This is a genomic window from Lactiplantibacillus sp. 7.2.4, from assembly GCF_018991185.1.
Taxonomy (GTDB): domain Bacteria; phylum Bacillota; class Bacilli; order Lactobacillales; family Lactobacillaceae; genus Lactiplantibacillus; species Lactiplantibacillus pentosus.
In genome coordinates this window covers 57672-115342 of the sequence record NZ_JAGYGS010000006.1, presented here as the reverse complement: position 1 = coordinate 115342, position 57671 = coordinate 57672, and the positions used below count along the sequence as shown (strand labels likewise).

Below are 57671 nucleotides of genomic sequence, written 5' to 3'. Positions count from 1 at the left end.
CATTGATGACCTTACCAAAGTATTCAGGGTAGCCATTCTTCCACCAGCCGACCCGGGTCTTATCTGGATACCAGACACCACCAAGATAGATACCTGGTAATGTGTCACCGGAATAGTCTTCTTCAAAGAAGCCCCGCATCCCCATGTAGCCGTTACCTAAACTAGTCATTGATTCTTGGAGCCGTTTGTCTTCCGGCTTGAAGTCTGTCGTCAGTACGTGCCATGGATTAACGTCAAAAATTCGTTTCATGATTGTTTGTCCCCCTAATTTTTGTAAGTTTCTTTAATCATGCCGACTGAAGCGGCACCGATTGCTAAAATAATTGCGGCAAAGATAAACATGTTAGCTTGCGAATTACCGAATAATGGGTAAAGTGCGAAGCTCAAGAGTGATGCCACGATTTGTGGTAAACAAATTGACCCATTGAATAGTCCCAAGTAGGTCCCCATGTGTTCACCAGATAAGGCGTTCGTCACCATCGTTAATGGATAGGTGTTCATCGAAGCCCAAGCCATCCCAACTAATACGAATGAAACAATCAAGGCGTATTGGCTGTGGATGAAGAAGATTGATAAGAATCCAACGGCCCCAAGCAATAAACTAATGGCGTAACCAGCCTTGTGATGCTTGTTTGGCACTTTAGCTAGCACGTATGACCATACAACGGCCGCAACGGATTGAACCGCGGATAAAATCCCGTACCAGTTACCTGCAGCTTGGTAGCCCGCCGAACTAGCATTAGTCGTGTTCCAAACGTTGGCTGCCATGGCACCCGTTGAGTAAGTCCAGAGATATTGGAACGCCATCCAGCAGAAGAATTGTACTAAGGCCACTAACCAGAAGACTTTTGGCGCCTTCTTTAATAAGGCAAACCAGTTACCACCGGATTTATTAGCGCTTTCATCAATGCCGTGATATTTGGCATAAGTGACTGGATCATATTCACGTACGCGGGCAATCGTGACAATCGTTGAAACAACTAAGATGGCCGCGCCAATGTAGAATGACCAGATGACGGAATTTGGAATAATCCCCTTAGCTGCCGTATTGGCAACCCCAAATAATGTCAGTAAGAATGGGAAGATGGCGGCAATCACTGCCCCGGTATTCAGTAAGAAACTCTGAATCCCATAGGCGTAACTCTTTTGGTCATCATTAACTATGTCACCAACCATCATTTTGAACGGTTGCATTGCCACGTTTGATGATAAATCCAGAAAAGCCACAGTGATTGCACCGAATAACAAGGCCGCCATGGAAGCGTAACCAAATCCAAACGAACCAGAGTTAGGCAATAGTAACATCACGATGGCTGCCACCACTGTCCCTAAAATCAAATACGGTAAGCGCCGTCCGCCTAACCGTGGTGCCCAAGTCCGATCAGATAAACTCCCAATAATCGGTTGAACGATCAATCCAGCTAATGGCGGTAAAATGAAGAACCACCCTAAGTTGTTTGGATCCGCACCCAACGTTTGAAAAATTCGGCTCATTTGTGAGCTTTGCAATGTAAATGCCATTTGAACGCCAAGGAACCCCAGACTCATCATCCAGATTTTACTCGATGAAAGTTTTGGAAGCCCGGCCGTTGTTTTAGCTGTCTCTTTCACAATAATGCCTCCCAAAAAATAATGTGATTGCTTAATACCATGTTTGTATTGTAAAACCGCTTTCAAAATAATGCAAGCGGTTGCGTAAAATTGCATGGTAGCGTTTTAGTTGTGCATATAACTGGATAACGCTACTGAAATCCAGTGATTGCGGGTGTTTATCTGAATTAACGTCTGGCTGATATTCATAAAAAGTTCACAAAAAAGTCATATAAAAGTCAATTATTTTGCACGTCATTGCGTAAAACGTTTGCACGTTAATAGTACCAAAGATCAATGACGCAAAATTACGGAGAATCGATAAGATAGTTATGGTGTCGTTATTATTCGGCACTAAGGATGATCAACTCGTGCTAGTCGGTTGGCGTACTGTTCGTCAGCTGAAGAACGTCCTACGCCGACCTCCGTGGCTGGCTGACAATTGCTGGAACGCAGCCGACATCGATTTGAACTCACGCAGAAACCCACTGCGCAATTTCAAATACGAGTCTTATTCTAAGCCGGAAGTAGCCCACTTCCGACTAAGAATAATTTGGCTACTGAGCATTGTCAGCCAGCCACTCCAGTCGGGAATCCGCTTGAATGGCGAGTGAACGATCACCTATCCTGGTACAATTGAGGATTGAATGCTAAGTGCTTGGGGCTTCAGATAAACTTGAATCGTACTACTAAAGACCTGTTGGATTTCAATATTGATAAAACTAGTTTGGAAATTGCGAACGGTTTCCAGGCTAACTAATTTTAAAGTAGACAGCAGAAGTACCTTCTTCAGCCATTTCAATTTTATTGACAATTGAAGGATTTGACATTTCAGTCGAATGAAAATATTTTGACAAATCCAATAGCCCTGACGATTCGTAAATCAAAACACGAGCATGACAGCTTGAGGCTGGGGTGCCAGTCTTACAGTTGAATTCAAAAAAACTACGTCCCCCGCCGCACGAAAGGTTGAATCCGTATGTACCCGTATTTCGAATACGAGCAATTGGCTGTTCTTTTCTTGATCACGCAAAAAATCCTGAACCACAAAACGTCATTCAGGATTCGGTATGAATAAGTCAGATGTAGAGAACAATTGTTGTCGAGCGACCAGCAACAAATGATTGTTTCAAAACACGCCATATTTATTGTTTACTAGTCGCCGTAACAACTTTCCCGCGTTGTGCGAGTTCGCCAACCACTTTGACTCTAACTTTGGTTGTTTGACCCGGGGCATAAGCGAGCGGTGTCTCATCGACTTCTACCAGGTTGAGAGATGCTGAGTCCGCACCAGCAGTAACTGCCCGAGTTGAGGCTTGAGCCTTGGCATCAGTTAAAGCTTGGGCTCGATCAACTTGTTCGTAACTGTAAATTTTTTCAAAATCACTGCCAATTTGTGCAATCGTTGCCCCAATTGCATTGGCTACAGGTCCTTGCTCATTTTTGATGATTTTGCGAACCCCTTTTAATGTTGACGGCGCAATAATTGCGCCACCGCCAACTAGGACCAGCTGAACATCATCACGACTGGTTTTCATCTGATCAATTGCTTCTGCGAGCATTTCGGCAATCTTCTCACCAGCTTGGCGAGCAAATGTTTCACTCAGATGTTGAACCAAGGTTACATCGCCAACTTCTGCGTATCCCAACCGAACCGCAATATCTGTAGCAGTAATTGTATCCCCACCGAACACAAGGGCCTTGTCTTCAATTTGATAACCAACACTATCAGGACCAACTGTAATTCGACCCGCTTTATCCTGACGAACAATGCTTCCGCCGCCAACGCCGATTGAGTTGATATCGGGCATTCTGAAATTAGTTCGAATGCCGCCCACTCGAACCGCAACTGCAGATTCTCTAGGAAAGCCTTTCGAAAGCACACCGACATCCGATGTCGTTCCACCAATATCTAGTACAATCGTATCTTGCACCTGTGCTAAATAGGCAGCGCCGCGGATGCTATTCGTGGGACCACTACCAATCGTTAAAATCGGATATTTTTTTGCATAATCCACGGACATGAGTGTTCCATCATTTTGACAAAAGTAGGCTTGTGCATTGACTAGGCCTTCATTCGCTAGTGCATTTTGAAATCCATTTGCAGTACGCTGCATGACTTTATTTAAGGCTGCATTTAAAATTGTCGCATTTTCTCGTTCGATTAGGCCGATTGAACCAATGGCAGCTGACATTGAGATTGGGAAATCTGTGCCATATTTTTGTCTGATGATTTCTGCAACTTTTTCCTCTTGTTCAGGTCGGATTGCAGAAAAGATACCAACGATTGCGATTGACTCAACTTGACCTTGCCAATCATCCAATACACCCGCTAACTCTTCCAAATCTAACGGTGTGATTGGCTCACCATTGTACTCGAAGCCACCATGAACGATTTTATATTTCCCAGACAAAACGCTGATCATATCTGCAGGCCAAGCGGTATATGGGACAATCGATAAGGATGCCGGATATCCGAGTCGAATGACCCCTACATTAGCAAGTTGTTTTCGTTCAACAATTGCATTCGTACACTGAGTTGTCCCTAGCATAGCTGCTGTCACTTCAGCTGGATCAATCTTAGTTTGATTTAAAACAGCCTTCATGGCGGTATAAATTCCAGTTTCAATATCAGTCGTCGTGTGGACTTTTGTACTGGTTACCACGTGTAATTGTTCATCCAAAATAACGGCATCCGTGTTGGTACCGCCAACATCTATTCCCAGTCGATAAGTCATATTTACACCTCCGCTAACGTATTTTCAAGTGGCACATAATCAAAATCATAACCAAAATACCGGGGTCCCACCGTTTCGAGGCCTTTTGTTGTACGCCACTTATCATCTGCAGGTAATCCAAGCACAGTGACACGTTTACCATACTTAATTCCTTCTGAAGTACTCGGCAATAAACTGTCCATATCTGCCAAACAAATCAAATCCGGGACACTTACGATGATTTTTCCATTTTTAGTTGCCACCAAATTTTCATTTTGAAAATCAATCGTCATTGACTGTTCTTCAAATTCACCCAATCCGTCAATAATCATTTTGCCAAAATTAAACCCATCCCGGGTGGTTCGTTCGATATCAGTGATTTTGCCATCAAAAAGATGATACGCACCAGTCAATTTTTTCAAGTTGTGCAACTGCCAGTCGCGGCCTTTTTGTGGTTGACTCAAGATTTCACCAATCTGCTCACACTTCGTTACAATGCCACTAATACCATTCGTCTTCATTTGCCGACCGGTTGCTGGATACAATGAAACTGAAGCACTCGCACCCATTTCAACGACTTGATCTCGAGCTAAGCGTTCAGCCCACTTAGCAGAAATCGTTTCAATAACGCTCAAATTACCTTTTTCATCCGTCACAACCATTGGTGTTGCTGCTACTCCGCCAAGGTGGAAGGTAGTCATCTGCAGTTCTGGAAAGGCACGCCCCATGCCATCACAGTCAACCAACGGCAAACCAGCCTGAGCAGCAACCACCATTGGTACCATAGAATTGACACCTCCAGCTTCCATCGGGAACGTGCCTGCAATTGTGGTTCCCATATATTGGCCTAACCGCTTGAAGGCACGCGTAAATTCATCACCTTTTGGAAACTTTTCAGTCATGACTAGTGGTGCCCCCATCGAAGCAGCTGGCATGTAGACAGCATCATCATCAATTTCATCAACGGCCAACAATTTGATTGGCCCATATTGTGAGACGGCCGATAACGCCATCATTTTCCCGACATAGGGATCACCACCACCGCCAGCACCTAGAAGAGAAGCACCAATTGCAATTTTTTCAATATTTTCAGCAGTTAAATATCGCATTCACCATTACCTCCACTTATCTTAAATTTCATCTTGTTTTTGTGCAGCATTGCTCGTCGTTGAAACTTCAAAACGCTGGAAAATCAAATAACCCAAAAATGAAAGTACAATTCCCGTTAACGGGTTGATTTGTGGGTGCGCAATTCCTGGAATCAAGCTCATAATCACTGGAACCGTCGCAACCGTTGCGCCTAATCCCCATGCTGCTAGTCCGGACCACCGAACACCTTTAAACGAACCCCACTCATTTTGATTGCCATGATGGGTTACCCAGTAGGCAGCTGACATCACACCTGCAATTGGTGGAATCATCGCACCAAGAATGTTCATCACTGGTGTAAAGTAGTTCATGATACCCAGTATTGCAAGTACTGTTCCGACTAGTCCGACCAGGAATGTTGTCAATCGATGATATTTTGCTGGAACATTAAATACGTTATTCAAGGCAATCCCTCCGGAAAAGGCATTAATAACATTCACCTTCCATGTACCAAGCACTAGTGCCAGTACACCGACAGCCGGTGACCCAATCTTTGAAAAGACACCACTAATATTGGCGTTGTGATAGACAATCGTTAATACCGCACCGACACCAATCATTAAAACACCGGCAGGAATAACACCAAAGATGGCGGCCTTAACGACATCTTGACGCCGGGGCGAATATTGCGAATAATCGCCTGCAATGACCGCCCCAATGGCAAATGAACCCAGCGTCACAGTCAGACCGGTTCCAAGCGATAGCGTGCTGCTTGGTTGATAAGCTACTAACTCAGAAACCGAAACCGTTGTAAGTGCTTGATAAAGTCCGTATAAACAAACAATGACTAAGTATGGTACAGCTATGTATGTCAAGTAACGAATAACCCTAATGCCGTAAATTGCAGTGGTCACCATGATCAGCCCCCATAATAGCGACGAAAGACTCGTTGGAATCGTCACACCAAAGACTTTCAGAAAACTTACGAAAGCTTCCCCACAAACATTGGCCTGAATGCCAAACCAACCAAGACAACCAATCATAATCAATCCTGAAATGACCGTCTGTGAGCCTTTAGTTCCAAAGACTTGTTCTGCCACTTTTACAGTTGGTTGACCTAAATCAGTGCTCTGCATTCCCTGAAAAATCATGATCACTACCACTAACGCGTAGCCAACAAGGGCCGTCAATAGAGTCATTCCCAGCGAAATTCCGGCAACCAACGTCCCACCCAAGAGTAAACTAGGAATAGAGACGAGCGCCCCAGCCCAAACAAATGCTAGGCTGATCCAATTTTGATTCTGTCTTGTTTTTTTCATTCAACCATTCCTTTCTACTCAAGTGTTTTACTTGGCGGTGTCATATACGTTTGACGACTTGGATAAACGCCTAACCGTGCATACAATTCAGTTAAAAGCATTGCACATTGCCCTGCTTCTAGTACGGGCACATCATAGCCATCCTGGTGTAAACGCGTCGTCATTTCCTCAACGATGCCGACGATACCAGTGCATCCCATGACAATGACGCTAGCACCATCCTCAACAACCGCCCTTTTGCATTCACGATATAGATTGGTCATTAATACAGACCGCTGCTCAAGCTGCAATACGGGGATATCCAGTGTTCTAATGGAAGTCACTCGATTCGCGATACCAGCCGTTTGAACCGCATTAGTCAGCATTGGCACCACATTCTTCAGCACCGTCACAATACTGATGGAATCACCTAGCCCAAGTGCCAAGTACATAGCAGGCTCAAAGCCACCAAATACAACAGTCTTCAACTTCTCACGAGTGGCACGAACACCTGGATCACCAAAGCAGTTCACGAAGATGCCGTCAAACGATTGGTTACGATTAGTATCTTCCGCAAGTTGGACAACAGACGGTGCTGCAAAGGCTTCGTCATACTCACTCTCAATTGTCACCGGTCCATCTTCAATCTGGACATGCTCAACTTGAGTGGTTTTCATCAAATACTTTGTCATGTCCTCAATCATAGTTTGACTTAAAATACCCGGTGCGGTTACTGGAACAATATCCAACAGCCGTAATTCTTTATTTTCCATAAAAATCACCTCGTGAATATTAAAATTAGATTTCTAAGCCAATCAATTTCTAATTAATTGATTGATGAAAATATTACCGTTATTTTCACTCGATGTCATTAGTCACCAAAACAAAAAAATCGTCTCATCATTGTCTAAATAGACAAAATGAGACGATTGGCTTAAGCATGACCACGCATGATACGCAAACAAGCCGCCAACTGATAGAGTTCCAAAGATTCTGGCATGCGTCCAACTTTAAAGCCAAAATATTGATCCAATTTTTTTAGCCGATACTTGACTGTATTGGGATGAACAAATAAGTCACCAGCCGTTAGTTCAATATTACGATTATCATCAAGCAAAAAAGTCAGCAGTGTCCGTTGTAAATCTGTATTCAACTTTTCCAATCGCTGAACACGTGTCGCCAGCCAACTAGTTTCTTGCGATACCATTGATTGACAATGGTGGCCGAACTCAATATCACCGCTATTAAATGATTGCCGACTTGGAAAAATTAGTTGTAGAGCCGTAAATGAATCAGCAGCCTGCTCATATGCAGCCGTTAGCTGTTTCAGACTGTCCAACTGATTGAAGCTCACACTGACAAGTTCATCTTTTGATGATGAACGGTAGCTTTCAAGATGTTGCTGTAAGGCCTCCCGTTCATCAGAAACGGCATTTTTAGTCGTTGTGATAACCACGATGTCATCATGGTAGTACTCGCAAAGACATGGCCCAATAAATGGTTCAATATCCGCTGCAAACTGTCGAATATCACGCTGAGACCACATCGACACCGCACGACCGTTTAAAATCAGCAAAGTCGTAAAATTATGAATATTTAGGTGACATTGCTTCGCCAATTGCATCGCCCGCTGATAACGCGCTTGCATAATTGCACTAATGAGCTGAGCGGTCGGACTGTCGCGACTAACATCTTCACCCCACAAGTTGAGTGCAATTCGAACCGTTTCAAGAATTCGTTGATGGATTAGCTGCGTCATTTGACCTTGTTCCTTTAAAATAGCCAACTGCCATTCCTCAGATGAACCCAGTTTATCCTGATAAAATGACACCTCCGATAAGTCAGGCTGATTATCACCCATCCAATCTAACCAGTTGATTTGATTCGTTCGCGGCCAATTTTCTACACAAACTAAGTTCTTTCGCGCATCCACCAAGGCCAACGAGACTTTAAGTTGATCACTTAACAGTCGCAGAACCGTATTGAGGTTACGCCGTGATTTCGGCATTTTAGAAACCTTTTCAACAATCTCACTGGAGAAATTTGGATTGGTTATCTGATCATTGTAAACTGAAAACAAGATTTCAGAAATGACACTACTGTAAGTCAATTCTGGCGCATTCTTGGGCATCATCACAATTAAAAAATTCAAACGATTTGCTAGATCAATGACGGCAGGGTCAACTTCCGGAATGATAATACCGACATAGAACAAAATAATGCCAATCTCACCAGCAGCAGCTAAAGTTTCAATATTTCGACACTGAGCAGCAACATCATCGCGTACATTTGCAAATGCGGTTAAGACAATTTCATCATTGCTAAATCTGATATGCTGATAGATCTCACTCTGGACTATGGTTGGTTTCGAATACTCGAGTACCGAAACGGAGGCAACCGTTTTTTGCAATGCCGATTGACCTGCAAGTATCTGACATCCCTTCAGCGCGGATAATTTTAATACATCTTGCATTGTAATACTCATCTTAATTACCTCACTACGTATCTAGTTGACACCAAAAAAACGTCCGCCCGAGCCGCAGCCCAAACGCACGTTTCAATCCATCGCTATATTCTAATCAGCATTTGCAATCTTCGCAAAGCCATTTTGTAAATCCGTATTCGCAGAACTCGTAAAGTTATACGTGGTGTTGGTATCTTGTGAAACCAGTACATCTGGCGACCCATCATGGAAGACGTACAAGTAAATGATCACCTGAGTACCATGCTGATAAGCTGCAGCGGCCACGACTTGATAGTTGGCATCCGTATTTGCTTTAGTCGTCCAGGTCAATTTCACGGCATTACCATTAACGGTGATTTTGTTTTGATAATTGTTGTCACGAATATCGGTTGGTAAGTCTAAACCATCGACCGACACGCTTTGACCGTCATAAGTGCCTGCATACGATTGATTCATCGTATCCTGCCACGTTGACATAAACGAGGACAATTCACTCATTTTGGCCGTCGACCATTTAGCCGCAGTTTTCGTGGTCGAACTCGATGATGACTGCGTGCTGGCAGCCGACGATGATGATGAGGACTTTGTCGCTGTTGACGAGCTCGACGTTGCCGTGGTAGTCGAATCCGTGTTGGCACTGTTGTGGCTGAACCAGTAGTAGCCACCACCCACCAGCACAATGACAATGAGGGCCAGTAAGAGCGCTGGCAGGCCACGATGCGGTGGTCGTGGACTTTGCTGGGCGTGTTGCGCTGAACGCGTGGTGGGCGCCACCGTGTCATCAGTATCATCTACCGTGTTTTCGACCCCGGCTGATGAGTCTGACTGAGCCGCTCTAGTCGTGTGATCATCAACATCAGCCGCCGAATGGGTGTCCGCACGGGATGCTGCGTTCTCACTGGTTGCGCGAGTTGTTGCCGAGCTGGCCGCTGAACGCGGCGCTGCACTCGACGAGGTTGGCAAAATCAGACGTGCCCCGCAGTTTTCGCAGAACAAGGCGTCCAAGTCATTCTTTTTCCCACAATTTGGGCAATACATAGCTTCTCCTCCAATATTACGGTTGTTCTCCATGGCGTAATCATTGCCACGATTGCGCATCTATCAGTTTACCATGAAACCTGATCCAGCTGGGGCTCGCCGCTCAAGCCACGTCAAGCACGGTCCGACCAGACTTGTCGCAACAACACGCCAGTACTCGACTTGCATGGCGACAATAGACGCTGCTGGTCAACTTATAACTCAGTATTCTCTGGCGTTGCCAAGAATCGTAAGCCTTTCGGGAAGAAGTTCTTGACTGTCTTGCCAACGATTTTGCCGTAACCAACTGGTAGGCCGTCACACACTAACACGTGAAAACCGGTCTCCGCGCTAGTGGCTAGATCAAACGTCTCACCGTGGACATATTGTTGCCACTGGTCCCTACTGATGGAGACGGTCGTCATCCCAAGCCCATCGCTAGCAAGCGCTAAGGCGTAGCTCGGTTCAAAGCGATTTTTCTTGAAGGTCCCAAGTAAAATTCCGGGACGGAAGACCTTAACTTTCCGCAGAACGGGCATTAATTCAGGCACACCGTAAAGTTGATCACCATGCGCTTGCAAAACTAAGCCTGACAAACTAGTCAAACCCTGTTGGCGTTCGAACGCTTGCCACAATTGACGTTGCGGCGCACTCAACTGTTCACGAACCACTTTTTTGGCTTTGACCGTGTCGGTGCCGCGATAATGCAACTTGGCGATAAAATGGCCTTCGCCACGCATCAAGTGTGGGAATAACCGGGCCGCCTTGGCTAACTCTGGATTGCCATCAGCCCACTCTGGTCGCGCATCCGCAATGCCCGCGGTCTTGGGCAGAGCTTCCAGTTCGAATTCTGGGTAGGTCGCCAACAGCCATGCCATCATCTGCTCGTCTTCTTCCGGCGCAAACGTACAGGTCGAATAAATCAAATGGCCACCGGGCTTCAGCATCTTGACCGCCTCAGTCAAGATCTCACGCTGCCGAGTGGCGCATTCGGCTGGATAGTCAGGTGTCCAATATTGGACGGCATCGTGATCCTTACGAAACATCCCTTCACCAGAGCACGGTGCGTCGACTAAAATGCGGTCAAAAAATCCAGGGAGCTCCTTTGCGAGTGCTGCAGGTGTTGCGTTGGTAATCACGGTATTACGGGCGCCATAACGTTCAACGTTATCACCCAGTGCCGTCACCCGTTTTGGATTGATCTCATTAGTGACTAATAAGCCAGTTTGTTGTAAATAGCTGAGTAAGTGGGTCGTTTTGCCGCCTGGCGCAGCACATAGATCGAGCACCCGTTCACCCAATTCCGGTTTGGCGAACTCACCGACTGTCATGGCACTCGGCTCTTGACTATAGACTGCCCCGGCTAAATGTTCCAACGCGTTGCCGTTGACCTTGCCGTAGTATCCAATCGGGCTGTAAGCAATCGGTGCGTCCATCTTGGCGTGCATGGCGGCAGTCGTCGCCTTATTGGGGTTGACTCGAAACCCCTTTTCCACGGGCCCATCGAAAGCCGCTAAAAAAGCGGGGGCTTCGTCACCCAATAAGTCTTGATATTTTTGAATAAACGCTGCTGGTAATTGCAACAGATTCTCCTCCTTACGCGATAAATCATCCTCAACTAGATTACCACATTTCACCAGTCCTGTAAGGTGGCAAAGATTCGCATTCGAGCGATATTTATGCTAAATTAAACTAATTAACCACCGGAAGATATGGGAGATGTTTGTCAAAATGGAAAGAAAACTAATTGCGTTAGACTTAGATGGCACCACACTCAATGCTGAATCCAAACTCAATTCAGCGACGATCCACACTATGCAGCGCTTGCAAGCAGCGGGCCACGTTGTCAGTATCATCACTGGTCGCTCATATCAAGGCTCTCAGTCGATTTACGATGAGCTCCATCTCACGAGCCCAATGATTAATTTCAATGGCTCCCTTGGCCACCTACCTCACCAAGAATGGCCGTTAGAATATCAGTTCACCATTAATAAAGCCATCGTGCTCGCATTGGTCAAATATCGTGAACACTTGGGCATCAATGAAATTATTGCTGAAAATAAAACCAGTACGATGACAGCCGGTCAAGACTTGATTGCCGGTCAATTCTTCCCAGAAATTGCGGATAGTCCCCGTTTGACACCCGCCACACTGACCCGCAATCCAAATTCATTGGTGCTATTGGTCCAACTCGACCGGCGTGATGCAATTATTGACTGGATCACTGACCGGTTTGGTGACCAAGTCGATGTCGGTGTTTGGGGTGGCCCGAATGCGATTTTAGAAATCACCTCCAAGGGTGTTCATAAAGCCAAGGGGGTCGCCTACTTAGCAGACCACTTACAAATCGTCCGGCGCAATATTATTGCCTTTGGTGATGAGCACAACGACTTAGAAATGCTCCAATACGCAGGTCTGGGGGTTGCGATGGCCAACGGGACGGACAAAATCAAGGCGACCGCGGATGATATCACACCGTATGACAACGACCAAAATGGCGTCGCCCGGTATTTGAACGACTACTTTGAACTAGCCGAATAAATCGCCCGTAGCTGAGCCATGCCGCACAGCTCGTGCCGATCAATGGATCACGACCGACGCCATAATATTGTTGGTGTTGCTGTCAGTCTTCTGAATGGGTTACCGTCCGGCCGGGCTTGGCAAATCCCACCACTACAAGTTGTAAACACGACTTGGTCACGAATGGTATCAATCATTAAATCACCCGCTTTGCAACTGCGATGCGAAGTAATCCAAAAAATCGGCGTTTCGAGCCTACACACTCGAAACGCCGATTTTATGTTTTCATTCAGTTATTGCTAATCACAAATACTAATCTTCTTGTTCCTCAACGACCGACTTATCCACTTGCGCACTGGAATTCGCAGTAGTCGTCGTTTGGCGTTGTTTGCCAGCGAGGTATGAATGGCGCATACCGTAACAGAAGTAGATCACCAGGCCCAGGATGAACCAGATACCCGCGTACAATTTAGCTTGAATATCGAGGCCCATAAACACGAACAGTGCACCCAAGAAGGCCACGGCTGGTAAGACTGGGTAGAATGGCATTTTGAAGGCTGGTTCAGGAATGTCGACTCCTTCACGTCGCCGGAGTGCATAAATGCCTAACGAAACGAACATGAAGGCAATCAGCGTCCCCGCGGAAATCAATTGGGCTAAGAACGCAAATGGACAAAAGGCCCCAATGATAATCGCGACGATCGTCAACACGAGTAGCGCGTTGTTCGGTTGGTTGTGCTTTAATTTACCCAACCACTTTGGCAACATGCCATCGCGACCGAAAGAATAAATCAACCGTGAACCGGCTAGCGTCATCCCAATCAAGGCAGTGAACATCCCTAAGACAGCAATCGCCTGAATGACACTTGCCACGATTGGATGTCCGGCGTGCCGCAATGCCCAGCCAACTGGTTCCGCATTATTGGCATAAGAAGAATACTTAAACATACCGACTAAGACCAACGCAACGGCCACAAACAGCACCACCGCAATGACTAGTGAGCCGAGAATCCCACGAGGCATTGTTTTGCCAGGATTCTTCGCTTCAGCTGAGTTGGCCGCAATCGAATCAAAACCAATGTAGGCTAAGAAAATCATCGAGACACCGGCGTAAATCCCTTGCCAGCCACCAAACGCACTACCATCCGCGTTTAAATGGTACTTCGGAATAAACGGGACGTAATTTTGCCAATGAATCGCCGTCGCACCAACCACGATGAAGGTCAACACGGCTAGGACTTTCAGGACAACGAGGACGTTTTCCACCCGGGACGCCTTGCTGACACCACGAGACAGTAACAGTGAAACCAATGCAATCACCAGCACGGCAATCAAATCGACCACCCCACCATTCGTGCCAAAGGTGTTCGATAAGGCATTCGGGAGCTTTAATCCTAGTGGGGTCAAGAGTCCCCGCAAGTTGGCAGAGAGCCCGGAACCAACGAAGGCCAGCGCAATGAAATATTCCGCTAACAACGCCCAACCGGCGATCCAACCGAAGAATTCACCGAACATGACGTTGATCCAGGAATAGGCTGAACCAGCAAACGGCATCGCTGCCGCCATTTCAGCGTAGGCAAAAGCAACTAGTCCGGCAACGATGGCCGCCACGATAAATGAAAAGACCACCGCGGGGCCCGCATGTTCCGCCGCCACGACGCCAGGTAAAGTGAAGATTGACGTTGAAACAATCGTCCCGACCCCGAGGGCTAAGAAATCCTTGACCGTTAATACCCGGGCCAAATGGGAATCCTTATCCTCATAAATACTGGGGTCTTCTTTTAGTGTTAACCGTTTGAATAAGCGTTGCATCTAATTCCTCCTAAAATTAACCGTTACCAGCCCATTTTCCCTTGTGGCCGGTGAACGCGTCCCTGTTCCGCCGCAGTCATCGCGTCATCGATGGCCGCTAACGCCGTATCGAGCTGGTCCTTCGTGATGACTAGCGGTGGTTGGAACCGTAAAATGTTACCTTTGAGCGTAATCATGACGACACCCCGCTCAAACGCGGCGTAAATGACATCACTTGCAAATTCTGGGTCTGGCTGTTGACTAGCTTGATCAGTGACTAACTCGATGCCACCATTCAACCCATACATCCGCACTTGACCGATTTTGGGGTGCCGCGTTTGTAAGTCCAAAAACTGGCTTTCCGCGTAACGACCCAAACGTGCGGACCGTTCAACCAATTCTTCATCAGCCAGCACATCGAGCGTCGCTAACGCAGCCGCACAACAGACCGGATTAGCCGCGGTGGTAAAGACGTGGGCCGGTGCACCGAGGCTTTCCATAACCTCACGCCGCCCAATCACAGCGCTCAGTGGCATGCCTGAAGCAATCGACTTACCGACAGACATCAGGTCCGGGCGAATACCAGGAAAGTTTTGAATACTCCACATTTTGCCCGTTCGTCCCATGCCCTGATTGACTTCATCAACGGCAAATAAAATGCCGTGTTGATGGCAAAAGTCATAAACAAGTTGAACGTATTCCTCAGGTGCTTGGCGAATCCCACCATCACCTTGAATCGGTTCGATCAAGACGCACGCCGTCTCATCAGCTGGTAAATACGATTCAAACGGCGCTTTGAACGCTTCAAAGTACCGCAGTGCTAACTGATGATCCGTCTCATGCGGCAGTCGCCGGTAAGTATCTGGATATGGGACGTGCACGACTCCAGGTAATAGTGGCCCCATGTGACGCGTCATGTTGAGGCTGACGCCCGACAAAGACATCGAGCCATAAGTTGAGCCATGGTAAGCATCCGTATAGGCCACTATGTATTGACGCTTGGTGTAGCCCCGGGCGAATTTGATGATGGCGTCATTGGCATCCGACCCGGAATTACCGAAAATCACTTCATTGTCAGTTCCCGGAGCCAACTTGGCTAACCGTTCCGCTAACTGTTGTTCCGGCTGGTGGTGAAAATACGCCGGCGTATAATGAATTAACTTAGCGGCCTGGTCCTGAATAGCTTTGACCACTCGCGGATGCGTGTGACCGACGTTAATGGCCGAGGCACTTGCCAATAAATCAATATATTGATTGCCGTCAACGTCGGTGAGCAGCGCACCGTGCGCGTGGTCGATCACTAAGTCATAATAATTGATGCGTGCGGCCGTCGCCATATAATGGTCTTCACGTTCAATCAGCTGTTGATCCAAACGGTGGTTATTACTAATCATCTGCAAGCCCCCATTTATTTAATAAGACCCATTTTAATCATACTTTAATATTTATGCAAGTGCAGATAGTCCCTTCACTCGCGGGATAAACTCGTCTTTTCCCGGTGTCATGCGCCTTTTAAGCGTCATTATTTTTTTGATTAATAAGAATAAAATTAACAAATTCTACACCATCTATTGCGATTCCAAGTGACGACATCAATCTGATGATGATGCGTGCCTTCAGACGCCGCCTCACGATGGACGCGCCTGCCCTCAGCTCATGATTCGCCCACAACGGACTTGCACCGCCTAGTTATCGCTCATGCCCAGACACTAAAAAAAGCACCGCTAAGTTTTGGATAGGAACCTATCCTAAGCTTAGCGGTGCAGCTCAAATCTGTGCGCGATTGCTGCGCCAACTAACGATCAATTACAATTTTAGCCGTGAGAGCTCATCCATCATTGCTGAGCGTCGCGGATATTGTTGCTGCCAATCATGGACGATCGTCTGCACGATTGATTTGCCATCCGGGTAATCGAGCATCCGTTTCAATATGCGAACTAATTGTTGATACTTCCGCCGAGTTCCAGTAGCCGTAGCCATCTTCCGCACTTCATGATCATATTTGGCTAATAGCTGATTTGAAAAATGTGGGTTCAATAAAGACTCATAGGTCTGTAAATCCCAGAGTCCGTCCGCAGCCACGACCGCTTTTAATAGCCGATCCAATAGCTTTTCTTGCACGTACAGTGGTTTCAAATCAACATTGGAATTCTTCGCTATCGCCGTCAACAGTTGCTCGCGAACCGCTGGCCAATCCTTAGTCGGGTAACTTTGCTTCAACTCTGAAAATAGCGCCTCATCCGCTGGCGCATATTCAGTCAATAATTGCCATAATTCCTGACGATACAATTGTTGTTCACCTAATTGCTGATAGGCATCCTTTAGTTGGCGACTAAGTTCCGCTAACATCCTTCGATTGTCCGTGACCAAGGTTTTGCCATCTTTTAGCAATTGGACCGCATGTGCTTCATCGTGATGTTGAAGACAAAACTGGCTATAAAACAGGCGGACTTGCGGTGTCGCCAAATTAGCCTCGCAAAATTCAATCACTTGCTTATCAGGCATATGCGCCGCAGTCATCATTTGTAAATAGTGCTTTAGCCATTTTTCAGTCTGCCAGTCATAGTTCCAGGAATCCGGGTGCTTTTGTACCGCACGGAACCGTTTAGCGGTATACGCCAACTTTGCGTCAATAAACGCCGGCGTCTTGAAATACGTGAATAATAAATCATCAAGCGTATCTTCAATGATATTCAACGGTTTCGCTAATTGTTTGCATAACCAATCAAACACCTGCTGCTGCACATCCGCGTCGGCTTTTGTCAAGACAGCTTCCCACAAGTCGACACTAGCATTCACGATCATCATTGTCTCACCATCGGAATCATCAATGTCGACGTGGTCGATTTTAAGCATCAGATGCGCCAAGATTTGAAATACCAAACCATACTCGCCCTGATCGACCAACGGCTGTACCTCTTCGTTTAGGAAAGTCAAGGCCTCATCACCGAAATTTGTCGCCGCACCATAATCGATAAAACCACCGGCATCCGCGTTACTATCAAATAAATCGTCAACACTCGCGAGATAGTTAGGTAAATCTGTCACGACATTAGTCTCACCTATGACCGTCCGGAACATCTGGAGCAGATGATTGTCATGGGCCAACACCACACTCAAAAAGTCCCGGACTTGCCGATCAGTCGCCCGCTCAACCAGCTTAGTGGCAGTCTGCTCATGATTGTCGTTATCAGTTGGTGCTTTAGAAACTTGATGTTGACTGGCAGGTTTGTCGGCCGCCGTCGCTCGGTACAAAACGGCCGCCATGTGCTTGCAGTACGGATGACTATTGGCATACGGACACTCACACGTGCCATCCTGAAAGTCACCATTAGCGAGATCAATCACCACGCAATAGTCCTGCGTGCCCGTAACCGTTGCCGTAATTTGGGTTTCGGTCTGCTTTAAATCAGTCACATACCCCTTTGAATAATAATCGTACCCACGTTCAGCGATTGCCGTTGGAAAGTAGTCTTCCCAGTCCATATTGTCACTCCCGTTAACTTGTTTATCCTTACCATACTATGGTATAGCGGATTGAACAAGACCCGCAAGCATTTCCTCACAAGATAATGCATTACCAACCCCAGCTAGCATGCGCCGTGCCACAACTTTATCCGTTGACGCTAATAAACTTTTGTTTACCATGGTTTAAGGCTCATTGGCAGTGCCAATCCAGTGAATTCGCACTGCTTAACTTTCCAATCGGTGCCAGCGCGACGCCGTTTCATCGAAATATGATCCTTAAATCCCGTTTTTTTACATGCGCTATAACTAAATAAATATATCAAAACCCGATTTATCTTATCCAAAAAGCAACTCAGAACTACCTAAATTGTTAACAAAAAGTCCTGAGGTTCCTATCGCCAAAACGATAAGAATCTCAGGACTTTGTTTTTATCTGCTTGATGAAAATACAACAACGAAATGCCACTTAGCTTTGTAGGCTATTGTAAAACAACGCATTCAAATCTCGTGTTTCGCTTGCAAAGCATGCATCAAATTCGATGAATAAACCGGAACTGTACTAAAAGGCTAATTGGCCCTCAAATCCGACTGATGACACTTCCGCGGTCCGCTAATCGATACCAATCAGACGAATGACTAACATCGCTGAACTACTTCAGTAATATAACTTGGTCATTGGCAAGTCACCCAACTGCTGACAAACAAGCACTGCCGCGTTCAAGGGCCGACAAGCCACCAGCATTACAACTCGCACGTTTCCGGAGATTCACGATCGACGTCACAGTTCACCTGCTACCAACACACCAATCATGACCGTCGACTCAACCACCAACACCCACTACCAATCAAGGCCATTGCTAACAATAACCATAGGCTTTCCCAGTTCACAGCGCTAGTTAATGTTGCTTGGCTCGTGGGCCCTGCCAGTGGACGAATCGCGGCGTACACCACGGTTGACGCTTGCAGCCAACTGAGGCCGCCACAGGTCACCCCGACTACGATGACACTGATTCGGTGACCAATGCTTCGCTCGCCACCGTTACTTATTTGTCTCATCCGCCTCACACCCTCACTTAGTTCATATTCATTTTGTGAGTCTGAGGATAGCATCTTGATCCTATTTGTGCGAGTTTAACGCTTACTTGGTCCTGACGCTAAACTTACCTACCGATTGAAACAAATCGTGGTGCCCCGTGTCATTACAGGATGCTGCGGGGCTGCTTGAATTGCGGCCTGCCCAGGACCGACCGCCTGAGCGGCAAGCGCAACAAACGCTGCCTGCTGCTCAGGGGCAAGTGCCGCCGAGTGAATGCCACTCCAGTGTTGCGCTTTAAACACATACCACTGTGCCGAACGTAATGGCAAGGGGTGCTGTTGCAAATCACCATAATGCGTTTTGAATGTGGCTTGACGAGTCAGGACTGGCGCCGGCAACCAGACCCACCGTGTCATCGCTTGTCCCATCTAACCACCGTCCTTTCAATCTTGTTAACGCTATTATAGCATAGGTCAATCTGTGACCACCGTCGAAATTTAACCCACTTGGACGGCTGCAGCCTTGCGACGACCTGCTTATCAGCACTTTCTTACCCCTGGTGTTTTGTGGTTTGGGCTTGATGCCATTTAGCCATAGCCAACCGCGCGATTGGTTGCGCTAACGCCACTTCAACAAAGAAATTGAAAAATTACGTGGCCACTTATAAAAGAATTGTTGCACTGGTAACCAGCTGATGGTGCGCGTCCCAATCCAGCTGGCGACGACCGTCAAGATGATCGACATCATAAAACATTGACCAAGCAATTAACAATCATATTGGCCCGAAAAGAATCATCCTGTGCTAATAATTTCCGGGTCACTTGGTCTGCCGGACGGTACGTTACTAGCACCAGCGCGGCCACCACGACCCAAATCATTGGGAGGACGGTCAGTGTCTGTTGCCAGATCCGCCAGCTAAATCCCACTTCAAAACACGTGATCAATGGCGCAATCACATTGACCGAAATCACCGAAATAATCAAAATAAACCAACTAGACTCGTACCGATTGCGTGGTAACTTCAAACTAAATGCCATTTTTAATCCCCTCATGCGTCCCCAAAATTAATGATTGACTTTGTCATAACGATTTTCGGCCGAAAAAAAGCGCAAAGCCACCGACAAGTGTGCTTTACGCTGAACCATTATACGCAGTAAATACCGTTAAAAATTATCGCATCTTTTCAAATTAAATGTCAGTCTTTTTTTACACCGCCGCATCACTTACGCCGGTCTACCTTCTCAATCCGCTTGACCTGTTTTTGCAAGTGATCGACTTTTTGCGTCAACGTATCGATTTTGACTAACAATTGGCGTAATTCGTCTTCGTTGGGATCCGCTTCAGGTTCAACATTTTGACTGGCTTGTTGGGTGAAGAAGTCCGTGATCGTACTGGTCAACAAACCAATAAACCCAATCCCACCAAACATCAGACCGACCGCAATCACCTTTCCGACGGCGGTATGCGGTGTGTCATCACCGTAGCCGACCGTCGTTGCCGTCGTAATCGCCCACCACAATGAATCCGACAAACTCTGGTGCTCAAAGACCGAGAATAGTAGCGCACTCAGAACAATAATGGCAATACTGATTGAAAACAAATAAATAAAGCCGGTACTATAAATAAAGCGATGAAAATCGTGGGTCCATTTACCGTCCCAGCCAAGCTTCCAAAACAAATGGTGATATTGGACCATTCGCGCCAGTCGTCCAAGCCGAAATAGCGCAAAGACGGGGTGCATCGGAATAATCCCCATCAAGTCAAAGGCCGAATGAATCAAAAAAGTCTTCCGATTAGGTGAGCGTGCAAGCCGCACGAAATAATCGACCGCAAAGACCACTAATAGGCCGTTACTGATGCGTGTTTCCAGGTGCCAATCACCGATATTGAACGCTAATAAAATCACGTTGACGACCGACCACAGCGTCAAAATCGTGACGAGCAAATGATAAAATATGATTCGACGCTGCTGGCGTTGTTCTGTTTCCATCATGCTTACCCCTATTTTATAAACTGGTAATAATATAGTCCACTTTAATCAAAATAACCATGATAAATGTTTGAAATTTTGACCCCAATTCATCCGTTCGCTACAGCCAAGTGCCCAAAACAAACAGAATTGGATAAAATACGAAGAATAACGACGCGCTTTTGACCGTCGTAATAAACGTCTTCTTTTTATCTTGGACCGCGAAAAACGGGCGCATGCCTTGCCACATAATCGGTAATAATAAGACGACCCAAATGGTGACTAACGGTGCTAACCCTAGCAACACGTTCACTAACGGCCACACGCCACCAATAATCAAAAAGGCTTGAATCAAGCGTACCGAACCTGGTTTACCCAAATAATAAGCCAAGGTATAGCGGTGATTCAAAATATCTTCATCCCGGTCCGCCGTGTTATTGGCGAGCTGGATCGTAAAGAAGATCAGGGTCAACGGCAAGCACAATAGAAAGGTCTTACCAACGATCGACCAGGTCAACGGATGCTGCCCATAGGTCGAAACGACCACACAAGTCAATTGAATCATGAACGCAATCGACAGCGCAACGACCGTCTCACATAATGGCGTCGCGTTGATTGGGTACGGCCCAGCGGTGTAAAAAATACCGACCAGATAACCTAAGATACCTAGGGCCAGCACTAACCAGCCGGTCCGCAAGACGAGCCAAATTCCAGGCACGAGTGAGATCAAATACAGACTCAGTGCAAGTCGTCCCACTCCAGCTACTGGTAAATTCAGCCGACCAATCGGATTGGTGTTTTGCGCGTAACCCTCACGATCGACCGCATGCCGGTAATCATAGTAATTATCGGAGACATTGACCGCCAAATCGAAAATAAAAACAGCCACTAAGCACAGGGCAACATTGAGCCAGTTCACCGTACCTAAGTGAAACTGGGCAATGGCAACCCCCAAGACAAACCACATGACATTGAGTGGCGCCGTATAAATCTCCGTCAACTCATAAAACACAGGCCAAGTTAGCCATTTCTTGTTCATTTCTAACAACTCCCCCACCGGTTATTTATCACTTCTGGTGTGCATCGACAAGTGTACCTGAACCTTATCGATTACATTAACTATCAAATTTTAACAAACTGACGGCTGAACGCAAGCAAAGTCACGGGATTTAAGCAAAAATTAGGCCATTGCCGCATAGTTCCGCATCCTAACCGCCGAATAACGCACTTGCCGCGGCGGCATGCGCGCACACGACCTCAACTGATCAGTCATGCTGATTGCACCGATCAAGCAGTCAGATTGCTGGCACCGCCATCGTGCGATTCGGCTACAGGACACCGCTTATTCGTGCTCAACATACCACTAGCAACGCTAAAAACAAGGTAAAACCAGCTGCTGGGTGGTCACGGCTGGCTCATCGGCCAGTTTCAAGCGTCTTGATCAAAAATCTGACCATCCACTGCAGGCAGCACTGAGACCGTTTGAATCTAGGCGCTTCGTGTGGATTTCATTGACGTCACTTGTCAAGGTCCCTGAATTTGAAGATACCCCCTAAACTCGACTGAATCGCTAAACAAAAGGCGTTCCAAGCTGCTGCCTAGAACGCCTGATTGTAAGACTCAATTCGACTTATTTGGTTTCTTCGGGCACTGATAACGGTAAGTCTAGACGGGTCAAGTCTGCATAACTTTCCCGTTGAACGACTAACTGACTGTGACCATTTTCGCAGAAGACGACTGCTGGCCGCGGATTGCGGTTGTAATTACTAGCCATCGCATAGCCGTATGCACCGGTGTCCAAGACCGCTAAAACATCCCCGGGCTTGGTCGCTGGCAATTGCTGGTTCCAGATCAGCATATCACCCGACTCGCAATACTTACCGGCAATCGAAGCAACTTGCTCCGCTGGTAAAGTGGGGTCTTTAGCAAGGACTGCTTCGTATTCCGCCTCATACAGTGCCGGCCGAATATTATCGCCCATCCCCCCGTCAACGGAGAGATACTTGCGAATACCCGGAATATCCTTGGAATCGCCGATCGTATAGAGCGTCATGCCAGCCTGTGCGACCAGTGAACGGCCGGGTTCGATCCAAATCTCAAGCATCGGGACATCGTGCTCCTGCGTTTGTGCCAACGTTTCCTTGACGATCGCATCCACGAAGTCCGTGGGTTGAAGCGGATGGTCGGCCGCCGTATACTTGACGCCAAAACCACCGCCGACATTCATGATGCGAGGATAAAACCCAAGGGTCGCCTGCCAACGTGCAAACACATCGACCAATTTGTCGACGATCATTTCAAACCCATTCAGTTCAAAGATTTGAGAGCCAATATGACAGTGAATCCCGACTAAGTTCAAATATGGTGCTGCTTGGGCCTGTTGCACTGCGGTATCTGCCTGGCCACTATTTAAGTCAAAGCCAAACTTCGAGTCTTCCTGTCCGGTCGAGATGTAGTCATGGGTGTGCGCTGAAATGCCAGGGGCAATCCGTAACATGATCGTCGTCAGCTGTTGACGCTGGTTCGTCAGCGTCGTCAATTGTTGCAATTCATCAAAATTGTCGACAACGATGGTCCCAACACCACAGTCCAACGCCTGCGTCAATTCAGCGAGTGATTTATTATTACCGTGGAACGTAATGTTGGCCATCGGAAACTTCGCTTGTTGCGCCGTGTACAACTCGCCGCCAGAGACGACGTCACAATGAATCTGCTCCTGAGCAATCAATTGATACATCGCCACCGTCGCGAACGCTTTGCTAGCATAGCTGATTTGATAATCCACCTGGTTGGTTTCAAAGACCTGCTTAAAGGCCGCGATTTTGGCTCGAATCGCGCCCGTATCATAAACGTAGAGCGGTGTCTGGTATTGCGCCGCTAAATCCAAGGTATCGACGCCGCCGACCATTAAATGGTGCGCCGCGTTTAAATCATCCGTCTTAATTTGTTCGTTCACTGTTTAACCTACCTTCCCCAAATGCCATCATTCAAAAAATGCCGGCCGTGTCATGCGACCGGTCCGGCAATCCATAACCTATTCTGCTTCTTCGTCGCTCTTGAGGACACCACCAACACTATAGCGATTTTTCTGCATTTCGCTTAAAATCACGTGAATGTGTTCTGCGGGTGCACCGGTGTTCTTGCTAACTGCGTCGGTCACGTCTTTAACTAAGTTTTTGAGTTGTTCTTGTGAACGACCAGCAATTAAATCAATGTGTACGATTGGCATGGGGCCACGCTCCTATTCTGATGATTATTTTCGAATGTTTTAATCTTACTTTAATCTTAACGGGATTGCAAGCCGCGACGTCGTGGTTGGCAGAAACTTTTTCTCACCCGACATCTGGTGTGAGACAACAGTCATTGACACCGTCAATCTTTCGCTCAAGATTGACATTTTCGCATTATACTGGCTAACCCTTTCAATGCGTCGGCGACACTGCCAATCTCCCCAACCATCACTTGATTTCCCGGCGAAACACTCGTTTTAATGCCATAACACCGCACACGCAAGACCTCGCTTTGACACCACACAGCAACGAACGAAATCCCAACCACCCCAATCAGCGTCAAACATGCTAAAATTAATTTAATCAAAATCCTGTTGGTTTGGTTCGCCCAATTTTTACCAGGGCCACCAGCGACACGATAATTAGTTATCGGCGACCACTTGTTAGGAAACCGAGAAAGAAGGAATTTTATGCTGACTCATCAGTTTAACCCCTATTCTGCCTGTACCAGTATTTTAGTGGGCAAGAATGCGACTGCGGATGGTTCGACCATGATTGGCCGCAACGAAGACTCCCGGGCGGCCTGGGCGAAAAAATTCGTCGTTCACCCACACCGTGAATTCGATGAACCTCAGTCGTTTGAATCCAGTGACGCCGAACATCCGTTTAAAATGACGCTGCCCAAGATTCGGGCCAAGTATACGGCCACCCCTGAATAGACGAGCAAGTACGGGTTATTCGAAGAAGACGGTATCAATGAATATGGGGTAGCCATGAGCGCAACCGAGAGTGCTTACTGCAACACCCGCGTGCTCGCAGCGGACCCCTACGTCACGGACGGCATCGGTGAAGAAGCGATGGTCACCGTAACGCTCCCCTATATTCACTCCGCACGCGAAGGGGTTGAGCGCCTCGGACATATTATTGAGACCTATGGCACATACGAAACTAACGGCATCCTCTTTAGTGACGTCAACGAAGTGTGGTATATGGAAACGGGCGCTGGACATTACTGGGTCGCACAACGGATCCCAGACGATGCTTACGCCGTCGTCGCCAATCAACTTGCGATTCAAGAAATCGACTTCAGTGACCATGATAATTATCTTTATGCGAAAAACATTCGTAATTTTGTGCTTGATCACCAGCTGGCTTCGATGGATAACGGCCTAAATTTCCGAGAAGTCTTTGGTACTGCCGACCTCTCAGACCGCTACTATAATACGCCACGCGTTTGGTATGGTCAGCGCTGCTTCACACCGAGCGTTGAACAAGCACCCGAATCCTTTGACCTGCCGTTCATTCAACGCGCGGACGGCTTGATTCATATCGATCAGGTCCGGGATTACCTGGCGTCACACTACCAAGGCACCCCGTTTGACCCAGTCGGCAACGGTACTGATGCTGAAAAACATCAGTATCGCCCAATCAGCCTTGCCAAGACACAAGAATCACACGTCTTGCAGTTGCGGCCTGATTTGCCCGTCACACAGAGTGGCATTCACTGGTTAGCCATGGGCGTGGCCGCCGAGAGCGTCTACGTCCCATTCTACGCGGGCGCTACTGATACGCCAGCTGCTTACCAGGTAGCCACTGCTAAATACGATCCAACTTCCGCTTATTGGATTTATAAGCATGTCGGCGTGCTGGTCGACGCGCACTACCATGATTTGCACGATGCGTTACAAACGGTTCAAAAGGAACTTGCCATCAAACTTGGCCACCATCTGATTACGACCGACGAACAGGTCAGTCAACTGACGGGTGATGACTTAACGGCCGCCTTAACTGCAGCAAACCAAACAGCCGCAGACATTGCCCTGAACGCGATGCAGGCACTGGCAGCTGATTTGATTACTGAAAGTACCGACATGTCACCGCTCAATTACAATACGGATTTGAACCTCTAATTCACCCTTTCAATTGTTTTATCAGCACGTGTCCCGCCTGACATCATCTCCAGACAGGCACGTTGGTCCAGCTAGTCTCGCTATTCAACTTATTTTGAATGGCGGGACTTTTTTTATCGACTGACCATGAAAAAACACGTTAAGCAAGGCGTTCGTGCTCTGAGTTCAAATCGATGTCAGACGCGTCTTGCGTTGTCGGCTGACCCCATAGTCGGTGTCCGACGTACAACCAGCAGACGAACAGTTAAGCTAGCTAACTCGTTGCATTCAAGGTGATGGTCGATTAGGTCCCCCGACTTAGTTTCGTCACTATCCGAATGGAACTTACCAGGCGCTTTTACGGTGCCACGGGTGTATCTTCTTCCTATCACTGAACAGTGAACAAGGAGGATCTGAGCATGCGTGCACTCAATTCATTGCGTCTTAGTATCATCATTAGCTGTTTTTTCAATTTATTACTCGCCTTAACCCACTGGGCCGGCATTGCCAACAATCGATTGCTAGTCACCTCGAATTACGGGTTAAGCGCCCTCGTGACGGGCCTCGTTTTCTGCAATGCCATCGTACTGACTCATCATCCGGAAATTGCTTTAAACCAGCGCCAATCAGTCTGGCTACTCAATTTCGCCGCCCTGTTGATTGCTTTTTTTACGGAGTGGTTATAACACCTGTGCATATTGGTTGCCTTTTGCGGATACTTATAGCAAACTAAGGGTAATTCTTATACAGGAGGCGTGATTTATGACTGATGTTAACAAGAAGTTCGACAGTAAGAAAGATCAAGTGAGTGGTAAGGCCAAAGAAGTCGAAGGTAAGGTAACCGGGGACCGTGCGCGTGAAGCACAGGGTAAAACGCAATCTTTGATGGGAAAAGCAAAGGATAAATTGGCCGACGCTGAAGAAACGGTGAAAGGTGCCGTCGATGAAGCTAAGGAAAAATTAAAGCAAAAATCTGACGACCATTAATCGTCGTGGGCACGGCGTAAACGTGGACTGGCTTAGCGGCTGGTGCACGTTTTTTTGATGCCTTGATCGTCAATCTGGCCTTGACGGCTACCAAACGCAAAAAAACGTGGACCAATCGATTGATTGACCTCACGCTGAATTGTGACTAGCACTTACTTTGCATCTGACAGCGGTATCACGCATTGTTTCACCGGGCGCGCGCCCAGTACATCAGTGTGACCATCATCAACACGACCACTAGTGACCCGATTACCGCCGGAAAGACTGCCATGCCGGCGAACTCTGGCCCCATCGGCCCAATCAATACTTCACCGAGACACGCACCAACTAGCCCTGCCAAGATGTGTCCGATCCAACCGAATGAACGTTCCGGACTGACAATGGCACCAGCAAAAGCACCAATTGCGGCACCGACTAGCATCACCCATAACCAATGCATGGCAGCCACCTCCTCACTTAACGCCGCGCTTTGAATTGGCGCACTTCACGATAAATGGTCAATCCTAATTGTCCAATTGCAATTATTAAGGATAATTTACCCCATAAACCAGGTCCTTGCCGTTTGATTTTCTTTGACATCGTTGCCACCTCCACTCGTTTAACAAGTTCAACTATTATTGAGAATTATGATTGCCCGACCCGCCTGAGTTGTAACAACACGCTTCCCACAACAATTAGCGTAACCGCACTCCCCACGACTGGTAGCAGTCTCATTCCAGTGATTCCCGGTCCAACGGCGCTGAACAACCACTGACCGATCACCGCACCCGCAACACCTAAAATCAAATGGACACGTACTTGTCGCCGGTCATGAGTTCCCACGGCATTGGTAATAACGCCGATCGTGAATCCCATCAAGACTGCCGCTAACCATGGCATGTTAATCACTTCCCAATTTACAATATAATTTATTGATTGAAATTATCATAACCATAATTTTTATCCTGAGCAATCAAAACGCTCATTACTAGCGATAGTCGTGCCAAATAGGCGTTTTATTTCCATTCAAATTCGTTATCAGGGTATAATTAGGCCACGATAATTATGAAAATTACAACAGTGAGGTGCTTATCATGTCGATAACATATGGAATCTTTTATAACGGTCAAGCCGGTCAGGGGCAAGCTGCGACGGTCGCCCATCAAACCGCCCAAGCGTTAGCTAAACACCACATCCAAACACAACTTCTGACAACACCGGGCATTCCACGGGCAATTGCACTTATTAAACAGACTTTGCCACAGTTATCAGCCTTGATCATTATCGGCGGTGATGGCACCTTGAATGTTGCAATGACAGCCCTACTGCAAGCCAATGCCAGTATTCAAATTGGCGTGATTCCAATGGGAACCGTCAATAATTTTGCGAAGCGTTACCACTTACCTACTGATCCCACGGCCGCCATCGACCTAATTTGTCAACGACCGGCACTCCAATCCGTGGGTATTTTAGCTTGCAATCAGCGGCGCGCAGTCGTCAGTTCATTGACGTTTGGCAACCTGGCCGACATTTCAAATGAGGTGCGGCAGACTGAGAAACAGCGCTTTGGCAAACTCAGTTATCTTTACCGAGCTATCAAGCATATCGGCAAAAACAAATCGCTACCGATTCGCTATCAGTTCAAGCACGCTGGCAGTCGCACGCTCAAAACCTGGTTCTGTTTGATTACCACGACCAAGTCAGTTGGTGGACACACCTACAGCGCGTCAGCCCCTGGGAAGATGCATCTCAGCTTGCTCAATAATATTGGTTGGCGGCAAGTGTTGCCATACTTATGGTTTGCTTGGACGGGTAACCTGCAGAACTCCCAATCAATCACCCAGCTTACCGCGACCGACGTCCGGATCACCAGTGTCAGTGGGCAGGCGGTCACCACTAGAATCGACGGCGATCCGGCCCTCAAGCTACCGATTGAGCTGAACTACTTGGCCGACCGTTTTGACTTGATCGTCCCTAAATCCGTATAAAAGATTCAATCTCTCGCCAATTTCGCATATTGATTGCGTCTGATTCATATATTGGCTATCCTTAAGCATGGTACCGATTACGATATTGGTCGGCATCCAGCTGCAATTATTATTTTATTCAGGGGGAATTCAACGATGACAACTGCTTATCGTAAATTTTGGGACAATTTGCTTAATTTTTCGGGGACAGCGACCCGGTCCGAATTTTGGTGGCCACTTATTATCAACTACATTCTTGGGGGCTTGATCATTACAATCATTCAGCTTGTGACCGGGCATCCAATCGATGATATTTACAATTGGAGCGACTGGAGTGTCAACACGATGAGCAATCTGATTGCCTTTATCGTCTGGCTTGGGGTGCTCTCGCTCAAATTCCGGCGCCTGCATGACAGCGACCACTCCGCTTGGTGGCTGTTGATTAACTTAGTGCCGCTAATTGGTGGCATCTGGTTCTTTATTTTGATGGTGCTCCCATCACGGCCCAATCGTTGGCAATAAGCGGATTTTTAAAACGGATATCCTTGCAGTTTGACTGTGAGGATATCCGTTTTGTCTTGGGTCGAGTCACCATCGGTCAGTTCTACCCGTGACGAATATCGAATATGTTTGTCGAATATCAAATGGTGCCATGTTCTGTTAAAGATTTGGCTAACCTGATGTGCCTCAATTCATCACGATAGATCAGGCTAGATTTGTTGCTTACACGCAACCCATAATCATATTGATAGACGTAATAATTATATAAATGTTATGATTTTTATAACAAATAATTCATTACAGGAGGTCCTGACGATGTATCAAAATATCTTAGTTCCACTAGATGGCTCTGACAACGCCTACATGGCCTTAGAACATGCTGTCCAACTCGCACAAACCTTCAAGTCCAAGTTGTACCTCGTGAACGTGATTGATATCACCCGACTGAACGCCTATAGTCCCGCAGCCTATGGTGGCACGCTGTATACGAACTTACTTCAAGTCGCGAAGGACAATAGTCGTGATATTTTGCGCCGGGGCCAGCGGATGGCAGCCGAAGCGGACGTTGAATCACTGCCAATTCAAGTCAATAGTTCACCCAAAGCTAGTATTGCAACTGAAATTCCGAAGAAATATGAGATTGATTTGATTGTCATGGGTAAATCTGGAACCAACGCCGTCTCACGAATTTTCTTAGGCTCAACCACGTCCTATGTCGTCCAAAAGGCGGCCGTCAACGTGACCGTCATCAATATGCCCGACGACGCGACCTAATCTTTGAAACGAGGTGCATCCACATGCTTAAAACTCGCCCCAAATTCAGCTGGCTTCATCTAGTCATTTTTATCGTCATTATTGAAGCTATCGGTAGTCTATCCGGTTGGCTCTCTGGTGACATCAAAGGGATTTACAACGGTCTGAGTTTGCCCGTCGGCTCACCGCCAGATTGGCTTTTCGGCATCGTTTGGCCGATTCTGTATGCCCTGATGGCAATCGCGGGTTATCTGGTCTTTTATCTGGCGACCACCCAACGGGAACGGCTGATGAATACCATCCTATTTGGCACTCAGCTGCTCCTGAATTTTATCTGGTCGATCATCTTCTTCAGCCAATCGGCGTACTGGTGGGGCTTAGTCGTCATTATCGTGCTCGACCTGGTCGTCTTGATGTGCTTGCTCCAGTTTTACCGCAGTAGTCGCCTCGCTGCCGGATTGATGGTGCCCTACTTTATCTGGATCTGCTTTGCGACCTACTTGACCCTGGGTGTCGCGTTGTTAAACTAAATCAAATAACGACCTTGCCAACAGCTTCAACACGCTGTGACAAGGTCGTTATTTTTGCTATGATAATTTTTTACGTTGCCGTTTTCGTGACCGATACGGCACGGCATAGTCTTGCGGCGCATCTTCCGGACTTGCGCTCGTCCAGTGACCGCCTCCTTTTTGGCCGGCTTGGCATCGTCCTTTAAGCAAGTGAACCGCGAGCCATTTTTATCCTGAATAATAAAAATTCGGCTGAACTCGTTGATTGTGTCCACCACCGTGCAGTCGGTATGCTGAATATTAAAGACATCCGTGTAAACTTTACTCACGAGTGTCACCTCCTCATTAATGGCATCATCGTCAGCCCATCAACGCCGCGCTTGTACAGAATTTGCTCAAACATGGCACTAAATTGGGCGTGCGAGCTAATGATTTACATTTGATATTTTTAATATACCGCGAATTGCACGATAACACCATTAAGATGCATAGTGGGTACTGAAGTGATTATTGCCAGATTTTCCGGATCAACCAGTATCGGTAATAGCGACTATATGAAACCGCTTACCGACACTCAATTATGTCGATTGGTCTATTCTTTTATGCCCCGCTCCGATATAATTCATCTTAAGGCTAGTGGCTGTCGTGCACTGTTGTCACATATGAACAGACGTAACGACCGCCGCCTAACCTGAAATCAATTTTTGGAGGGTACACGATGGGACTCTTAAACGGGATACTTGGTAACATGAGCGAAGTTACCCCTGAAGAAATTCAGAAGCAATTCGGTAAATTTTTGATGGAAGACGAAAAGATTGAACGTGGTTACAAACTGGTTCGCGATATGATCGTCTTTACAGACACCCGCATCATCTTCATGGACCGGCAAAACGTGACTGGTAAAAAGACTGCTTATCGTTCAATTTACTTCATGAGTATTATTGACGTTGCCGCTGAAACAGCTGGTTTTGGCATTGATGATTCCGAAATCGTCATCACTTACCTCACCAACGTCCACCGTCAAGGACTGACCGAGCAACATGCTGAAGTCAAATTTGAATTTCAAAAATCATTCGACTTTACACCGCTTTACCGATTCTTAGAAAATATTGCTTATCAGAATCGCCTCGCAATCAATCAGTTGACACGAGTGGAATACTAAGGTTAATGTAAGCAGTTAACGTCACTCGCATATTTAGGCAGTAAGCTAAAAGGAGCCAGTCCGATTTGTGGGCTGACTCCTTTTTGATGATTGGTCATGACTAACAGTGCGCTGGGTTACGCACAATCTAGAATTGATTCGAGTTTGATACCATTTTCAGTCAGTTCACCATTTTCAGTTGCGGAACCCGCAATTTCGTCCACAAACAAATTTTCCAACTCGTCCCATTGTTCGCGCGTATTTAGCTTGACCAAGAGCCGGTCAGCTGACAGCGTTGGTTCGATTGCCCGATATAACTCCGGGTAATATTTTTGAATAAAATCGGCGTCACCAGTAAAAAATCTTAAGGGTCTTAATGCCATCTAACTCGCTCCTTTTATGAAATACTTTTGTTACTAATCTGCTTTTATGGTTAGGCGAACTGGTTACACCAAGCCCTAATCTTGACCACACAGTGACAGTCGTTTGGCCGATTGGCGTTGCTGCATGCCAAATCGCATCCCTAGTACAATCAAAGGCAATTTAGAACTGGCTTATGCGAAATCAAGAATCGCTTCAATTCTGAGGCCGTTTTCCGTTATCTCACCATTTGGCATGAACGACCCCGATAGCTCATAAACAAACAGATGCTCTATTCTGTCCCACTGTTCCTCAGACTTCATTGCCGCGGAACGCCGATCTGCAGACAGTGTCGGTTCAAGCGCCCGATATAAATCTGGATAATTCTGTTCAATAAAGTCTATATCGCCCTCATTAAATTGCCAGGACCGTAATGCCATTTCAACCACACACCTTTCGAATTTGATAATCACATTTCCTCTTTTATGTGCTCAGCCATATTTATCATAATCATTATAAACCGCTTGGGCGAATTTTTCCGAGACTTTCGGTTCAATATGTCTTAATCGACAAAAATCCATGTTTCAGCCACAACAAACTGAGAACATGGATTTCAATCATTTGAAATTATACCGATGGTTAGGGTCGAGTCGACAAAGGCAAAAATAGTTCTGAGCATTGTAATAACCATGAACCCGAAATTGGCGCGAGCCATTACTAAAATGATACATGTCCCGGACAACTTCACCAATTCGTTCCTTATTCTTCGCACCATGTGGGCCGTCAGTCCGCAAATATAGATTTTCGACAGCGGTGATTGACAATGAATAAGATACATTTTATTTTCTTCTCCGACAGAAAATATGGAATAGAACATCTGACCGACCTCTAATAATATAAATATGAAAGGTTAGCCATCCACTCTTGATGTTTTTGCCCGGTATTTTCCGAAAATCCAGTGGCTTTGCCACGTTGTTCTGAAGACCGCCTCTTCTATTTAATTCTACAATAATTCGTTATCATTTGACGTTTACACTCCTTAGCTGAGATGCACATCGTAGTGGTGGTCACAACAGTCGCTACTTAATGTATCCCGGAACGTTTTTGGAAACTTTTTGTATCATCAATTGAAACCGATACACAATGTATCTATACTGATACATATGATATCCATTAAGAAGGGAGACCTATCATGGCTTCTTTAGGAATCGGTAGACGTCTTAAGAAATTAAGAAGTGCACAGGAAAAGACTCAAGATGAAGTTGCAAAATCTGTCGGGATTAGCCGAGCTCGATATTCCCATTTGGAAAATGACCGTAACGAACCTGATAATGAACTACTTAAACTTCTTGCTAACTACTACGAAGTTTCTACTGATTACCTGCTTGGATTTAGCGAAAAAAAACATAAATATCCGGGCTTGACCACTGAAGAGGATCGAATCGATTTGGATAAATTACTCCAGTCGACTGTTCCGATGGGATTCAAAGAAATGAATTGGAATGCTCAAGACAAAGAAAAAGTTCGCAATGTGATTGAAGGAATCTACTGGGATCGATTGAAGGAACTGCGAGAAAAAGGAAGAAAGTAAGTGTATCTATGCGATACGACACGTATCTTAAAGCAGAACAGCTTGTAGAATCTTTTCGCACATACGGTCCGTTTCCAATTGTAGAAGAATTAGAGTTCAAGGCTCACTTTGAAGACATTGCTTCATGGAACTTTGTACCCCAAGATTAGAAACTACAGATATAGTAATTAGTGACATGGTTCGTAATTCACCAGCCAAGCTTCCGGTTATGGGCCCACGAACTATGTCACGGTACTGAGGATACAGCTTGCGTATCTGGTACAGCTTGGTGATTACCAGAAGAACAGTGCCGAATACAATGCCAAGAGCTAGCAAAGCTTTATGGAGAACAAGTTGATGACTTGCCTAATAACATTGGTGCATTAAAAATGCATATGGATTGCCAGACGAGTTTATGGGATTCTTTTATTTTGCAAATTAACTTGGAATATAACAACACGGGGATTTTTGTTGAGAAATAAGAATATTTGGAGGATTTCCAATTGAAAAAGCTAATTTTGAGTGTGCCCATTTTCATTCTGCTACTTTCTGGGTGTTCCAGCAAAACTGAAATTAAATTATATAAAACCAGTGTGTCAGAAATAGACACTGTTCGTGGTAAAGCAACACCTGGATCAGATGTCACTTTCAAAGACAGACATGAGAAAAAGACTACGACTGCAAATGATAATGGAAAATTCTACGAAACAAATCTCAAGCCTGGGACTTATACTGTAACTGCTAGCTTAGACGGGACCAGCAGTAAGCCTATAAAATTACACGTAAAAAAGGACAAAGCAATTGGTGAATACGAAGACGAACAAGAATCTTCAGCATGGGCATCCATCGAAAAAGAAAGCAGCAACGAAGTGAGTTCTGACTCAGAATCCCACACCTCAAATAGTAGTGTAGAGAAATCTTCAGCATCCAGCTCATCAGATAATGATTCATCTGTGACAAGCACATCAAGTTCTAGCAGTTCAAATTCAACTACTAAGGCTAGTTCTGAAGACAGGGCTGCTTTGAGAAAAGCAGAAGCTTACGCTTCCAGAATGGACATGTCAAAACAAGGTGTATATGAACAGCTCACCTCTTCTGCTGGCGAAGGCTTTTCTTCAGAAGCTGCGCAGTATGCTATTGATCATCTGACTGATATCGACTGGAATGCTAACGCCCTTGCAAAAGCAAAGGATTATCAAAGTAAAATGTCAATGTCACGCAATGCTATCCTTGAGCAATTTACACAGTCACAAGCACAATACGCTGTTGACCATTTACCAAAATAACATTTTTGGTCCATACTTGGGTATTTATACGAGTGTAAATCAACAGTGGAATAGTATTTCTTTTCATACTAAATTAGCAATCATAGATGCAGGCTCAACTTCTGCCGCTCACATTTCCCAGAATGTAACAATAACGTGGAATACTAAAAGTTAGGAGTTGATTCAATATTACCACAGAACAGTTATGGCACATCATATCTATAATACTAGGATCAGGATTAGTCACCGCTTTTGTAACATTCATCGCGGATAGAATATCCGAATACAATAAAAGTATTTCTGCCTCACCATCAAAAATCAATGCAGTTGGGACAAGTATGATTTGGCTGTTTATAGCAGCTTTCTTTTTTATGATTGTGTTATTTATTCCTACGATTATTGACATTTTAAATTCAAAATTTTTATGGAATAAATTACTCTTAATAGTACCATTCTTAATAATGGCACCCATAGGATACATGCTTTTTCTATTGTGGACAACGATTAAAGAAACTAATTACGTAGTACCTAATGAGGATTTCAAATACGCAACCTTCACAACAACACTTCGTAACGGAACATTAATAAAATTATGGATTATCAAGGAATTAAATAACGGCAATCTTTTATGCGTATCGGGTTTGAAAGAATATAAAGATGAACATTATATTTATATTCCAAAAAAACAGTTACATTTTAAGAAAATAGAGTACACGCTTCTATCTGACGATTAGTGAAATGAAAAACTTCATTATATGTGAGTATAGTTTACGTCGTAAAGGTACAGCCTTACAAGCTGTAGACGCAGGTTCGATTGCCATGATTCGTTTTAGGCTAGTTTCACGAAAATGTGATACCATCACTACCTTTACTCTATGAAACTATTTTAGCGTGTTATACACATAATTACGTAAATATTGAATAGAAGGCTTTCAACATTGAAACAAATTACAATACCACCCCAAGTTACTTTTAACAAAGATACTATTGAATATATCTTAAACAATATTGATTTATTAAACGTTAGTAAAGACAATCAAGTCAATATCAACTTTTCACAAAACACTTGGCTGAATGCAGAAATGACTACTTTTATTGGTAATATTATTCGTACACTACAATTCGATGGCTATAATGTTCGCGCTAGTGACATTTCGGACACTCTATCCAATTTTTGGTCAAAAAATGGCTTTTTAAAAAGTTTTGGCATTGGCGATAAAACACCTGATATATATTCGACGACCATTCCGTTCATTGAATTGGAATCTAAACAGACAAAAACAATTGATATGTATTTGAACAACCAGGTTTTCCCGATGATGGACAGAAAAGTTACGACGTCTCAAAATGAAATCATTAAATCTGCTATTTTTGAGCTCACACATAACATATTAGAACATTCGAACTCGCGCTACTTTTGTATGTGCGGACAATTCTTTCCAAGCAAAAAAGCGTTGTCCTTTTCTATTGCGGATTACGGAGAGTCAATTCCAAATCATGTCAAACGATTACGCAATTTCAAGTTTGGTACTGATTGTGACTTCATTGATTGGGCTACAAAGGAAGGTACTTCGACAAAACAAGGAATTCCAGGTGGATTGGGCCTATACGACATCAAAAAAACCATTCAGTTTTTAGGAAGTTTTAAAATTTTATCTGGTTACGGTTTAGCGGAGTATAATTATGGATGTTCACCTAGGTTACAAGAATTACGCAGTCGGTTTCACGGTACAATGATTTATTTGAATTACGATCTGGATAAAATCAATGATTTAAATCTAAGCTTTGAAGACAATCCACTCATATTTTAGTCATACGAGGAGTAATAAATTGAAAGTATTAAAGATAAAAGACGAAATTAAAACCCCACTTGCTGTTACAGCTGACAAGGCAAACTATATTTACAAGCTATTGTCAGAGTCAGTGCAAAACAAGGAAATTGTATCGGTTGATTTTTCTGGAATCACAACTCTCACAACAGCATTTTTGAACATTGCAATTGGACAGTTGTATTCAGTCGGTGATCAGAACACTTTAAATCAATATATTAAAATTAATGGAAAAACTTTAACTTCATTACAACGTGACAAAGTAAGGCTGGTTATGGAGAATGCGAAAAACAAGCTCAGTGACAAAGACATTGACGAGGACTTGTATCATGGCAATTAATATCGATTTGCATACTGTGCCATTAAATGGTGATGAACACTTGCTAGTTGATACAAATATCTGGCAATATATTTTTGGCATTCAAGCCTCTCAAAATGACCATGGATATTCTGATCTACTTGGACAACTTGTAACTAGAGAAATTCCACTCTTCATAAATGCGCAAATAATATCAGAATACATTAACCTTACGACCAGGTTGGCGTTCAAAAGCTACAAACGAGCTAATCACGTTTCTAGACATTTTTCTTACAAACGTTGTTATCGGCCTACTCCTGATTTTAATACAAACTATGATTTAGCAATTGAGAGTGTCAAGTCTGAGATATTACCCTTAGTAGAATTCACAATGGCTAATAATAAAAAAGTGTTTGAATCCATCAATGAATACACGATGTACGATTTTAATGACGAAATTATTATAAATGACGCCATTACTAATAGATTAGGCATTTTAACTCATGACAAAGATTATCTCGATTACCCCGGTGAAATCAAAATATATCATTTATGATGAACAACATATCTATACATCCCCATTTGGGGGTTATTTTTATCCAAGTAGCAAACGTTTGTTTATACAATAATCAATACCCATTTATGAAATAGATAGATCATCATGTTATTTTCAGTCAATACGAACAAGCAAGTGGTCAATAACGTTGGCAATTTGCGTTTTATCAAGGTATGGATACTAGAACCGGTAAACAGAGCCAAGTACACCGGCAAAGATTTCAAACCAAGCGAGCTGCTAAGATGCTGCTAAGATAATTGAAGCCGAAGCTGTGGCTAACAGCTGAATATCAAAATAACCAGGCCAACATGACACTTGGCTAGCATCTGTTTTATTGGATAGATAACTTAAAAGTAAATGTAAACGTAGATACCATTCCAATCCATCGTTTGTATATCAGATTCTGCATCAACCCCTGAATTGGTAAGTACCAGCTTAAGATTATTCGTTTAATGTCCATGAGAGATTTATCAATAATCTTTCCACAGAAAAAGAACTCAATCGTACGTATCGTCCTGAGGTCAGAAAATGCGCTATTTCACTAAGAAACAAACCGATAAATTTTTGAAGACCACTTAGTTGGAATATCTATCACTGTTAGGACCACTTTTTTCTACTAATGTTCACCTGTGACTTACGAGTTGAAGTAAATCCATTCCTTAGATAGTCACGAATAGATTTCAACATCGCATAATCAGCATTCATACCATTCGCATTTATTACTCTGAGGTTTAGGTGAATGACACCGGGTTAAAAGATATGATGCTAGACACATCAAAAACACCAAGAAGTATTCGGGAGATTCCTTTAACAGATCGTATCTTTGATGTAGTATTAGGTCTATTTAAGCAAACTCATCTTACAAATGAAATAATCAAGCTTAATCAGTCTGATATTGACTTGAGTGACTTCATCTTTGTCAGGCCCGCGAGAGAGTTTCACGGTTATCTTCTAGCCATTGCTTCCTCACAAGTTGCTATGACAAGAATCTGTGACAGTACGGGTATATTCCTTGTTTAAACGTTCATGGGTTCCGCCACACTTCTGGCGTACGATTACGCGACTCCGGTGTAGATATTAATGACATTCACGACATAATGAGACAGGTTGATTTAAAAACCACCAAGTTGTCTGTAGAAATCACACCAAAAAGTAAAGAAGATGCAGTAAAAAAATAAATGCATTTTTAGATTAAATATGCCGTAATATTTTGACAAAAAAGACGAGCCTTATTTTTCAAGGTTCGTCTTAACCGTTTTTAGCTTGTAATCCTTGTCACATCAACGTTCTTACTTAACATCCGAAGTATTCACAATCGGCTGAGTCCCGCGCTCCGAAATAATGGTGACCATCATGTTATTAATGAGCTGCAACTTCTTATCATCTGACAGTTGCATGCCGGTATCCTTCTCCAGCCGGGCAATCGTATCTTCAGTGATTGAGACCGCCCCTTCAACAATAACTTTTCGTGCTGACAAGATGGCGGACGATTGTTGCCGTTGCAACATGGCGCTCGCAATTTCTGTGGCGTATGCCAGGTGTGTTAGCCGCGTCTCCACGATTTCCACCCCAGCAACGTTCAGCCGTTCCTGCAGTTCTTCGGTCAACCGGTCTGAGACTTCCGTTGGATTACTACGCAAGGTCAGCTTTTTGTCGTCATCGAACGTATCATAGGGATATTCTGAGGCCACGTGGCGAACCGCGGATTCACTTTGAATCTCAACGAACTGTTCGTAATCATCGACCGCAAACAGCGCCATACTGGTATCGACGACCTTAAAAACGATCACCGCGGCAATTTCGACCGGGTTACCCCGCAGGTCATTCACTTTTAAAATCGCACTATTAAAGTTACGCACCCGTAATGAAATCGAATATTTGCTCGTTAATGGGACCGTCATAAACAGTCCGGAATCCCGAATCGTCCCGATGTACTTACCAAAAAACGTAAGTACGCGTGCCTCGTTTGGCCCGACAATCGTTAACGAACTTGCCCCGAACGCTGCAATAATAATCAGCAGTGCCCCCAAGAAGATACTAGCAAAATGGTCCCCCGTCGCACCAGCCCAGACTAACCAGCCACCGACTAACACAAATGCGATCGCCAGCACCAGGCCAATGTAGCCATTGATATGAAAGACTTGTTTTTCTTTCATGATTGCGCCTCCTTTTGCCCACTATTATAGCATATCAGTTAGCGCTTAAAATAAGCGTAGCACCGTCGCAATAGTTCCTCTGGTGATTCGTTATAAACTAATTGGATATCGGGGCTTTGATTAATAAACGTCTTACCTAGTGCCCCTAACATGCTATGGGAGAGGCCTTCACTCAACAGTAACGTAAAATCGACTTGGTTGGAACGAATTTGTTGGCTGATCCAACCAATGCTCTTTTCATGGTCATTCACGATTACTGGCTCCATTCGAAAAGCTCGTAACGCTTGGTTCAACGTTTGTGCACGCTGCCAAGTCACGACCATCACTCGTTTGCCCCGGCACACATCCACTGCATCCGCTGGTAACACCTTACTGAAATCAAAATGTGACCGCCGCCGATGTAATTGTTGCGTATGTTGTCGCTGCAGCTGGCTCGGCGTCACGTCATAGAACAGATCTGTCAACCACAGTTGCTGCCCAGCAATGACGCCGCCGTAGACCACGCCAGTTTGAATTGGGGTGTTGGCTGGAAACCGGCGTTGATATTTCGAATAGGTTTGACCCGTGATCGTCTTGAAAATTAAACGTTCGCCCACATTGACGAAGAAACCAAAGACGTGCTCACCATCCCCAATGATCACACGGTCAAACAACAGTCGCCGATAGCGCTTATTTGCTCGTGGTAACCACCGTAACTGCTCGTATTTGCCCGCTGCCAGTGCCTGATTGACTTGCTCGTCAGCACTGACCGTTTGTCTTCCAGTTGGTCGAAGACGATGTAACTGTTCGTTCTCCTTTTGGCCTTTCGCAAGTCGTTTTTCCTGCTCAGAAACAGATTTCGACAATCGTTTAACTTGCTTGACCATCGCGTCATACTTCTGCAGCTTATCACGCTGCTTTTGGGTCAGTATCGGTTCATTGCGTTGACGCTGGCGCTCAGCCATGGCCTTTTCATACAACCCTTGTTGGCGCTTCAACAATACCGTCGATTGCGCGAACCACCGACCCGCCGCATCCTGATAACTCTGCATTGCCGTGACCCGTTGCTGCAATTGGTGATTGGTAGCCGTTAGCTCATCATTGGCTGTCTGCATGCGCGCCATTTTGGCTTGGGCTATCGCCACCTGTTCTTCAGCCTGATGCGTTCGTCGTTTGTTATTGATCTGCTGTTGCAAACCTTCGTCGATTTGTTTCTGATTTTTCGCCTGTTCACGAGCTAGCTGCCGTTTTAGCCGTCGCACTTGTCGCTTAAGCTGGGCAACATCGGCTTGTTCAGTTGCCACTTGTGTCCCAGTATCCGCAGATTGCGACTGTTCCGCCGTCGAATCGGGATGGTCTTGTGCTGTGGTAATTTTGGCCATTGCTTGGGTTTCAGATACCGTTCGTGCTTTAGATATTGATTGGACTTCAGATGTCCCTTGCGCCTCGGATATTGATTGGGCTCCAGATGTCCCTTGCGCCTTGGATGACGTTTGTCTTTCAGATGTTGATTGCGTCTGGGAGGCTGACTGTGTTTCCGCCACAGCAGCGGCCGGCTTGACGGGCTGCGTTTCAACTGCCAAGTGCTTGGATTGGTAGCGCTCGATTAAAGCGCGTTTGCTGGCCTTAGCAGCGTCTTTTTGTTTGCGTTGTGTGACAGACTGATGTGAGTTTGGATAGTTAAGTTGCACTGGCAGTTCCCCCTCGTAAATTTCTTGATACCATCATACCACGTCATGACGCACTTTGACGTTAATGACGGACCATACAGGAGGACTCAATTTTCAAAGGACCGCCACAATACTGACCGCACATTCCAGCTTAGTTATTTGCCTTCCGCCCCCGTTTCTCAAAACACCAAGTCGTCAGTAACAATAGTAACGTAAACGGCAACGCCACTTGATACGGCCGCATAAACGCTTGGGTGAATGCCGCTTTACTTCGGGTCTTAATCGCAGTTGCGGCGTTTACGATCCGCTGATTGGTTTGTTTGACCTGAACAGTTACCTGCCGCGTCACTTGACGTTGAACTTTGGCTTTGACACTGGCTGGTGCGGCTTGCAGTGCCGGTGATTTGAGGACTTGACGGGCTGTTGCTGCAATTAAACGGTGCTCTTTAGCAACTGTAATTGGCGTCTTCACCGGTTTTGCTGTCTGTTCTTGATCAATTTGATGTGTGATGACTTGTAACGTGTCGCGTTTAGCCTGGTCGGAAATGGCGAGTTTGGCGACGGCGGTGTGCGCATCCGTCAACGTCTGGGTCTTAGCCACCGTCAAATTGGCCGAAAGCGCAGAAACAAAAATGGCGACGGCCAGCGACGTCCCAATTTGGCGGAAGACGCCGATCACGCTCTGCGAAGCTGTCAATAACTCACCAGTAAAATCACCGGCGGCCAAAACAGTAATCGGGCCAATAATCGTCCCATAGCCTGCACCGATTAATACGGCCGCAATCGCAAATTGCCAGTAATGATTCGGATTCATCTGACTAAGAACGGCGTAGCCTGCCATCATAGCCAAGCTACCGCTGAAAATGACCCGGCGCGGGCCTAATTTCGACAACAAGAATCCGCTAATGGGCGAAAAAATAAAAATCATCATTGAAGCTGGCGTGATCATGATGGCGGCCAATAGTTCCGTCTGATTCTGGACTTTCGTGAAGAAACTTGGCATCAACACTAACAAACCCACCATAAACACCCCTGACAAGACCGTTGCGAGCGATGCCCCGTTGAATTGCCGATTTTTAAATAACGCTAGCGGGACCATCGGCTGATCGACGTGTGCCTCCGTCCAAATAAAGGTCACTAATGCTAGTCCACTGAGTGCCATCAGACCGATAATCAACTGACTGGTCCAACCCCAGGCGTTGCCCTTAACCAACACGAGTGTTAACGAAAGTAGCGTCACCATAATCAAGGCACTCCCAGCCAAATCTAGTTTGGCCTGACCACGAATCGGATGGCGCCAAGACAACCATGCCACACAACCTACAAAGGCAACCAACACCAGCGGCACGTTCATCAGGAAGATGCCTCGCCAACCCAAGAACTGAGTCACAGCTCCACCAATTGTCGGTCCCAACGCAGCGGCCAAGCCTTGCATCACACCCAATTCGGCAATCACACCGACCCGCTTGTTCAGCGGTACACTCTGAATGCCAATCGTCATACTTGCTGGGAAGACGACCGCCGCACCGAGGCTTTGCACGGCCCGGCCCACGATCAATACGTCGACGTTACCGCACAACCCCGAAATCACGGAACCGAGGCCAAATAATGCCAGACCAATCAGATAAACCCGACCGCGGCCCCAGACATCGGCGACCCGGCCAAGCGGGATCGTCAAACTGGCAAACAATACGGTATAAATGTTGAGCGCCCATGATAAGTGCGCCAAATCCGTCGCTAAGCCCACTTGAATCGCCGGCAATGCAATATTCATTACCGTCGTATCCAGCATGCACAGAAAGATGCCAATCATCATCATACTGATCACTTTTGTTGATTTTTTCATAATAACCGCCTCCAAATGAATTAACGGCAGTATAGCTGATATAATATGAGACAGTTAGCCTTACGTTACAAAAAAGGAGATGTTGTTACGGATGAATCCACAAGAACGTAAACAGCAAAACTTGACCGCAATTTACGAAGCCTTGCTACAACTGATGTCTCACAAACCACTCAGCATGATTTCAATCACGGAACTCTGTGCCCATGCGCAGCTTTCACGATCCTATTTTTATCGCAACTTTACCAGCTTCGACCAAATCATCTTGACTTATCAGGAACAAGCCATCTTGACCTATTTTCGTCGTCTACCGCGGCAATCTAAAATCACGCTACCAGTCTTGATGACGCAATACTTCACGTTCATGCAGCAGATGGCCGCAACCAATCAGTTACTGATTGACAATGGCAAGGCTCAAATCATCGTGCAAACTTTTGAAGCAGCTTATACATTGCTCATCAGACACGACCGCATCATCACTGTCACCGATTCAACGATCCACCATCAGCCCTACTACATCGCCTTTTTTTCTGGTGCAGTCGTCAACATTCTCATTCACTGGCAACAGGCCGGCATGGTCGAACCACCCAGCTATCTCGCCCAACAAATCGTCCGCTTCACCGCCAGTCATACCGGTAACGGCTTGAAATGACGGTAACGACGATGGACGAGTTTTTAAGGGGCGAACTTGCTAGATTCAGCCCGCTGGAACGGAACGTCTCGACGGATGACCATCAACCAGTTAGCCGTCACATCTCAAACGTCATTCAGGGTAAATCAGCATGCACCTTGCGTCACAAATGACTTCTGACCAGACAAAAAGCCGGCCACCTCAAGGCATCATCGCACTTGTGGTGGCCGACTTGACTCACAGATTTGATTCAGTTTTCAGCTCACCGTGAGATCAATCCCGATGATACCGCTGTTTGACCCGTTTCATGGCTTACTTACCACCAAACATCCGTTGAATTTTGGCCTGTTCTAACTGACGCGAATTCGACCCTTGGTAACTCATCTCACGCTGCAACTTCTGATAACTTTGTAGTCGCTCGAGGGAAACGCGCCCGTCAGCAACGGCCGCTTGCACTGCACATCCTGGTTCACTCGTATGTGTGCAATCGTTAAACTTACAGTCCGCAGCTAACGCCGTGATCTCGGCAAACGTCTGCTGGAGGTCGCCAACAAAGATTTGAAGCTCGCGCATCCCAGGCGTATCAATAACACACGCCCCTGATGGCAATGGCAGTAATTGCCGACTAGTCGTCGTATGGCGGCCCTTGTCATCGTCCTGTCGAATCGTCTTGGTTGCCAAAACTGCAGCCCCCAGGAGGCGATTAATCAGCGTCGACTTACCAACACCCGATGAGCCAACAAACGCCACCGTCTGCCCGGCTGTCAAGTATGGCTGCAAGTCTTCCAGACCTTCACCGGTTTCCGCTGAACACATCACGGTCGGCACGCCAATCGTAACATCCGCCAACGCCCATAATTTATCAGCACGATCCGTACAAACATCCGCCTTAGTCAAGACAAGCACGGGCATTGCGCCGCTATCCCAAGCAATCGTCAAATACCGTTCCACTCGGCGCACATTAAAGTCCGCGTTCAACGACATACAAATAAAGATGGTATCAATATTGGTCGCAATGATCTGACCATCGTGCTGATTAACTGCCCCACGCGCCAACACGCTCTGCCGTGGCAAGATGCGGTCAATCAACGTGGTATCATCATCACCAGCTGAAAACAGAACCCAATCACCGACTGCCGGAAAAGCAGTGGCACTCGTGGCTTGATGCGCCAGTTTCCCCGTAACTTGTGCTTGTCGTTGTCCCGTAGCCGTGATGAGTTGATACAACTCCCGATGCTGTTCAATCACTCGTCCCAGTCGAGGTTGCTCAGTAGCTGTAATGGTCTTCTGAATGGTCTGTTTTAAGCCGTATTCTGTTAAATTAATTGTCAATGTTTTATCCTTTCGCAAAGTGACTAACCCCAATGCTTTGCGATAAAAAAATGCGCCCAGTGAGCCCACTGTGCGCAAAACCGTGCGGCGTACTAAAATGCCGTGGTCATTCGTCACATTAGGGTACACGAAACTAAGCGGGTCGCACCCACTTTTTTCGTCCAACAAACACCCTAACGACTGACCGACATCAAGCACCCCTCCTAAATTTGATACTCTTAATTTAACAAGCCCCACGACATTTGTCAATTCAAATCGATTACCAAGGCAATTCGACGCTAATATGGGCATTGAACGCGCGTTGCCGTTTTAATTTCGCCAACCGTTGTGCTTGCCGCTCCTGATAACCATCTGCCACGTAAGCATACTCTGGTTTGTCAGCGGTCAATTCCGGCAAAACGACATTACGGTCAGTCACGACAAACGTTGAAAAACACGTCAGTCCTAAAAAGCGCTCGCCGGTCTTTAAGTGTTCGCCGATAATCTTGGTGAAGACCTCAATTGACCGGTGACCAACGCCAGAGACATAGGATTCGGCACACATCGAATCCTGCAAACGAAACGGCAATAAAAAATTGACCTGGTCGACTGAGACCGTCACCGTCTCAATTCTGGCGACCCGCGACGCCGCAATCGATGAATTATCATCGATTGTCGCCAGAATTTTGCCTCCAAAGACGGTATCATGTTCGTTCAGGTCAGCTGAAAAGACCCGGTGATTACTAATTGATAATGTTTCTGATATTCGCATCGCTTCCATCTGTGCACCTCATTTGTAATTAATCTTATTAACGCATTGTGCTAGTTAAATCATGACAATTTCTAAGTTCAAGTGCTGCCAGCTGAGACCCGCTGGAAAAAATGCGACTTAGCGTAAACTTGCTGTTGTGGAGACGTCCTACGCCGGCTTCCAGGCATTCTGGGCAATGGCCGGAGCGTGGTGGACACAGATTTAAGCCGACGACCCACGTCTTAAATACTGTTCTTTCACTAACCAAGCACAAGACGCTTGCTAAGTGAAATTTCACCACTTGGCCTTGCCCAGAATACCTTCCAGCCGGGATGGTATTCGAAAGGCAGACTTGTGCGAACCCAACCTTTTGTATGATTAGTCGTTGGTTCCATTGTACACGGTCATCTTGATATTTAAGTGTCAGACAGTTTGCTAACAATTGCTAAACTTTCTTACCCATGTTTTAATGCTTCAGACACACGGATTTATTGAACTTGTCAGGACTTTTGCTAGTCGTCTGAGATAACAAAGTCTTGAACTTTAAGCGGCGGCATTTTTATCGACTAATTTGGCTAGTTGCCATTGAAATTTGTGGCATTGAGATGAGTAAATAATATTCAGGCAATCGTCTCAATAATTAAACGCTATAAGTCTTTACCGATACCAACTAAAAGTTTGCCTGAAGGACCAGTCATCTAATATTCAGTGGTCAATTGTACCCAGATAGGTGGCCGTTCATCTGCCATTCGAGCGGGTTCCCGACTGTAGGGGCTGGCGGACAATGCTCAAGGGCGAAATTCTTCTTGTCCGGGTGAATTTCCCGGGCTAGAAGAAGACTCGTATTTGAAATTGCGCAGTGGATTTCTGCGTGAGTTCAAATCGATGTCCGCCCTGTTCCAGCGTTGTCAGCCAGCTCCGGAGGTCGGACTACGGCGCGCACCGGCTGACGAACAGGAATCCACCAACTGGCATGATTTAATCATAATTCATGACAAATTAACTAGCACACTGCGTTCTTATTAATGTAATTATATCGAATTTTCACGGATGTGGGCCACTAAATCTGTGCTAACAGTGGTGAACCCGAAGTTCTGAAGCAACGAATCTAGTGACCTGCTCATCGCAGCCGACACGATTATATGAGTCAAATGATGCGTCACATTAGGCAATGCCGTGTTGGCGCGTATAGGTGGTCGCAAACTCCCAAAATTGCTGAACGGCGGCCGATTGCGGTCCTGGTCGTTTCATGAAGGCCATTCGACTCGTCACTTTCGGCACTAGCGGAATGGCTTTAATGTTGTCGAACCCTGTCAGATCAAATGACCGCGCCATCACGATCGAAACGCCTTCGCCCTGATTCAGCATCTCCAAAATCAGTTCGATCCGCTGACCATCATACTTGACCTGTGCCTGTGCGCGCATTTTTTGTAGCGTCGCAAATAAGGGGTTGTCGGGACTGACAGCCACCTTCAATAATAAAATCGACTCATTTGAAAGCATTGGTAAGCTAATCTCTGCACGTTGCGCCAACGGATTATCCTTTGGCACTAAAACCACGAATTGATCCGACTCGTTGAATAAACAGTCATAAGTTGCTGGTGCTTCGTTAAAAATCCGTGTAAACACAAGATCGACGGTTTGATCATCGAGGGCGTGGGTCAATTCGCCGACACTAGCTTCACTGAAGTGTAACTTAATTTGCGGATACCGCTTGGTAAATGCCGTGATAATATGAAAGGCTTGATACTGCGGCAACGACGGCAACCCACGGATCACTAATGATTGCGCCGCCTGTTGCTGTTGTACCGTGATTGCCTGCTGCAGTTGGTCGGTCGCTTGCAAAACTGCCTTGACTTGTGGTAACAACCGTTGGCCAGCCGGCGTTAGCGTCACTTGTCGATGCGCACGTTTAAATAATTGCACTTGCCACTCGGCTTCTAGGGCCAAGATGTATTTTGAAATCGTCGACTGGGACAAAAATAACCGTTCAGCGCTACGACTATAATTACAAGTCTCAGCCAAATCCACGAATACCGCCAATTTACGGGTTTCCAAATCTCTTCCTCCAACTATTCCAGTTTAGAATAGTTTACCACATAATTAGAATTGTTCCTGCTACTGGCGAAGACTACACTAAAACCTGTTATTTTGATTTTATTGAGGAGGGCTTGCGTGCCAGTTGGAATTATTACAAATGTTTGTGCCATCTTCTTAGGTGGCATCGTTGGTGCACTAGGTGGTCAAAAAATGTCCACCGAACTTAAAGAAGGCTTAAACATGACCTTCGGAATTGCGTCGATGGCAATGGGCGTCTATGCGATCGCCCCGTTAAAAAATCTGGCGGCCGTCATCTTTGCCGTGATCATCGGTACTGGAATCGGTCTCCTGTGCCATCTCGGCAAGCTGATCAACCGTGGCGCCATGGCAATGCAACGGTTGATCTCACGGTTTGTCAGCGCACCGGACAATTTTGAACAACAGGCCTTTGAACGTACGATGGTGACCGTCATTGTTTTGTTCTGTGCAAGTGGGACTGGGATTTATGGGACATTGACTGAAGGCATGAACGGCGATGCTACCATTCTGATTTCTAAGTCGATTCTTGATTTCTTTGCCGCGGTCATTTTTGGCGCCAATCTGGGGCTAGTCGTCTCTTTGATTGCGATTCCACAAGTGATCATCCTAACGATACTCTTTTTGATTGCTCACCTGATTTTCCCACTCACGACGCCAAATATGATTCTCGATTTTAAAGCCGTTGGTGGGATCTTAATGGTCGCGAGTGGTTTTCGAATCATTGAGGTCAAAATGTTTCCGACTGCCGATATGATTCCGATGATGATCGTGATCATGCCAATCTCCTGGTTCTGGATGCAGGTCGTCATGCCATTATTATAATGAGTCGATTTGACTGTAAACTAAAAGCAGTTCTGAGTGCCGCCGCCAGTTAAGACGTGACTCAGAACTGCTTTTATGTCCGGCCATTATCGCGCATTAGCACGCAAACAGTGCATTGCGTTGTTAATGCGCGCTCAAGTTGAACCTTGCAGCGCCCATTCCATCCAGCGTTGAACCACACACCGCTAATCTCGGCCGCCACGCATTGGTTGTGCGACCCAGCCGACATACATCGCTGGCAAGGCTAATGGTCGTAAACGATATAACTGGGATTGATACCGCACAACACCTTGCTTTAAATCTAGCACTTCAACCCGGCATGGGGCCTGCGTCAAGCCACAACCAACCAGCTTCAAGACCGCTTCCTTGGCCGTCCAAAGTTGCCAGCCTAAACGCTGCTGCACTGGTTTTGGCCGGGCTTGTAACAACTGCCACTCTGCGGACGTAAACGCGCGCTGAATCGCCGTAAAATCTCGTGGTCGCACCTGTTCCACATCAATCCCCAGTGGACCTGGGCCCAATGCCACTAGCACGAACTGGGCCGTATGACTGACACTGACCCCTAACTGTGGTTGACTCGGAAAATACGGCTGACCTAAGCGGCGATAAGCAAGTGGTGCTGGCAGTAATTGTTGAATCAACGCGCGACTCACCAACCGTTGTGTTTTCCTGCGCGTTTGTCTGGAAGCATCCGCTGGTAAATCCAGCCACTGCTGTGCAAAGCGGACCTGCGTCATGACCATTAACTCAAGTGAACCCCTTTATCTACGTAGACCACATCGCCGGTCATCCCAGTCGACAGGTCACTGAGTAAAAAGGCGGCCACATTGCCAATTTCACGCGTTTTGACTGGTTCGCCATCCACTGTCATACTTCGAGATAATTTCAATAATTGCTGATGCTCGTGGATACCAGTTACGGCCAGTGTTTTGACTGCCCCAGCTGAAATGGCATTGACGCGAATCTGCTGTGGGCCCAAGTCACGGGCTAAGTAGCGGACATTCGCTTCGAGGGCAGCCTTTGCAACTCCCATCATATTATAATTCGGTACGGCCCGTTCTGACCCGAAATACGTCAATGTCACGAGACTGGCACCCGGTTTGAGCATTGGCCGCGCTGCTCTGGCAATTGCAATCAGCGAATAGGCACTAATATTTTGGGCTAAATCGTAACCAGCCTTAGTCGTATCGACAAAATCCCCTTCCAGTGTCGCTTTATCGGCATAGGCAATCGCATGGATAATCCCATCCAGGGCACCATATTGCTGTTTGATCGTTGCAAACGCTTGGTCAACATTATCGTCATCGGCAACGTCACAGGCAATCAGCGGCACTTCGGGTGCGACGAATCGATGTAAACTTTGCTTCAAACGGTCATTTTGATAGGTCAAGATAACTTGCGCACCCTGAGCCATCAATGCCTCGGTACACCCCCAGGCAATACTACGCTGGTTGGCAACGCCCATCACCACAATGGTCTTGCCTGATAAAATTCCGTCCATCACTCATCATTCCTTACTTATTTAAAATTGTCGATAACGGGCCTGGCGTTGTGCCACGAGTTCTGTCACCGGCTTGGCTGCTAAAGCAGTTAGTGTTTCGTCGATTGCGGCTTTAAGCGGCTGGCAATCAGCGGCCGTTGCGACTTCCGGGATAATCCGGTCAATCACGCCGTCTGCTAATAATTCCGTCGGTGTGAGTCGCATTTTTTCCGCCGCTTCTGCCGCACGTTGTGATTGCTTCCATAAAATAGTGGCGTAGCCTTCCGGTGAGAGCACCGAATAAGTACTTTTCGCTAGCATCCAGACTTGGTCGCCACACGCCAAGGCGAGTGCGCCACCGCTACCGCCTTCACCAACGATGAGACTTAAAAAGGGCACTTTTAACTGAATACCGGCTAACAAACAGTCGGCAATCGCACGACCTTGACCCTGATATTCAGCATCCACCCCCGGATAAGCGCCGGGTGTATTGATCAACGTGACGACTGGTTGCCGTAATGCTTCTGCTTGTTGCATCAACCGCAGTGCTTTACGATAGCCGCTGGGCGTTGCACAACCAAAGTGGCGCGCCTGATTATCGGCTAACGTTTGCCCTTTCTGAATGCCAATAATGGTAACGGGGCGTTCAGCAATCGTCGCTAGTCCGGCAATCACTGCCGGATCATCCGCGCGTTGGCGATCCCCATGACAAGCAAAAAAGTCTTCCGTTAGGCCATCGATCAACGCTTCAATACTAATTTTGTCAGTGGACCGTGCCGCCTGAACTTGTTCATAAGCAGTGGTATCAGCCATTTTGACGACCTCCTTGTGTGAGCCGCAATAATCGTTGTAACGTTTGTTTCAAGGCCGGTCGCGGCACAATTTGGTCCAACCAACCATTCGCAAACAACGTTTCTGCCCGTTGAAAATCTGCGGGTGGCGTCTGTTGAATGGTTTGTTCGATGACGCGACGCCCGGCAAATCCAATCAAGGCCCGTGGCTCGCTCAGCATAATGTCACCTTGCATCGCAAAACTTGCGGTCACACCGCCTGTGGTTGGATCAGTTAAAATTGCGATATACAATAACCCGGCTTCACGGTGTTTAGCTACCGCCGCAGATATTTTTGCCATCTGCATCAGTGCCCGGGTGCCTTCTTGCATCCGTGCCCCACCAGAGGCCGTCACCATCACGACCGGAAGCTTTTGTATCGTACAAGCATCGAACAAACGGGTGATTTTCTCCCCAGTGGCGGACCCTAAACTGCCCATCATAAAATTGGTATCCATGACCCCTAATCCAAATTGCATGTCGTCAGTGGCCGCAATCCCAGTCAAGACACTTTCACTCATCTGCGACAGAGCGGTTGCCCGTCTTAGTTTGTCCTGATAAGCGGCGTCCGTAAAATCAACTGGTGCACGCAAGTCCGCATCGTGCTCGTCAAAAGCATCCGTTAACTGCGCCACCCGTTCCCATGCTGGGAGTCGGAATCCGTAGTCACAATGTGGGCAAGCCTTGAACTCGCCTAAATCTTGTGTATAGCAATCTTGATGACAAACTGGACAACGAGTTAATAGCGCATCCGGAATGTAATCCCGTCGAACCGCGAGTTGTTGCTCAGTTGGCGCTTGAAACTTGCGCTTGGGCATCGTTTAACCACCCCTTCAAAAAATCTTGTTCAATGTACGTTGTCGTATAAGTACCGTCTGCCACCGCTTTTGTATTTAGCAATGCGGCTAAAAAGTCCTGATTGGTTTGAATGCCAGTCAGCATCAATTCATCCAGGCACCGCTGCATCTTGTTAAGCGTCGTCTGGCGCTGATTGCTATGGACAATTACTTTAGCGATCATCGAATCATAAAACGGTGCAATCAAACTCCCCGCAACCACACCGGCATCAATGCGCACCCCCAACGTGCCTATCGGATAAATCAGTTGTTCAATTCGACCTGGTTGTGGCCGGAAGTCGTGCTGTGGATCTTCCGCGTTCAGACGGCATTCAAGCGCGGTACCCTGAACGTGTATATCGGCTTGCGCAAATGGCAATGGTTCTCCCGCCGCAATCGTAAGCTGGGCCTTAATTAGCTCAATCCCCGTCACCATTTCAGTGACCGTATGTTCAACTTGCAATCGCGTGTTCATTTCCAAAAAATAAAAGTGGTGCTGCTGATCCATCAAAAACTCATAAGTCCCCGTATTTGTATAACCCAACTTTTTGGTTGCATCCGCCACTAACTGGCCTAGTTCCAATCGTTCGGCACTGGTCATCACCTGACATGGCGTTTCTTCCATTACTTTTTGATGATTACGTTGTAGCGAACAATCTCGCTCGGGTAAATAAACGACGTGCCCCTGTTGGTCTGCCAAGACTTGCACTTCAATATGTTTGGCAGGGGCAATAATCTTTTCGAGGTACAGCCGTTGATCATCGTATGACGCCTGTGCTTCCTGTTGAGCGGTCTGAAATGCACGTGCTAGCGCCTGATCATCGTTGACGGCTCGAATGCCCTTACCGCCACCACCCGCGGCAGCCTTAATCATGACCGGATAGCCCAACTCATGCGCCGATTTTAAGGCAGCGTCGACATTTTCCAGTACCGCTTGACTGCCTGGAATGACTGGTACACCCAATCGTTGCATTGTCTGGCGGGCATTTTCCTTGTCACCCATTTGGTCGATCACTGCTGGGCTAGGTCCGATAAACGTTAACTGGCAATCCGCACATAGTTGGGCGAACGCGGCGTTTTCAGACAAGAAACCGTAGCCCGGATGAACGGCTTGACAGCCTGTCAGATTGGCAGCACTGATTACGGCCTGCATGTTCAAATAAGACTGATTGACCGGGCCATCACCGATACAAACGGCTTCGTCGGCGAGTCGAACAAATAGACTATCCAGGTCGGCCACCGAATAGACGGCGACGGCTTGACTGCCGACTTCATGCAACGCACGAATAATCTGCACCGCAATTTCGCCCCGATTGGCTACTAATACTTTTTCAAACAATCCTCTGACCTCCCTTAAGTCTGAATCACAAAGGTCAAATCCGCACTGACGACTTCATGACCCGCGCAAGTGATCATCCCATGGCCAGTGCCAATTTGACGCCGAAGCTTCGTCAGGGTGACGGTTGATTCTAAGCGGTCCCCAGGGTGAACATCCGCCTTAAAATTAGCCTGTCGAATTCCACCGAAGAAGACGTTTTGCCGGTGATGCTCAGGAATCGATAGCAAGGCGACGACCCCCGTTTGCGCTAAAATCTCTAGCAACAGTGGCCGCATCATCGTTCGCCCCGTCAGCGTTGGACTTTGGAAAAACCATTCATTGATGGTCACTAATTTTTCGGCGGTTGCACCGACCCCTGGATCAACACTAACGATACGATCCAAGAGTTGCACCGGATATCGCTGCGGAATTAAACTAGTCACTTCCATTAGGCTTTCGTCTCCTCAATCGCAAATAGTGGCTCATCAAACTCGACCATTGCCGCGTTCTTGACCAGAACTTCCTTGACCGTCCCACTAACTGGGCTCGGCACTTCATTGATCATCTTCATCGCTTCAATGACACACAGCGTTTCGCCAGCCTTGACGTGCGTGCCGACTTGGACAAATGGTTCCGCCTTAGGTTCCGCGGCTAAATACGCCACTCCGACTAGCGGCGCCGTTACCATGGTCGCTGATGAACGAGTGGCCGCAGGTGTCGATGGGGATCCTGGTGCTGGTTCAGCCGTATTAGTCGCTTGTGGCTGGTCACTCGCTGAGATCGGCTGGGTTAGGACCGCTTGTTTGTTCAGATGTAATTCAAACTCACTCGTCTTGACATCCATGACTTGCGCACTAGACTGGTTGAACTGGTCGATCAGTGCGGTCATGGCTTCCGTATTCGTCATACTCATGCGCTCACCCACTTTTTAAAGGCGACGACGGCATTGTGACCGCCAAAGCCAAATGAATTACTCAATGCATAGGTGGCAGCCTGTTGCTGGGTCGCGGGCGAGACCAAGTTTACCGGACAATCAGGATCTGGCGTCGTACACCCGACATTGGGCGGTAACTGTCCCGCTTGTAAGGCACCAATCGTCGCGACCGCTTCGATCGCACCGGCAGCGCCTAACAAGTGTCCGGTCATCCCTTTGGTACTGCTGACAGGGGTATTTTCACCAAATAGTTCGGCAATTGCGTGGGCTTCAGCGCTATCATTGGCGTGGGTCGCCGTGCCATGTGCGTTGATATAGCCGACATCTTCAGGTTGAATGCCCGCTTCTTGAATGGCTTGCTGCATGGCACGTTTGGCACCCGCACCGTCTGGCCGTGGTGCGGTCATATGGTAAGCATCACTGGTCGTCCCATAACCGACAACTTCACCGAGAATTTTGGCACCACGCGCTTGAGCATGCGTCAGCGTTTCTAAGACTAAGCTGGCGGCACCTTCACCCATCACAAAGCCATTGCGGTCTGTGTCAAATGGCAACGACGCTTTCGTCGGATCAGTGGCTTTGGATAACGCGGTCAACGCGGCAAAGCCCGCAATACCGATTTCGTTGACTGACGCTTCTGCACCACCGGTAATCATCACGTCAGCTTTTCCTTGGCGTAAATATTCAAACGCATCACCAATCGCGTTGGTGGCCGAAGCACAGGCCGTGACGATCGCCTGACTGGTGTTCTGCGCATTGAACTGCATGGCGATGTTACCGACGACCATATTAATGATCGAATTCGGCACAAATAACGGTGAAACCCGTTTGGGGCTCTTGTCGTGCATCTTGATCACTTGCGCTTCAATCGTCGTCAAACCACCAATACCGGAACCATAAATCACACCTAACCGTTCGCGGTCAATCGTCGTTTCATCCAGACCCGCTTGAGCCATTGCTTCACTGGCACTGTATAAGCCATAAATTGAGAATAAATCTAGGCGTTTTGCCAATTTCTTTTCGATCCGTTTTTCTGGCTGAAAATCATCTACTTCACCGGCAACACTGATTCCTGTTGCCGTCGCATCGAACTTGGTAATCGGTCCAATGCCAAGTCTTCCCGCAAATAAATTCGCCAAAAAAGTGTCAACATCGTTACCGAGGGGCGTCACCGCACCCATCCCAGTCACCACAACTCGTTCTGTCATTGGTTACCCTCCCATGTCTATATCGTCATTCCGCCATCGACCGTCAAAACTTGTCCGGTCAAATACGGTTGGTGTAATAAAAAGTCAATCGCTTGAGCAATCTCATCAGGAGTGCCAAAGCGCTGCAGTGGAATACCGCTTAAAGCTGCCGTCCTGACACGCTCGTTCAGTTGTGCGGTCATCGCCGTTTCAATCATGCCCGGCGCCACCGCATTACAGCGCACTTGGCGGCGAGCGGCTTCCTTGGCGGTCGTCTTGGTTAAACCGATAATGCCGGCCTTGCTAGCTGCGTAATTGGCTTGTCCAATGTTACCGTGTAAGCCGACAACGCTGGCAACATTGACGATGGCTCCTTGCCGTTGGCGTTGCATCACTTTGAGCACATGTTTCGTCATGTTAAACGTCCCAATCAGATTTGTCTCCAACACCTGTTTAAAATCTTCAGCGTGCATCCGGGTCAATAATTGGTCATGAGTCATGCCGGCGTTATTGACTAACCCATCGATACGGCCAAAATTTGTCATGACCGTTTCAACTAACTCGGCCGCGGAGGATTCATCACTGACATCTCCCACTAATTGAACCAGTTGCGGATAGGTCGCCGTCAAGGCTTGCCAAGCTTCCGCGTCAATTTCATGATGGACATTCAGCACGACACGAGCGCCTTGCGCAGCCAATCGTTTGACCGTCGCCAGGCCGATGCCCTTTGCCGCGCCCGTCACGATAATCACTTCATCCACGTTCACTTACCTCCTCGATATCTTGTTTAAACGTCTGCCAATCATCAACATCTTCAATGGACCATACCCGGACGTTCGGTAGCGTTTGCTTGGCGAATTTGGCCAGATTGTGTCCCGGCCCGACTTGAACCACGCCATCAATGTCATAGGCCGCCAGCCGTTCCAAACAGGCTGCAAAATGCGTTGGCGTGATGAGCTGTTTGACTAAGGTTTCCTTGACCGTCGCCTGACTAAACGGTGCCACGGTGGTATTACTGATGACTGGAATCTGTGGTGCTGCCACGGTCGTATAGCGTAACCGGTACGCCAACGCTTCACTGGCACTAGCCATTAGTGGCGTATGAGACGCAACCGCGACGTCTAACGGCACGACCCGTTTGATCCCGTGGTCGTGCAGATCAGCGGTGACCGCCTTGATTCCCGCCGCGTCACCTCCAATCACGATCTGATCAGCTAAATTATAATTGGCTGGGTAGGCCGCTCCGACCGTGCTAGCACGCTGACAAGCAGCCGCTACCAGTGCAGGTGTGACTTTTAACGCCGCCACCATTGCACCTGGCTGTTGTAATCCGGCCCGTTGCATGTAACGCGCACGGTCAGCCACTAATTTGAGGCCATCTGTAAACGATAACGTCCCCGCTGCCATTAATGCAGCATATTCGCCCAAGCTTAAGCCAACTAGCGCGGTCGGGCAACCAACTAGGGGTGTTAAGGCTTGATAAAGGGCCATATTCATCGCCGTAATGGCAACCGGGCCACGCTGGTTATCGTCTAACCAATCATCGGTGATCCGTAAATCCCAGTCCAGTTCCTGATTGGCCGCATCAATCGTCTTTTGGTAGGCTGGCAGCGCTTGATAAAGGTCTTGTCCCATATCAGCGAACTGTTGCCCCTGCCCACTGAATAAGATTGCCAGCTTCATGATTTAGTCCTCGCTGGCTTCCTGGTGGCTAGCGACGTAATCAACCAAATCACCAACGGTCGCTAATGCATCATCCGTTTCAATTTCGATATCATATTCGTCTTCGATCTTGTCGATCACTTCAAAGACATCCAGACTATCGAGCGCCAAATCTTCCGTGAAGTTGGTCGTCATCGTAATCTTGTCAGCATCCACGTCTAGTTGTTCAACAATCATCTTTTTAATTTGGTCAAAAATTTCAGTTTTAGTCATTAGTCTGTTCCTCCAGAATTTTTAAAATAATATCCGTGTTGTCTTCAGTTAATATTCAATCACGGCACTACCGACGGATAAGCCGCCGCCAAAACCGGTAAATACTAGTTTGTCGC

General features: G+C 46.7%; 58 protein-coding genes and 3 pseudogenes (2 of these 61 cut by a window edge). 17 read left to right on the top strand and 44 right to left on the bottom strand.

The window, feature by feature from the left end; genetic code table 11:
- The 9 genes from KGF70_RS03665 to KGF70_RS03625 all read right to left on the bottom strand — a co-directional run.
- Positions 1 to 250: the start of a glycoside hydrolase family 65 protein gene (locus KGF70_RS03665; protein ID WP_216767891.1), read on the bottom strand. It extends 1997 nt beyond the left edge of the window; 250 of the gene's 2247 nt are visible here — the first part of the coding sequence; its start codon is at positions 248 to 250; its stop codon lies beyond the left edge, outside the window.
- Between the two features lie 14 nt (positions 251 to 264).
- Positions 265 to 1611 (bottom strand): SLC45 family MFS transporter, encoded by a 1347-nt coding sequence (locus KGF70_RS03660; RefSeq protein ID WP_216767892.1) that lies wholly within the window; start codon positions 1609 to 1611, stop codon positions 265 to 267.
- Between the two features lie 1124 nt (positions 1612 to 2735).
- Entirely contained in the window at positions 2736 to 4328 is a 1593-nt protein-coding gene (locus KGF70_RS03655) for a hydantoinase/oxoprolinase family protein (RefSeq protein ID WP_216767893.1), read from the bottom strand.
- 2 nt (positions 4329 to 4330) lie between these two features.
- Complete coding sequence (locus KGF70_RS03650) at positions 4331 to 5416, bottom strand: DUF917 domain-containing protein (RefSeq protein WP_216767894.1); 1086 nt, start codon at positions 5414 to 5416, stop codon at positions 4331 to 4333.
- 21 nt (positions 5417 to 5437) lie between these two features.
- Positions 5438 to 6715: a cytosine permease gene (locus KGF70_RS03645; RefSeq protein WP_216767895.1), complete on the bottom strand. Its 1278-nt coding sequence runs from the start codon at positions 6713 to 6715 to the stop codon at positions 5438 to 5440.
- A gap of 14 nt (positions 6716 to 6729) precedes the next feature.
- Positions 6730 to 7467, bottom strand: a complete 738-nt coding sequence (locus KGF70_RS03640) for an aspartate/glutamate racemase family protein (RefSeq protein WP_216767896.1) — start codon at positions 7465 to 7467, stop codon at positions 6730 to 6732.
- A gap of 161 nt (positions 7468 to 7628) precedes the next feature.
- A complete protein-coding gene (locus KGF70_RS03635) occupies positions 7629 to 9179 on the bottom strand; it encodes a PucR family transcriptional regulator (RefSeq protein ID WP_216767897.1) in 1551 nt (516 codons plus the stop codon).
- A gap of 90 nt (positions 9180 to 9269) precedes the next feature.
- The gene (locus tag KGF70_RS03630; RefSeq protein ID WP_050338696.1) at positions 9270 to 10196 is read right to left on the bottom strand and encodes a zinc ribbon domain-containing protein; all 927 of its coding nucleotides are present in this window, start codon (positions 10194 to 10196) and stop codon (positions 9270 to 9272) included.
- A gap of 194 nt (positions 10197 to 10390) precedes the next feature.
- A complete protein-coding gene (locus KGF70_RS03625; RefSeq protein WP_216767898.1) occupies positions 10391 to 11758 on the bottom strand; it encodes an RsmB/NOP family class I SAM-dependent RNA methyltransferase in 1368 nt (455 codons plus the stop codon).
- 148 nt (positions 11759 to 11906) lie between these two features.
- Between KGF70_RS03625 and KGF70_RS03620 the strand changes: the two genes are divergently transcribed.
- On the top strand, positions 11907 to 12716 hold the full coding sequence (locus KGF70_RS03620; RefSeq protein WP_216786413.1) for a Cof-type HAD-IIB family hydrolase: 810 nt from the start codon (positions 11907 to 11909) through the stop codon (positions 12714 to 12716).
- A 291-nt stretch (positions 12717 to 13007) separates the two neighbouring features.
- On the opposite strand, the gene KGF70_RS03615 is transcribed toward KGF70_RS03620, so the two are convergent.
- The 10 genes from KGF70_RS03615 to KGF70_RS03570 all read right to left on the bottom strand — a co-directional run bounded on the left by KGF70_RS03615 (position 13008) and on the right by KGF70_RS03570 (position 24188).
- Complete coding sequence (locus tag KGF70_RS03615; RefSeq protein ID WP_216767899.1) at positions 13008 to 14507, bottom strand: APC family permease; 1500 nt, start codon at positions 14505 to 14507, stop codon at positions 13008 to 13010.
- 23 nt (positions 14508 to 14530) lie between these two features.
- Positions 14531 to 15880, bottom strand: a complete 1350-nt coding sequence (locus tag KGF70_RS03610) for an aspartate aminotransferase family protein (RefSeq protein WP_105920960.1) — start codon at positions 15878 to 15880, stop codon at positions 14531 to 14533.
- Positions 15881 to 16292: 412 nt separating this feature from the next.
- The gene (locus KGF70_RS03605) at positions 16293 to 17972 is read right to left on the bottom strand and encodes an SWIM zinc finger domain-containing protein (RefSeq protein ID WP_216767900.1); all 1680 of its coding nucleotides are present in this window, start codon (positions 17970 to 17972) and stop codon (positions 16293 to 16295) included.
- A gap of 789 nt (positions 17973 to 18761) precedes the next feature.
- Positions 18762 to 19010 carry a hypothetical protein gene (locus tag KGF70_RS03600; RefSeq protein ID WP_216767901.1) on the bottom strand — a complete coding sequence of 83 codons (249 nt, stop codon included), beginning with the start codon at positions 19008 to 19010 and terminating at the stop codon, positions 18762 to 18764.
- Between the two features lie 108 nt (positions 19011 to 19118).
- Entirely contained in the window at positions 19119 to 19418 is a 300-nt protein-coding gene (locus tag KGF70_RS03595) for a hypothetical protein (RefSeq protein WP_050338705.1), read from the bottom strand.
- 315 nt (positions 19419 to 19733) lie between these two features.
- On the bottom strand, positions 19734 to 20027 hold the full coding sequence (locus KGF70_RS17200) for a hypothetical protein (RefSeq protein ID WP_196781222.1): 294 nt from the start codon (positions 20025 to 20027) through the stop codon (positions 19734 to 19736).
- A 182-nt stretch (positions 20028 to 20209) separates the two neighbouring features.
- Positions 20210 to 20995 carry a potassium channel family protein gene (locus KGF70_RS03585; protein ID WP_367114983.1) on the bottom strand — a complete coding sequence of 262 codons (786 nt, stop codon included), beginning with the start codon at positions 20993 to 20995 and terminating at the stop codon, positions 20210 to 20212.
- A gap of 85 nt (positions 20996 to 21080) precedes the next feature.
- Positions 21081 to 21998: a prenyltransferase gene (locus tag KGF70_RS03580; protein ID WP_050338706.1), complete on the bottom strand. Its 918-nt coding sequence runs from the start codon at positions 21996 to 21998 to the stop codon at positions 21081 to 21083.
- A 591-nt stretch (positions 21999 to 22589) separates the two neighbouring features.
- Positions 22590 to 23915 (bottom strand): diaminopimelate decarboxylase, encoded by a 1326-nt coding sequence (gene lysA, locus KGF70_RS03575; RefSeq protein WP_216767903.1) that lies wholly within the window; start codon positions 23913 to 23915, stop codon positions 22590 to 22592.
- Between the two features lie 78 nt (positions 23916 to 23993).
- On the bottom strand, positions 23994 to 24188 hold the full coding sequence (locus KGF70_RS03570) for a 2-hydroxymuconate tautomerase (RefSeq protein WP_003638693.1): 195 nt from the start codon (positions 24186 to 24188) through the stop codon (positions 23994 to 23996).
- Positions 24189 to 24659: 471 nt separating this feature from the next.
- On the opposite strand from KGF70_RS03570, the pseudogene KGF70_RS03565 reads away from it, so the two are divergent.
- The 3 genes and pseudogenes from KGF70_RS03565 to KGF70_RS03555 all read left to right on the top strand — a co-directional run bounded on the left by KGF70_RS03565 (position 24660) and on the right by KGF70_RS03555 (position 27065).
- Positions 24660 to 26099 (top strand): annotated as a pseudogene (locus tag KGF70_RS03565) (C69 family dipeptidase).
- 398 nt (positions 26100 to 26497) lie between these two features.
- Complete coding sequence (locus KGF70_RS03560) at positions 26498 to 26764, top strand: hypothetical protein (protein ID WP_216767904.1); 267 nt, start codon at positions 26498 to 26500, stop codon at positions 26762 to 26764.
- Positions 26765 to 26840: 76 nt separating this feature from the next.
- A complete protein-coding gene (locus KGF70_RS03555; RefSeq protein WP_050338710.1) occupies positions 26841 to 27065 on the top strand; it encodes a CsbD family protein in 225 nt (74 codons plus the stop codon).
- 187 nt (positions 27066 to 27252) lie between these two features.
- Here the strand turns inward: KGF70_RS03555 and KGF70_RS03550 are convergent, their stop codons facing one another.
- The 3 genes from KGF70_RS03550 to KGF70_RS03545 are packed head-to-tail and all read right to left on the bottom strand — an operon-like array spanning position 27253 to position 27944.
- On the bottom strand, positions 27253 to 27504 hold the full coding sequence (locus KGF70_RS03550) for a GlsB/YeaQ/YmgE family stress response membrane protein (RefSeq protein WP_105923872.1): 252 nt from the start codon (positions 27502 to 27504) through the stop codon (positions 27253 to 27255).
- Between the two features lie 17 nt (positions 27505 to 27521).
- Positions 27522 to 27644, bottom strand: a complete 123-nt coding sequence (locus KGF70_RS17575; protein WP_082230241.1) for a hypothetical protein — start codon at positions 27642 to 27644, stop codon at positions 27522 to 27524.
- A 45-nt stretch (positions 27645 to 27689) separates the two neighbouring features.
- Positions 27690 to 27944, bottom strand: coding sequence for a hypothetical protein (locus KGF70_RS03545; RefSeq protein ID WP_216767905.1), 255 nt, complete (start codon positions 27942 to 27944; stop codon positions 27690 to 27692).
- A 194-nt stretch (positions 27945 to 28138) separates the two neighbouring features.
- Here KGF70_RS03545 and KGF70_RS03540 point away from each other — a divergent pair, with 194 nt between their 5' ends.
- The 4 genes from KGF70_RS03540 to KGF70_RS03525 all read left to right on the top strand — a co-directional run bounded on the left by KGF70_RS03540 (position 28139) and on the right by KGF70_RS03525 (position 30795).
- On the top strand, positions 28139 to 29032 hold the full coding sequence (locus tag KGF70_RS03540; RefSeq protein WP_216767906.1) for a diacylglycerol kinase family protein: 894 nt from the start codon (positions 28139 to 28141) through the stop codon (positions 29030 to 29032).
- A 135-nt stretch (positions 29033 to 29167) separates the two neighbouring features.
- Positions 29168 to 29533 (top strand): DUF805 domain-containing protein, encoded by a 366-nt coding sequence (locus tag KGF70_RS03535; RefSeq protein WP_050338714.1) that lies wholly within the window; start codon positions 29168 to 29170, stop codon positions 29531 to 29533.
- A 294-nt stretch (positions 29534 to 29827) separates the two neighbouring features.
- On the top strand, positions 29828 to 30286 hold the full coding sequence (locus tag KGF70_RS03530; protein ID WP_050338715.1) for a universal stress protein: 459 nt from the start codon (positions 29828 to 29830) through the stop codon (positions 30284 to 30286).
- Positions 30287 to 30309: 23 nt separating this feature from the next.
- Complete coding sequence (locus KGF70_RS03525; protein ID WP_216767907.1) at positions 30310 to 30795, top strand: TspO/MBR family protein; 486 nt, start codon at positions 30310 to 30312, stop codon at positions 30793 to 30795.
- A 57-nt stretch (positions 30796 to 30852) separates the two neighbouring features.
- Here the strand turns inward: KGF70_RS03525 and KGF70_RS03520 are convergent.
- Positions 30853 to 31103 (bottom strand): annotated as a pseudogene (locus KGF70_RS03520) (hypothetical protein).
- A gap of 389 nt (positions 31104 to 31492) precedes the next feature.
- Between KGF70_RS03520 and KGF70_RS03515 the strand changes: the two are divergent.
- The gene (locus KGF70_RS03515) at positions 31493 to 31936 is read left to right on the top strand and encodes a PH domain-containing protein (protein WP_216767909.1); all 444 of its coding nucleotides are present in this window, start codon (positions 31493 to 31495) and stop codon (positions 31934 to 31936) included.
- A gap of 116 nt (positions 31937 to 32052) precedes the next feature.
- Here the strand turns inward: KGF70_RS03515 and KGF70_RS03510 are convergent, their stop codons facing one another.
- The 3 genes from KGF70_RS03510 to KGF70_RS17740 form a co-directional block, all read right to left on the bottom strand.
- Positions 32053 to 32298, bottom strand: coding sequence for a hypothetical protein (locus tag KGF70_RS03510; RefSeq protein ID WP_216767910.1), 246 nt, complete (start codon positions 32296 to 32298; stop codon positions 32053 to 32055).
- Positions 32299 to 32469: 171 nt separating this feature from the next.
- Positions 32470 to 32715, bottom strand: a complete 246-nt coding sequence (locus tag KGF70_RS03505) for a hypothetical protein (RefSeq protein ID WP_105922605.1) — start codon at positions 32713 to 32715, stop codon at positions 32470 to 32472.
- A 177-nt stretch (positions 32716 to 32892) separates the two neighbouring features.
- Positions 32893 to 33099: an MAG6450 family protein gene (locus KGF70_RS17740; protein WP_367114925.1), complete on the bottom strand. Its 207-nt coding sequence runs from the start codon at positions 33097 to 33099 to the stop codon at positions 32893 to 32895.
- 368 nt (positions 33100 to 33467) lie between these two features.
- Here KGF70_RS17740 and KGF70_RS03500 point away from each other — a divergent pair, with 368 nt between their 5' ends.
- The 6 genes and pseudogenes from KGF70_RS03500 to KGF70_RS17735 form a co-directional block, all read left to right on the top strand.
- Complete coding sequence (locus KGF70_RS03500; RefSeq protein ID WP_101873542.1) at positions 33468 to 33866, top strand: helix-turn-helix domain-containing protein; 399 nt, start codon at positions 33468 to 33470, stop codon at positions 33864 to 33866.
- Between the two features lie 482 nt (positions 33867 to 34348).
- Positions 34349 to 35131 (top strand): Ltp family lipoprotein, encoded by a 783-nt coding sequence (locus KGF70_RS17195; RefSeq protein ID WP_253954721.1) that lies wholly within the window; start codon positions 34349 to 34351, stop codon positions 35129 to 35131.
- 917 nt (positions 35132 to 36048) lie between these two features.
- Entirely contained in the window at positions 36049 to 36921 is an 873-nt protein-coding gene (locus KGF70_RS03490; RefSeq protein ID WP_216767911.1) for a hypothetical protein, read from the top strand.
- Positions 36922 to 36940: 19 nt separating this feature from the next.
- A complete protein-coding gene (locus KGF70_RS03485; RefSeq protein ID WP_158296988.1) occupies positions 36941 to 37279 on the top strand; it encodes an STAS-like domain-containing protein in 339 nt (112 codons plus the stop codon).
- Complete coding sequence (locus tag KGF70_RS03480) at positions 37269 to 37793, top strand: hypothetical protein (protein ID WP_101873547.1); 525 nt, start codon at positions 37269 to 37271, stop codon at positions 37791 to 37793. Before KGF70_RS03485 ends, KGF70_RS03480 begins: the two co-directional genes overlap by 11 nt.
- 158 nt (positions 37794 to 37951) lie before the next feature.
- A pseudogene (locus KGF70_RS17735) lies at positions 37952 to 38050 on the top strand (hypothetical protein); the annotation flags it as partial.
- 1032 nt (positions 38051 to 39082) lie between these two features.
- Here the strand turns inward: KGF70_RS17735 and KGF70_RS03470 are convergent.
- From KGF70_RS03470 to KGF70_RS03460, 3 genes are all read right to left on the bottom strand, one after another.
- Positions 39083 to 39949 (bottom strand): SPFH domain-containing protein, encoded by an 867-nt coding sequence (locus tag KGF70_RS03470; RefSeq protein ID WP_003638675.1) that lies wholly within the window; start codon positions 39947 to 39949, stop codon positions 39083 to 39085.
- 38 nt (positions 39950 to 39987) lie between these two features.
- Positions 39988 to 41619: a hypothetical protein gene (locus KGF70_RS03465; RefSeq protein ID WP_216767912.1), complete on the bottom strand. Its 1632-nt coding sequence runs from the start codon at positions 41617 to 41619 to the stop codon at positions 39988 to 39990.
- A 130-nt stretch (positions 41620 to 41749) separates the two neighbouring features.
- Positions 41750 to 43444 carry an MFS transporter gene (locus KGF70_RS03460; RefSeq protein ID WP_216767913.1) on the bottom strand — a complete coding sequence of 565 codons (1695 nt, stop codon included), beginning with the start codon at positions 43442 to 43444 and terminating at the stop codon, positions 41750 to 41752.
- Positions 43445 to 43535: 91 nt separating this feature from the next.
- On the opposite strand from KGF70_RS03460, the gene KGF70_RS03455 reads away from it, so the two are divergent.
- Entirely contained in the window at positions 43536 to 44093 is a 558-nt protein-coding gene (locus tag KGF70_RS03455) for a TetR/AcrR family transcriptional regulator (RefSeq protein WP_105961799.1), read from the top strand.
- Positions 44094 to 44384: 291 nt separating this feature from the next.
- Here the strand turns inward: KGF70_RS03455 and rsgA are convergent, their stop codons facing one another.
- From rsgA to KGF70_RS03440, 3 genes are all read right to left on the bottom strand, one after another.
- Positions 44385 to 45404, bottom strand: a complete 1020-nt coding sequence (gene rsgA / locus KGF70_RS03450) for a ribosome small subunit-dependent GTPase A (RefSeq protein ID WP_216767933.1) — start codon at positions 45402 to 45404, stop codon at positions 44385 to 44387.
- A gap of 259 nt (positions 45405 to 45663) precedes the next feature.
- The gene (locus KGF70_RS03445) at positions 45664 to 46164 is read right to left on the bottom strand and encodes an acyl-CoA thioesterase (RefSeq protein WP_050338725.1); all 501 of its coding nucleotides are present in this window, start codon (positions 46162 to 46164) and stop codon (positions 45664 to 45666) included.
- A 1134-nt stretch (positions 46165 to 47298) separates the two neighbouring features.
- The gene (locus KGF70_RS03440) at positions 47299 to 48192 is read right to left on the bottom strand and encodes a LysR family transcriptional regulator (protein WP_216767914.1); all 894 of its coding nucleotides are present in this window, start codon (positions 48190 to 48192) and stop codon (positions 47299 to 47301) included.
- A 117-nt stretch (positions 48193 to 48309) separates the two neighbouring features.
- Between KGF70_RS03440 and KGF70_RS03435 the strand changes: the two genes are divergently transcribed.
- Positions 48310 to 49035, top strand: a complete 726-nt coding sequence (locus tag KGF70_RS03435; protein ID WP_003638668.1) for a DUF554 domain-containing protein — start codon at positions 48310 to 48312, stop codon at positions 49033 to 49035.
- 185 nt (positions 49036 to 49220) lie between these two features.
- On the opposite strand, the gene KGF70_RS03430 is transcribed toward KGF70_RS03435, so the two are convergent.
- The 12 genes in view from KGF70_RS03430 to KGF70_RS03375 are tightly spaced (at most 48 nt apart) and all read right to left on the bottom strand, a layout consistent with a single transcriptional unit that may run on beyond the window.
- Positions 49221 to 49778: a 4'-phosphopantetheinyl transferase superfamily protein gene (locus KGF70_RS03430; protein WP_216767915.1), complete on the bottom strand. Its 558-nt coding sequence runs from the start codon at positions 49776 to 49778 to the stop codon at positions 49221 to 49223.
- Entirely contained in the window at positions 49778 to 50536 is a 759-nt protein-coding gene (fabI, locus tag KGF70_RS03425; RefSeq protein WP_216767916.1) for an enoyl-ACP reductase FabI, read from the bottom strand. Before fabI ends, KGF70_RS03430 begins: the two co-directional genes overlap by 1 nt.
- 21 nt (positions 50537 to 50557) lie before the next feature.
- A complete protein-coding gene (gene accA / locus KGF70_RS03420; protein ID WP_105922588.1) occupies positions 50558 to 51328 on the bottom strand; it encodes a carboxyltransferase subunit alpha in 771 nt (256 codons plus the stop codon).
- On the bottom strand, positions 51321 to 52163 hold the full coding sequence (locus tag KGF70_RS03415; RefSeq protein ID WP_216767917.1) for an acetyl-CoA carboxylase carboxyltransferase subunit beta: 843 nt from the start codon (positions 52161 to 52163) through the stop codon (positions 51321 to 51323). The genes accA and KGF70_RS03415 overlap by 8 nt, the downstream gene beginning before the upstream one ends.
- Positions 52132 to 53520, bottom strand: a complete 1389-nt coding sequence (locus KGF70_RS03410) for an acetyl/propionyl/methylcrotonyl-CoA carboxylase subunit alpha (protein ID WP_216767918.1) — start codon at positions 53518 to 53520, stop codon at positions 52132 to 52134. The genes KGF70_RS03415 and KGF70_RS03410 overlap by 32 nt, the downstream gene beginning before the upstream one ends.
- A 14-nt stretch (positions 53521 to 53534) precedes the next feature.
- A complete protein-coding gene (locus KGF70_RS03405; RefSeq protein ID WP_216767919.1) occupies positions 53535 to 53948 on the bottom strand; it encodes a 3-hydroxyacyl-ACP dehydratase FabZ family protein in 414 nt (137 codons plus the stop codon).
- Positions 53948 to 54412, bottom strand: coding sequence for an acetyl-CoA carboxylase biotin carboxyl carrier protein subunit (locus KGF70_RS03400; protein WP_216767920.1), 465 nt, complete (start codon positions 54410 to 54412; stop codon positions 53948 to 53950). The genes KGF70_RS03405 and KGF70_RS03400 overlap by 1 nt, the downstream gene beginning before the upstream one ends.
- Positions 54409 to 55641, bottom strand: a complete 1233-nt coding sequence (gene fabF / locus KGF70_RS03395) for a beta-ketoacyl-ACP synthase II (RefSeq protein WP_216767921.1) — start codon at positions 55639 to 55641, stop codon at positions 54409 to 54411. The genes KGF70_RS03400 and fabF overlap by 4 nt, the downstream gene beginning before the upstream one ends.
- 17 nt (positions 55642 to 55658) lie before the next feature.
- Positions 55659 to 56387: a 3-oxoacyl-ACP reductase family protein gene (locus KGF70_RS03390; RefSeq protein ID WP_216767922.1), complete on the bottom strand. Its 729-nt coding sequence runs from the start codon at positions 56385 to 56387 to the stop codon at positions 55659 to 55661.
- Positions 56374 to 57303, bottom strand: coding sequence for an ACP S-malonyltransferase (locus KGF70_RS03385; RefSeq protein ID WP_120768520.1), 930 nt, complete (start codon positions 57301 to 57303; stop codon positions 56374 to 56376). The genes KGF70_RS03390 and KGF70_RS03385 overlap by 14 nt, the downstream gene beginning before the upstream one ends.
- A gap of 3 nt (positions 57304 to 57306) precedes the next feature.
- The gene (gene acpP, locus KGF70_RS03380; RefSeq protein WP_050338737.1) at positions 57307 to 57555 is read right to left on the bottom strand and encodes an acyl carrier protein; all 249 of its coding nucleotides are present in this window, start codon (positions 57553 to 57555) and stop codon (positions 57307 to 57309) included.
- A gap of 48 nt (positions 57556 to 57603) precedes the next feature.
- A protein-coding gene (locus tag KGF70_RS03375) for a beta-ketoacyl-ACP synthase III (protein WP_216767923.1) crosses the window boundary here: on the bottom strand, positions 57604 to 57671 show its end. The gene runs 919 nt beyond the window's last position; only the last 68 of its 987 coding nucleotides appear in the window; its start codon lies beyond the right edge, outside the window; its stop codon occupies positions 57604 to 57606.

Excerpts from the sequence above, each read along its gene's own strand:
- KGF70_RS03610 (WP_105920960.1), bottom strand. The coding sequence starts at position 15,880 with ATGATTAGTAATAACCACCGTTTGGATCAACAGCTGATTGAACGTGAA.
- KGF70_RS03630 (WP_050338696.1), bottom strand. The coding sequence starts at position 10,196 with ATGTATTGCCCAAATTGTGGGAAAAAGAATGACTTGGACGCCTTGTTC.
- accA (WP_105922588.1), bottom strand. The coding sequence starts at position 51,328 with ATGGCTGATACCACTGCTTATGAACAAGTTCAGGCGGCACGGTCCACT.
- KGF70_RS03640 (WP_216767896.1), bottom strand. The coding sequence starts at position 7,467 with ATGGAAAATAAAGAATTACGGCTGTTGGATATTGTTCCAGTAACCGCA.
- KGF70_RS03500 (WP_101873542.1), top strand. The coding sequence starts at position 33,468 with ATGGCTTCTTTAGGAATCGGTAGACGTCTTAAGAAATTAAGAAGTGCA.
- KGF70_RS03605 (WP_216767900.1), bottom strand. The coding sequence starts at position 17,972 with ATGGACTGGGAAGACTACTTTCCAACGGCAATCGCTGAACGTGGGTAC.
- KGF70_RS03615 (WP_216767899.1), bottom strand. The coding sequence starts at position 14,507 with ATGCAACGCTTATTCAAACGGTTAACACTAAAAGAAGACCCCAGTATT.
- KGF70_RS03550 (WP_105923872.1), bottom strand. The coding sequence starts at position 27,504 with ATGCATTGGTTATGGGTGATGCTAGTCGGTGCCGCAATTGGTGCTTTT.
- KGF70_RS03600 (WP_216767901.1), bottom strand. The coding sequence starts at position 19,010 with ATGAGACAAATAAGTAACGGTGGCGAGCGAAGCATTGGTCACCGAATC.
- KGF70_RS03570 (WP_003638693.1), bottom strand. The coding sequence starts at position 24,188 with ATGCCAATCGTACACATTGATTTAATTGCTGGTCGTTCACAAGAACAA.
- KGF70_RS03515 (WP_216767909.1), top strand. The coding sequence starts at position 31,493 with ATGGGACTCTTAAACGGGATACTTGGTAACATGAGCGAAGTTACCCCT.
- KGF70_RS03545 (WP_216767905.1), bottom strand. The coding sequence starts at position 27,944 with ATGCCATGGTTAGCGGCAGTCTTGATGGGATTCACGATCGGCGTTATT.
- KGF70_RS17200 (WP_196781222.1), bottom strand. The coding sequence starts at position 20,027 with ATGGCATTTAGTTTGAAGTTACCACGCAATCGGTACGAGTCTAGTTGG.
- KGF70_RS03580 (WP_050338706.1), bottom strand. The coding sequence starts at position 21,998 with ATGAACAAGAAATGGCTAACTTGGCCTGTGTTTTATGAGTTGACGGAG.
- KGF70_RS03645 (WP_216767895.1), bottom strand. The coding sequence starts at position 6,715 with ATGAAAAAAACAAGACAGAATCAAAATTGGATCAGCCTAGCATTTGTT.
- KGF70_RS17575 (WP_082230241.1), bottom strand. The coding sequence starts at position 27,644 with ATGTCAAAGAAAATCAAACGGCAAGGACCTGGTTTATGGGGTAAATTA.
- KGF70_RS03555 (WP_050338710.1), top strand. The coding sequence starts at position 26,841 with ATGACTGATGTTAACAAGAAGTTCGACAGTAAGAAAGATCAAGTGAGT.
- KGF70_RS03540 (WP_216767906.1), top strand. The coding sequence starts at position 28,139 with ATGTCGATAACATATGGAATCTTTTATAACGGTCAAGCCGGTCAGGGG.
- KGF70_RS03535 (WP_050338714.1), top strand. The coding sequence starts at position 29,168 with ATGACAACTGCTTATCGTAAATTTTGGGACAATTTGCTTAATTTTTCG.
- KGF70_RS03635 (WP_216767897.1), bottom strand. The coding sequence starts at position 9,179 with ATGAGTATTACAATGCAAGATGTATTAAAATTATCCGCGCTGAAGGGA.
- KGF70_RS03415 (WP_216767917.1), bottom strand. The coding sequence starts at position 52,163 with ATGCCCAAGCGCAAGTTTCAAGCGCCAACTGAGCAACAACTCGCGGTT.
- acpP (WP_050338737.1), bottom strand. The coding sequence starts at position 57,555 with ATGACTAAAACTGAAATTTTTGACCAAATTAAAAAGATGATTGTTGAA.
- KGF70_RS03460 (WP_216767913.1), bottom strand. The coding sequence starts at position 43,444 with ATGAAAAAATCAACAAAAGTGATCAGTATGATGATGATTGGCATCTTT.
- KGF70_RS03480 (WP_101873547.1), top strand. The coding sequence starts at position 37,269 with ATGGCAATTAATATCGATTTGCATACTGTGCCATTAAATGGTGATGAA.
- KGF70_RS03445 (WP_050338725.1), bottom strand. The coding sequence starts at position 46,164 with ATGGAAGCGATGCGAATATCAGAAACATTATCAATTAGTAATCACCGG.
- KGF70_RS03430 (WP_216767915.1), bottom strand. The coding sequence starts at position 49,778 with ATGGTCATGACGCAGGTCCGCTTTGCACAGCAGTGGCTGGATTTACCA.
- fabF (WP_216767921.1), bottom strand. The coding sequence starts at position 55,641 with ATGACAGAACGAGTTGTGGTGACTGGGATGGGTGCGGTGACGCCCCTC.
- KGF70_RS03655 (WP_216767893.1), bottom strand. The coding sequence starts at position 4,328 with ATGACTTATCGACTGGGAATAGATGTTGGCGGTACCAACACGGATGCC.
- KGF70_RS03405 (WP_216767919.1), bottom strand. The coding sequence starts at position 53,948 with ATGGAAGTGACTAGTTTAATTCCGCAGCGATATCCGGTGCAACTCTTG.
- KGF70_RS03385 (WP_120768520.1), bottom strand. The coding sequence starts at position 57,303 with ATGAAGCTGGCAATCTTATTCAGTGGGCAGGGGCAACAGTTCGCTGAT.
- KGF70_RS03650 (WP_216767894.1), bottom strand. The coding sequence starts at position 5,416 with ATGCGATATTTAACTGCTGAAAATATTGAAAAAATTGCAATTGGTGCT.
- KGF70_RS03505 (WP_105922605.1), bottom strand. The coding sequence starts at position 32,715 with ATGGCATTACGGTCCTGGCAATTTAATGAGGGCGATATAGACTTTATT.
- KGF70_RS03530 (WP_050338715.1), top strand. The coding sequence starts at position 29,828 with ATGTATCAAAATATCTTAGTTCCACTAGATGGCTCTGACAACGCCTAC.
- KGF70_RS03400 (WP_216767920.1), bottom strand. The coding sequence starts at position 54,412 with ATGAGTATGACGAATACGGAAGCCATGACCGCACTGATCGACCAGTTC.
- KGF70_RS03510 (WP_216767910.1), bottom strand. The coding sequence starts at position 32,298 with ATGGCATTAAGACCCTTAAGATTTTTTACTGGTGACGCCGATTTTATT.
- KGF70_RS03455 (WP_105961799.1), top strand. The coding sequence starts at position 43,536 with ATGAATCCACAAGAACGTAAACAGCAAAACTTGACCGCAATTTACGAA.
- KGF70_RS03470 (WP_003638675.1), bottom strand. The coding sequence starts at position 39,949 with ATGAAAGAAAAACAAGTCTTTCATATCAATGGCTACATTGGCCTGGTG.
- KGF70_RS03620 (WP_216786413.1), top strand. The coding sequence starts at position 11,907 with ATGGAAAGAAAACTAATTGCGTTAGACTTAGATGGCACCACACTCAAT.
- KGF70_RS03595 (WP_050338705.1), bottom strand. The coding sequence starts at position 19,418 with ATGGGACAAGCGATGACACGGTGGGTCTGGTTGCCGGCGCCAGTCCTG.
- KGF70_RS03525 (WP_216767907.1), top strand. The coding sequence starts at position 30,310 with ATGCTTAAAACTCGCCCCAAATTCAGCTGGCTTCATCTAGTCATTTTT.
- fabI (WP_216767916.1), bottom strand. The coding sequence starts at position 50,536 with ATGGACGGAATTTTATCAGGCAAGACCATTGTGGTGATGGGCGTTGCC.
- KGF70_RS03560 (WP_216767904.1), top strand. The coding sequence starts at position 26,498 with ATGCGTGCACTCAATTCATTGCGTCTTAGTATCATCATTAGCTGTTTT.